Here is a 57671-nt window from a genome sequence, read left to right as displayed (position 1 = left end):
TCCCGGAGTCCTGGGTGAAGTCAGTTTGAACAGGAACGATATCTGCCCGCGTCCGTAGCTCAATCGGAGGATGCCAGGTACTGCCGCCACCGGCGAAGCTGAACGGATGACTTCACTCGACGTCCAGAGCATTGGCTCGCTGCGCGCCGCACTGACCGGGCCCGCCGTCGCGCCGGGCGACGACGGCTACGACGACGCCCGGCGCATCTGGAACGGTCAGATCGACCGCCACCCTGCCGTCATCGCGCGCTGCGCGAGCGCCGACGACGTCGCGGCGAGCCTGGCTTTCGCGCGGAAGCGAGGCCTCGATGTCTGCGTACGCGGCGGCGGACACAATCTGAGCGGGGCCGCTGTGCAGGACGGCGCGCTGATGATCGATCTGAGTGGACTGCGTGCCATCGAGGTCGACCCCGAGTCGCGGACCGCCAGGGTCAGCGGTGGCGCCACCTGGGCGGAGCTGGACGAGGCCGCGCAGGCCCACGGGCTTGCGACGCCCGGCGGCACGGTGAGCGACACAGGCATTGGCGGCCTCACCCTCGGCGGCGGGTTCGGCTGGCTGACATCGCGGCACGGACTGTCGATCGACAACCTGCTCTCTGTCCAGATCGTCCTCGCGTCCGGTCAGGTGCTCAAGGTGTCCGAGAACGACCACTCCGATCTGTTCTGGGCAATCAGAGGTGGTGGCGGCAACTTCGGCGTGGTCACCGAGTTCCAGTTCCGGCTGCACCCGGTCGGCCCGCAGGTGCGACTGGGAATGTTCTTCTGGAGCAGAGAACATGGCACCGAGGCGCTGCGATTCGCGCGGGACACGCTCGCGGGGCTGCCCGACGGAATGGGCGCCATGATGGTCGGGTACAGCGCGCCGCCGGCACCGTTCGTACCTACCGAGTACCACCTGCGGACCGGTTATGCACTAGCCATTGTGGACTTCGACGACGGCAAGCTCGACGGCGTCGTCGCGAAGATCCACGACGGCCCGCCCACGCAATTCGAGATGGTCAGCCCGATCCCGTACGTCGAACTACAGAAAATGCTCGACTTCGTGATCCCCCCACATTCGCTGTCCTACGAGAAGTCGGTATATGTCAAAGAAATTACCAACGAGGTGATCGAGGTGATCACCAGGTATCTGCCAAAGAAGTCCTCGCCAATGTCATTGATGCCCATTACTCCGATGAACGGTGCATATTCGACAGTGCCGGACGACGCCACGGCATTCGGCGGTACTCGACAGCCCGGATTCATCATCGGAATCACCGCCGGCGCACCGAAACAGGAGTTGTTCGAGGCCGACCGGGCATGGGTGAGAACGTTCTGGGAAGCGCTTGTACCACACTCCAGCAACTACGGCGGCTATGTGAACTTCATGTCGGAGTTCGAAAACGATCGCGTGCGCGCATCGTACGGCCCGACGAAGTACGAGCGGCTCACCAGGATCAAAGCAGTCTACGACCCGGAGAACGTGTTCCACCACAACGCCAACATCAAACCTCGGCAAACATGAACCAATCCGATTGATTTACAACCTCGAACGGCACAGTTCATGAGATTTGCAGCTCCCCTGCACACGGCAGCACGCGGGGCCACCAGGAGCAGCGACTCGATCCGCGCCCACCACTCGTCGTACACGATCCAGGGAAGCTGCTCCCCTGCCTCACACCGAGGTCAACACGCCAATGACGAACGGTATTCCAAGATCATTGTGTTAGCGGTCTGCCCTGGCCCTTGACAAGAAGCCACCAGATGTCAGGCCTGCTGGCTCGATGGCGGCTCCTCGAAGGGATCTCACACGTCGCGACGTTCCGCACCGCGGAACGAAGCGCCATCAGAACGCCCTGACGGCCTACCCTCGCCCAGGAGGTCGTCCGCGCACCATGCTGTGCGGTTCTGAGAAGGAGGGCCTGTGAACGACCATGCTGCTGTGTTGCCACATGACGTCGCCGCATTGGGCCGCAAACTAGGCGAAGCACTCCGCCTGTGCGCTGACGAGCTGGCCGCAGCTGTGACGACGGACGTACCGTTCCGCATTGAAGACGTGCTGAAGGAGATCAACGCGACATCACGCTTTCTCGAGGTTCATCTCGGCGCGCTCGGCGCGCAGCTTGTCCGGCGGCGCCCGATTTGCACCTCGGACGAGTGGGCCGCCATCATGTTGCCCTCGAACATTCTCGCGAGCGGGATTCGGACGATCACAGAGCTTCTGATCGGCGGCAACAAGGTTCTGGTACGGATGACAGGCCGAGCAAGTCACACTTCGGCGGTCGTGCAGAACCTGTTCGACGATATCGTGCCGGGCCGCGTGATCATGGAGCGAACCCGGACCGGGCCTGACTTTCTCGATCACGTCATGATGTCCGAGTCGGTGCGGTTCGCATTGGTGTTCGGCGGCGAGGAGCTTGGCGACGATCTGCTCCGGCGTGTTCGTCAAGGGGTAACGAAGAAAGTCGTGTTCGAAGGGCCAGGCAAAGATCCCGTAATCGTGCTCGCCGGAGCGCAGATCGACGATGTTGCTCAAGTCACGGCCAAGGCGAAGCTTGCGGTAGCCGGGCAGAGATGCATCGCACCTGAAAACGTGATAGCCCACCACACCGTGCACGACGAGCTGGTCGAGCGGCTGGTCACGGCATTCGAAGCAGCGACCGTTGGATCCGTGATCAGCCCGAAAGTGCCAGAGATGGTACGCCGGCAATTGGCCGACGCGCAGGAAAAAGGGGCACGGATCGCCTGCGGTGGCACCATCGAAGGGCAGCATGTGGCCGCGACAATCGTCACGAATGCGACTCAGGACATGTCGGTGTTCCAGGACGAGACGTTCGCACCACTGCTTGCTGTTGCTTCGTTCGGCGAGCCGGAGGAAGCGGTGAACATCGCACGTTCGAGCAGGTTCGGCCTGGCGTGCAGCATCTTCGGGGACGAGGCCGAGGCAGTCGCCACCGAACTGCGTGGCGAGCCGTATGCCCACCGCGTTGACGACCTCGTCTTCGGGCGATACGGCCACGTGACAGTCAACAGTGGACTTCCCGCCGCTGCAGTGCGCACTCCTTTCGGTGGCTATGGCAAGTCGGGATGGATCTGGGAGAACGGTGAACTGCGTCAGGGACCGAAGCTCCCGGCATTTGAGGCAACACGCATGTGACGTGTGCAGACGAGATGCTCCTGGAGACACAAATGTGCAGTGCATCCGATGGAAATATCTTCCGGCTGATCTCAGGACAGTTCCTCCGTGATCCTTACCCCACCTTGGCCGCTTTGCAGGAAAAGCCCGGAGTTGTGCCAATCGTCACCAACGGGCTGCGAATGTGGCTCGTCACCCGATACGACGACGCCAAGCGCGTGCTGGCAGACCAATCTCTGGGAAAAGATCTCGTGGCCGTCAAGGAAAAAATAGAGCACTGCATGGTACGCCCCGAACAACACGCCAGATTACCGCGTCCGCTACGACGCAGCATGTTCGAACAGGACGGTGCCAGTCACCGGCGGCAACGCAGCTTGTTGGCACATCTCTTCACTCCTCGCCGCGTCGCCTCGATGCGACCCGAGTTGGAACGTGTCGCCGACGACTTGTTAGATGCATTGCCGACTGACGATGCGATAGATTTTGTCCGTGGCTACAGCAGGCCCCTGGTCACGACTGTACTCGGGGATTTCGTCGGCGTGCCACCTGATGCCAGGGACGAGTTTCCCGATTGGGAGAATTTGATCCTCACCGCAACGTCAGCCGAGGAGGCGACCGAGGCCGGCCGTAAGATGTACGATTTCTGCCACGAGATGGTCGCCCTCAAACGCAAGGAGCCGCACGAAGATGTGTTCACCGAACTGGTGACCATGGCGCGCGAGGACAAGCTTGACGAGGAAGAGCTCGTGGCGACCGTGTTCTTGTTCCTCGTCGCAGGCGTTGAGGCAACCAGCGCGATGGCGAACGGTGCGCTGGTTTTGATGACGCATCCCGACCAGCTCACAAAGGTGCTTGCCGATCCGTCGCTTTGGCCGGGGTGCGTCGAGGAGATATTGCGGTTCGAGACGTCATTCCGAATCCTGCCGCCGCGACACTGTCCAACGCCCATCGAGCTTGACGAAGTCACAATTCCAGCAGATGAACTCATCGTCGTTGCGAACTCGGCCGCCAACCGGGATCCCAGCCGGTTCGAACATCCTGATGTCTTCGACATCACCCGCCCCTCGCACGATCACCTGGCGTTCGGTCATGGTCCTCATCGATGCTACGGCGCCGCGCTCGGAAAACTCGAAGTAGAGGTAGGGCTGAGCAAACTGCTGACGCGGTATCCGCGCACCAAACTCGCGATTGCTCCCGAATCACTGCGGTGGCGGCCCGCGACGTTCCTTCGGCGACTGGAGTCCCTCCCGGTCGTGGTGCGGCAGTAGCGGCTCCAGGTATCTGGAGGAAGCAGCGCATGGAACAACGGAAATGCGGTGGCTTGAAGATGTCCGAGATAGGGCTGGGTACAGCGACCTGGGGTGCCACCACTGGTCGTGACGACGCGCGAGACCAGCTCAAGGAGTTTGCCGCAGCAGGCGGATCCCTCGTGGACACTGCGGACTTCTACGGGCAGGGACGAAGCGAGGAGATGATCGGTGACCTTCTGGGAAGGGTGGTACAGCGCTCGGATGTCGTACTCGCCAGCAAAGCCGGGGTGATTCGCGACGGCAGCCTGTCGATGTGCTGTTCCGCTGAACATCTCCTTTCCGCCCTGGACACATCCCTGCGCAGGCTCCGTACCGACCATCTCGATCTCTGGCAGTTGCACGGTTGGGATCCGGGCGTGCAACTGGAGGAAACATTGCAGGCCGTGGACGTCGCGCTCAATTCGGGCCGCGTCCGGCACGCAGGCGTCTGCAACTACACAGGATGGCAGACCGCTAAGGCTGCGTACCGACAACAGGCCTTCGGACATGGGCCCCTGGTGTCCACCCAAGTCGAGTACTCGCTACTACAGCGCGGCATCGAACGAGAAGTTGTACCTGCTGCCCGCGACGCGAACATGGGCATTTTGGCATGGGCCGCACTCGGCCGGGGTGTACTCACCGGAAAGTATCAGGACGGAGTGCCTAAACACCTGTGGGGCAGCAGTTTTTTCAGACGGTACGTGTCGGGATACGTGAACGATCATTGCAATCGCATAGTGTCAGCGGTGGCCTTATGTGCACAAGAGCTCGACGTGTCACCCTTGGCAGTAGCACTCTCCTGGGTCCGCGCCCAACCAGGTGTCGCTGCGGCGGTGATCGGTGCGCGCACCACAGACCAGCTCCGGGAGTCGCTTACGCCGCGGTGGGTCGAGCTACGACTGCCTCCGGACGTGATGGATCACCTGGATGAGGTTTCCCGCCCGTGCACCGGTTACCCGGAGTCAGGCATCTGATCTCTGCGAAAGCGTGAGGTTCTTCAATTGCCGACAGATCTCGAACAGGTCGGCGACAATGAGGTCTGCGACGACATTCAGGTATCAAGTCGATGTCAGGCCAAGCGCGAGAGACAAGACGACGGCGCCGAGCGGTGGCGTGGTCATTTCGGATGCGCCAGCATCGCCAGGCGGCCGAAGTGCGGCATCAACGAGTAATCGAATAACGTGTTCAAGGTGTTGACCATCATGCACCGGGACGCGAGAGCCGAGCCACCTGAACTGGACCGATCACGACGTCCCACCAGCGACACCGGACAAACCGCTGTGCAGTGCGAAGTCCCTATGCGCGTTGATGGCGGCATGCGGCCATTAAGCTCACAACGCGTTGTCAACAGGAACACCAGGTCGCCGACAGACTCATGCCTGAGCACACAAACGGCTTGGCGCTGCGCCTGGAACGTTGCTCCAGCAGCGCTGTTCGTCGATCTCGCTCAAGCAGTGAGGGCCGAGCCCGAACTACCTTCAGCGTGACCTGACGAGCTCAGTAGCCCGCTCGGACTCGAGGTGCGTGGCACAGCGATCTACACGGCCATGATTATCAGAAGTGCGGCCCGTCGAACTCCTCGTAAGGTCCTCCGGTTGCGATGCGCCGATCCAGATCAGGGTTGGCGAGCCATGGCAGCCCGAGTGCCACAACATCGGCTCCGTCAGTCAACGCGTCCGCGACGCGCTCGTGGGGCGAGACGACACTCTCGTCGCGGTGCGGGTTCACCACGAGAACGCCACCCCACGCACTACGCAGTGAAATAGTCCGGTCCCTGGTGCCCAAAGCTTCAATGACGTCGAGGAACGCCAGGCCGTCGTCATTCAGTTCATCCAGCAGCGCCGCATACAGCTCCTCCGTCCCCGCCTCATCGAGCCCATGGTCAACGGCACCCGGCGCGATCCTGACCGCAGTTCGTTCCGGCCCCACCGCTTCGGCGATCGCACGGGACGTCTCGACGACGAATCGGATGCGGTTGGTTGTGCTGCCACCCCACTCGTCCGTTCGCAGGTTGCCCGTCCGGCACAGGAACTGCTGCGGTAGGTATCCGTTGCCCGCGTGCAACTGCACACCGTCGAAACCTGCGCTGATCGCAAGCCGGGCCGAGCGGCCGAACTCTCTGATCGTCTCCTTGATCTCGGCCGTCGTCATCGCTGCAGGCACCGTGTGCTCGACAGGCCCTTCCTTCGTCAGAGCAGGCCCAGTTGCAGCCACGGCGGACGGCGCGTGCCCGACGAGCCCACCGCGAACGCTGGGATGACCGACCCGGCCACCGTGGAACAACTGAAGGTAGATCACCCCGCCTCCCTCATGGACCGCTCTGGTCACCTGTTCCCAGGCGACGGCCTGTTGGAGCGTGTGAATGCCCGGCGTATTCGGGTAGGACTGGCCGCGCCTGCTGATCTGCGCCGCCTCCGTCACGATCAATCCAGCACCGGCGCGAGCCCGGTAATGGTTGACGTGCCCAGGAAGGAGCACTCCGTCCTCCGTCGCTTGGCTCAATGTCATCGGCGCCATCGCCAGGCGGTTCTTCAGGGTCACCCCGCCGACCACAACGGGCAGGAACGCTGCTCCTGAGTCCATCATCCCACTCCTTCAGATAGGAGATCTGGTGAGACTTGTGGGCACAGTAGAGGCATCGAACCCACCCCGCACAGTCCCCATCGCGCGTGCCGAGCGGATGCGCACGAAGGCCAGACCCTCAGGCGGACAAGGGACTGCGGCTGTACGACTGGGCACTGGTCGACGCCGGCGATCACACGGTCTGCTGCTAGTTCACCCGTGACACCAAAGGCGTCGGCGCGCTGGTCTGTTTCCTCCGTTGGCTCCCGCCACTCGGACCAGCATGCCCAACGTGAGCCGGACGTGGTGTGTGACAGGGCGGGCACGATCCTGCACGGCCGGAGCGTGGGACACACCACTGGAGTTCCAAGCAGCGGAACAGTCCGAAGCGCCCCGCTGATGGCCTTGCTGTGGTCCTGGCGCACAGCCCATTGAGTGGGCGCAGAAGATCCCCAGCACCAGCGGAGGCACCCCTATTGTGACGGCGGAGAATGCAATCGGGGCATGAGCAAGACGCTCATGCCGAACATGCTCGAAGCGTCGTCACCAGGTGCCTCTCGATCCGCGCCGCCAACGCCGCCTCACCCCTGGGTCCGCCCACACCTGGTCGCCGCTCGAACGGCCAACTCGAGCCCCTGCCTGGACCAGCTCAGGTCTTTCTCAAACGCACGTTTCGAACGGGGTGGACGATTGAACATCACCAGCGTCGGCCACGTGCCGGGATCGTGCCAGGTGCCGGGGTAACCCGGCGAGGAACTGCTGGGGCTCACGGTCCCCAGCCTGTACAGCGCGGCTGCAGCCGCATGCCCCGGAACCATCGCCGTGACGGACGGCGGCCGCACGTGGACCTGGGCGCTGCGGCAATCCGACGCGAACACCGTCGCAAAAGGACGGCGGGACCGCGGGGCCAAACCCGGTGACCTGGTCGCGGCGCGGATGCCCGACAGCTGGGAGTTCCTGACCCTGCAAAGGCGATCATCGGCACCGTCGATGATCGCGGAGGCACGCGGTGTCAGCCGTGCCCAGGTAGCTCTGGCATGGGTGGCTCAACAACGCGGCATCACCGCACCGATCCTGGGAGCGACCGGGCTCCGCCACCTGACCGAAGCCGTCGCCGCTCCCGACCCCGAGCTGAGCCCCGCAGAACACACCCGGCTCACGGAGCACCACACGCCTCGTCTCGCCTCCGGCATCAACCGGTCGCGCGCGGGAGCGACGCTTCCGGCACCGTCCTGAGCCGATCTCGCGCGTTCCTGGGGACGTGAACCGGGCCTGCGAAGTTGACGGCATGGTCATTCTTGAGCGAATCGCACTTCCGACCAGCCGTCCAACGTCGTTCTACCCTCCTGGTGGATCTGCTGACGTACGGCGCAACGTAGGTTGTTCATCATGCTCTCAAGCGGGTCGCAGGACATTTGGGTCGGCCGCGAGGAGGAGCTGGCCGTACTCGAAAGGGCCGTTGAGCGAATCCGCACCGGTACCGGGACAGCGGTGTGGATCGAGGGCGAGGCCGGGATCGGCAAGTCCGCTCTTGCGACCAGGGGGCTCAAGGCTGCCCACTCTGCGGGGTTCGAGGTACTGACCGGAGCCGCGGATCCGATGGCGCAGCGGTCGCCACTGCACGTCATGGTCGACCTGTTGCGGATCTCTCAGCGCTCGGATGATCCCCGGCGCGCCGAAATCGCGAGGGTGTTGCGCGAACGGCGGCTCGGCTTGCTCGAGCCGACCGACGTGGTGTGGGCCGAGATCGAGCTTCTTGTCGGGTTCGTGGACGAAGTGTGCACGGAAGGCCCCACGGTGCTCTTGCTCGACGACGCGCACCATCTGGATGATGCCTCGTTGTTGTGCTGGCACAGGCTTGTTTCCGCGGTCGATCAGTTGCCGCTGCTACTGGTCGCGACATGCCGTCCGACACCATCGCGGCAAGAGGTGCGCGACCTGCGCGCGACCATCTCCCGGCGGGGACACTCCGTGTGCGAGCTGACTCCGCTGACCGACGTGGAATCGGATCGTCTGCTCGCGAGGCTGCTCGGCGCCGCCTCCGACTCGACTCGCGACCGGCTGGCGGCGCTGGCGATGGGCAATCCGCTCTACTTGCGGGAACTGGCCAACGCGGTGTCCTTGGAAAGCGATGGTGCGGACGATCGGCTGCCCGCGTCTTTCGGCGAGGCGCTGACACGCAGGCTCGGCGCGCTGTCCGATGCGGCGACGGAGACGCTGCGAACGGCGGCGCTGCTCGGGGGGAAGTTCTCCGTGACCGACCTTGCGGTGCTGATGCGCCGCTCCGCGTCCGAACTGGCGGGAGCACTCGAGGACGCCGTCGCGATGGGGATCGTGATGGACACGGGAACCGAACTGATATTCCGACACCCATTGCTGCGCCAGGCGCTCTACCAGTCAGTACCCAGCGCGCTGCGGTCGGCGCTGCATCTGGAGGCGGCGCAGGCGCTGGCCATCTCCGCCAGTCAGCCGCTGCGGGTGGCTGAGCAGCTCGCGGCGTCCGATCTGGCCGGAGACGCCTGGGCACGGCAGTGGCTGGAGGTACACGCCGCCCAGCTCGCGGCGCAGGCGCCCGAACTCGCGATCGACCTGCTGCGCCGCGAGGTGAACCACGTCCAGGTGGGGGAAGGGCGGACGAGCACGCTTCTCGTCGTGCTCGGGTGGGTGCTTCTGGGTGTGGGCCAGTACCGGGAGGCGGTGGACTGCGCACAACGCGCCCTCGCGGTGGTGACCAGCGCCAGGCACCGGTCCGAGGTGGAGTTCGTGCTGGTCCGGGCTTTGTTCAGCCTCGGAGAGCACCAGGCGGGAATCGACGCGGTGCGGCGTTCACTGTCCCGTCCGGATCTGCCCGTCGTGTGGCGGGCGCGGCTGCTGGGTTGCCTCGCGATGGCCCAGCGCGGAGGAGAAAACGACACCGACAGCGCGGACACGACGGCCCAGCTGGCACTGAACATGGCGGAAAGCGTGCACGACTCGTTCGCCGCAGCCTACGCACTGATCGTGCTTTGGATGAACAGGTCTGTGCGGCGCGACCACAGTGCGGCACTCGGGTTGCTGGACCGTGCGCTCGAGCTGTTGCGCACAGGCCCCGATCACTCCGACCTGAGGGCGATGGCCGAGGACGGCCGGATCTTCACCCTGCAGAACCTCACTCGCTGGGAGGACGCGGCCGCCGCACTGCGCCACAGGACCAGCGGTGCCAGGCAACCCGGCATCACGGCCGCGGTGCTGCGGTACTGGCTGGGCGAATGGGACGATGCGCTGGCAGAACTGGAGCTCGATCACACCGCAGCGGCAGGGTTCTCGTACTCGGGACTCAGAGAACCGGGCCCGTTGTTGCTCTGGCACGGTGTCGCCGCGCTCATCGCCGCACGCCGCGATGACCGTGAACTCGCCCAGCAGCACCTGCAGGCGGGCCTCGCTCTGCCGACTCCGACCGTAGCCGATCGGGAGAACCTCGACTTCCTGATCGCCGCCCGCGCCGTCGTGCTGGAACAAGCCGGCGACCACACTGAGGCCAAAACGGTGCTCGCGGAGATCCTGCTGCACCGCGGTCGCTCAGAAATGACTCTCACCCACCAGTGGCTACCCGACCTGGTGCGCCTCGCGCTGGAGGACGACGACCAAGAGACCGCGCGCGCCGCGTTGAACGCATGCCGCGCCGAGGCGTCCGCCGAGGTCGAACCCGGTCGGGCCGCAACGGCGCTGCTGCGCTGTGAGGGACTCGTGAAACGGGACGCGGATGCGCTCTCCACAGCGGTCACCAGGTACCGGGAGGTGGGCCCGGCCGTGGACCTGGCGATGGCGCTGGAGGATCTGGCCGTCGTGCTCGCGGATCGCGAGGACGCCGCGACAGCGCGGGACGCGTTCAATGAAGCCGTGGATCTCTACACCCGGTTCGGCGCAGAATGGGATGTCCGACGGGTCGACCGGCGGTTGCGTACGCACGGCGTACGCCGAGGTGTCCGGGGTAAGCGCGGACCCCGCGACCTGTCCGGCTGGCAGGCGCTGACGCCGACGGAGCTGCGCATTGCGGCGATGATCGCGGACGGCCAGTCCACCCCAGGTATCGCCGCGAATCTGTATCTGTCGCCTCGGACCGTGCAGACCCACATCTCGCATGTGCTCGGCAAACTCGGTGTCCGCAGCCGGGTGGAGATCGCCCGAGAGGTCTTTCGGCAACGGGCGAGAAGTGCCGCAGTGCTGAGCTGACCATCGCCTCGCCAAGCGTGCTGTTCACCCGGTCAGCTCCGCAGGTCGGTACCGCAAGCCGGGTCCGCAGATCCCCCTGCGGTTGTGTCCGCACTCCTGTCATGGCCCCTGCGAGCTGCCGCTGACCTGCGGCGGACCATCGAACAGCCCTGCAGGGGTACTCGCCGCAGACAGCGCTTTCACAGCGCGTCAGCTGACAGATGTCTTGTCCGTCATGGCGCGGCAAATTGGTTCCAGCAAACCTGGGCAAGTACGGGAGAGAACAGTGGAACCAGTTCGCGTCGCCGTGTACTCACCTGACCCGCTGACGGTCGCGGGCCTCTCTGGCGCCCTGTCCGCCGAGGCCGGCATCAAGGTGCTCGAAGGCCTTCCCTCGTCCGATGTGGACGTGCGGATCATCGCCACCTACCAGCTCACGCCTGAGATCCTGGCCCTGCTGCGCCGAACGGCGGCGACCCGCGTACCAGTCGTCCTGGTGGTCAACGAACTCACCGAATCTCAGCTGCTCACCGCTGTCGAGTGCCGTGTCGTCGCCGTACTTCCCCGGCTCGCGGTGACGGGGGCACGTCTCGCGCACAGCATCCGCACCGCGGCAGCGGGCGGAGGCGTCCTGCCGTCCGCTCTGCTGGGTGAGCTGCTCAAGCACCTGGAACATCTCCAGCGCAACGTTCTGGCGGCGCAGGGGCTCAACGCGGCAGGGCTCAACCCGCGTGAGGTCGACGTCCTGCGCTTGATGGCCGATGGGATGGACACCGCGGAAATCGCCGGAAAGCTGTGCTACTCCGAGCGCACCGTGAAGAACGTGATCTCTGGTATCACCAAACGACTCAACCTGCGCAACCGCTCGCACGCCGTCGCCTACGCGATGCGCAGCGGCATGATCTGATCGTCTTGTTCCGGAGTTGCCTGCAGATCGCTGTGCCGATGGCCTGCATCTGTTCGGCAGCGACAGGGTGACTGCCCGTCAAGCGCCCAGGTCAAGCGCCCAGTGCGGAACGTACGTACTGGGCCTCGCGTCAACTGAACGCCGTAACGTCCGAAGCTGGAGTTCTCATCGGTCTCGTCCAGCTGACCTGGCGATGCGCTCGATACCACGCGGCGATCGCGCAGGACATAAGTCAACCGACCACACCCCTTTCGCTCACGTCGAACTGGGAAGCTCGCGGGCCGCTACGCCCCTTGTCACCTGTGCGGAGCAGCCGTACCTGGTACTGACGGAGGTGATGTGCGGACTCGTGCCATCAGGTGAACCTCGAACTGGAGGCTTGAGACGCCAAGCTGCACAGTGAGTGCTTCGATTCTCGATCGAGGCGGAGGGGTGCGATGGCTTCGCGTCTGGCAGACGATGAGGGCCGGGACCAGCCAGCGGTGCCGCGCCGCTGGTCGGGGCTGAACGTCGCCGCGTTGCACGCCACCGAGACACTCGACCAGCCATCTGCTCAGGACGCGACCGTGGAGTTGCCACCGCTGGCCGGCTTCGAAGGGCTCGGTCCGCACGCCGGGGCTGTGCTCAGCGCTGTCGCCGTACTGGGGCCTGACGCGCAACTGTCGCTGGTCGCACACGTCGCCGGGCTGGGCCTCGAGCACACCCTGGCGGCCGTCGACATGCTCACGAGCGCCGGTTTGCTGGCCAACAGCATGCCGTTGCGGTTCATCGATGAGCTGACAGCCGACCAGGTGCTGGCGAGCCTCACGATGTCCATGACGATCACGTTGCGGCTGCGGGCGGTCGAGCGCCTGCGCAGCGTGCCGGGTGCCGCCGAACGAGCAGCCAATCAGCTCGTGAGGATCGGTCCGGTCGGACTGGAGTGGGTACCGGGGGTGTTGTCCGTCGCGGCTGCCGAGGCGAAGGACGGGGGTGACTGGCGCGCGGCCGCGAACTACCTGCGTGCCGCGCTGGCGGAGAGTCCTCCCGCCGCACAACGAACACGCATCTCCCATCAGCTCGCGCTGTTGCTCGGCCCTGGCGAACCGCAGGCGGCCGTCATGTGCCTGCTGCAGGAACTGCGCGTGCACGACACATCAGATGATTCCGCTGAAATCATCAGCCTGCTGCGCCGGTTCGCGGTACGGCTGCCCAGTACTCCGGAAATCATCAGGCTGTTCGAGGCATCGGCGGACCAGGTACACCTGAGGTCGCCCTCGGAAGCTGTCGAGTTGTATCTGACGAGGACCGCCGCCAGCGTCTTCCGCCCGGAGGGCGCCGCGATGCTGGCCAAGCTGGAGCGTTGGCTCGAAGGCCCCGCCCGAGCAGACGGGCCGGCGCACCGCGCGCTGCAGGCGACCAGGGCGTGCTTGGACGCCCTCAACCAGCCGGGTGGCGGTGCAGCGGCCGAGCTGGCCGTTTCGGTGTTCGACGACGCAGCGACATGCCAGGAGTGGTCGACGTGCTGGCTCGCGCTCTCGGCACTGCTGCTGGCCGGTGATGACGAGTTGACCGAGCGGGTGTGCGAACGTGCGAGAGCAGTGCTGCTGGGCACCGATTCGGAAATTCCGAGGCTGGGTTGCGACCTCGTGCGCGGCTGGCTGCAGCGCAGGCGCGGTGACCTGCGCTCGGCCGAGGTGTCGTTCAGAGCAGTGCGAACCGCGAGCAGCGCAATGGGCCTGCCGACCCCACACTCGATCGTGACCACGGCTACCTCCGAGCTCGCGGACGTGCTCGTGCGGGCGGGTAGGCCCGATGAAGCGCATGATGTGCTGGCAGGCGAAGGACTGCTCGGCGACAGCTGCCACACCGGTGCCTCGATGCACCTGGCGCGGGCTCGTGCCTCGGTGGCCGCGGCGCTGGGCGATCATGAACGAGCATCGGCCGAGCAGCTCCACTGCGGCCGCCTCATCGCCGCATGCGCCGAACTGAACGCGGATGTGCTGCCGTGGCGGCTCGACGCGGTGCGAACCATGCTGCGCCTGGGCAGGAGCACCGATGCCGGCGCACTCGCCGCCACCGACGAGAAGGCCGCCGCGACGTGGAACAGCCAACGCGCCAAGGGATTCGCAGCCCACGCGCGTGCGTTGACCGCGCCGCACTCAGAGCGCACCGGCTTGCTCGCCATGGCGGTCAAGTACTTCCGCGGGTGCGGAGCCGCGTTGGAGGAGGCACAGGCGCAACACGAACTGGCAGCCGCCCTGTACACCGAAGGCCGCGCCGATGATGCCGCCGCAGCACAAGAGCGCGCACATCTGCTTGCCGCGCAATGTGGTGCGAAGCTGCTGGACGACGACACCGGAGCATCTCCATCGCGCGCTCCAGCAACCGGGACTCCTCTGCTGACGACGCAGGAACGACGCATCGCACGACTGGCGGCGATGGGGCACAACAACGCGGAGATCGCGAAGGACCTGTCACTTGCACGACGCACGGTGGAGTTCCACCTGTCCGGGGTCTACCGCAAGCTCGGCATCAGCGGCAGGCAGGAACTCGTGAATTTGCAGGACTCGCACCCTGACGGCCAATGACCGTCCATTATGAACCGGTCCTGGAGGTGACAGGCTCTCTCACCTCTCCGGTTCAGGTGTGGAACGAAATCTGTCGCAGCACACCGACCACCACGGTTCCGCTCGCCGACGCGGAACCGCACTCCTTCCATCTGGTGAACGCTGTCAAGGCGCACGGAGAACGCCCTGACGTCCGCACCAGCGCGAGCTCGGCTCAGTCCTTCGCCACACGCGTGCCCGTCGAGTGCCTCATTCGCGGCGACACCAGCGGACAAGCACAGACCGAATCAACCCAGGAGGGCACGAGCTGTTGTTCGCTCGGACACTCATCGCACACGCCGCTCCGTGCGGGCGGCATGACGTGGTGAGAATTGATGCCTGACGAGATTCCGATTTCAAAGATGACGAACTGAGCACATTCGGGAGACCACTGTGAACGCCATGATCGAGCTCACCCGCCTTTATCAGCAACGGCCGGGACCGGGAACTCCCACCGAGGCAGTGGTGGCCTGGTACCACGCCAAGGGCAGGATCCACGAGCTGATCGGCCGGTCCGGCGGACCGGACTCGGCGCAGGAGCTGGCGATCGCGGCGGCCAGCTACGAGCACGCCCGCAGACTCGAACTGCAGGCCGGGCTCGTTCACAACGCTGCCGCCTGACTTCGCGTCCCTTCCACACGCATTCGGAGAGCTCGATGCTGACCGCCGTGCACCGGCACGAGATCGAGAACACCCTGCACCGTTGGGCACTGGGCTACGACCACCAGGACGCCACGATGCTCACCAACTGTCTCACCGAAGATGCCGAACTCACGATGTCGGTAGGCGGCGAGCCGGTCAGCGGATCGTTCACCGGACGCGCCGCGATCCTTGAACTCGCCAGAGCTACATGGCACCACCAGGAGGATCCACGTCGGCACGTGCTGACCAACGTGATCGTCGACCACGTCGGTGAAGGACGCGCCACGACGACGTCGTACCTCACCATCTTCTCGATCCGCGGCGGTGCCATCCATCCGCTCTCCACCGGCCAGCACGACGACGAACTCACTCAGCAGGACGGCGTTTGGCGAATCAGCAAACGGCGCATGTCACTGGATCTGCCGTACTGAACGCGGCAGGTTGAGACGATTTGCACGGCTCGTTGTCTGCCCCGTCAGATCTTATCGGGTCGTCCAAGCGACTGGAACGCTACTGGTACGCCGTCTGACAAACCACGGGCGCATTCCCAGAGTTCAAGTTTCGCAAGCCGACGTAAAACCGAGCTCAGGCGTTTTCCATGGGGGATCGGCACTCATTGAGGTTCCAGCGAGGCACGCGAACCTCGGATCCGAGGTCAGCAGCGCTGCCGCACCCAGGGCAATGGCCACATAGGACAATGCACGCCGCGAGCCAGGCCGTTGAGGCACGATCATTTCTGGGCAAATAATTTTTTGGTCTGTCGGTACGGGGCCTCAGAGTCTATATTCTCGGAGACGAGGCAAGGTGTTATGCAAGCAAGCAAAGATCTCACCGCAGCATTCATGACAGCTGGAGGTGGCCGGATGAACATGCCACTGGAAACACCCTTCGACATGCCGCATCATGCCAACTCTCCGACCGGCGCCGTGGCCAGAGCGCTAGTGGTACTGGCAGCCCTGAACTCAAGCACGAGACCGCTCTCACTGGCTGAGCTAAGCCGTCGCACCGGCCTGCCGAAATCAACAGTGCACCGCCTGCTCGGCGTGCTGTGTGCCTACGAGGCGGCGACACGAACCCGCAACCAGTACTTCTCCCATGCCAGCAGACCCTGGGAGACATCGGATCTGGAGAACATCCGCCGATTCTCAGCGCTGGTACGTCAAGAATCGACGCCCTTCCTCGTCGATCTGCACAACGCAACTGGAGCGACCGCAAGCGTGAGCGTGCTGTCCGCCACCGGCCCGCGCCACATCAATCAGATCTACGGGCACAGGGGCTTGAAGATCACTACGTGCTCCTCCTACTGCACCACAGTCGAACGGGTACTGCGTGCCTACAGCACGGCATGGGATCCCAGCGACCGAGTCGAGCAGGAGCTCCTCGAAGTGCGCAAACTCGGGACCGCGCACTCCATGGACACCCACCGCGGTGTGGCATCCGTTGCCGTCCCATTGCACAGCAACGGCACGACGTTCCGCTTTTCGGTGGCGTTGTCCGTCTGCGCGCGGATCGGCCAATACAACGTACGACGCGCAACGGAACTCTTGCGGCACCACTCCCACGACCTCACCATGACGCTGGCCGCCTCACTGGCCGTGCCGCAACCGGAAAGTGACGACACGTCGAACTCAGCAGTCCACGACGCGACGGCCTGACCGGCCGGTCCTCATCCCCCGCGACAAGACCGACCACCCACGGCACCACCGCATCGACCTGCGCAGGCCAGCGCTCCTTCCCTCCGTGAGCGTCGCATTCGCAGGTGTCATCCGTGTACCGGTCGCCCACGGCCCACACGAGCGGGTCAGGCTCGTAGCCGAATACCACCACGCCGACGGGCCGCAACTCTTCTGCCCGCCGCTCAACCCATTTGGCTTGCGCGGCCACGGGCACTGACGATGCGCTCGCATCGACCTGGTGGTGGACCGAGGTGTACCGCGGCGCAACGGGGGTGTTCAGCAGGGATCATGCCACGCGTCCCCTGCCGGTGTTGGCGAAGGCGGACGCGGCGTCCCTCGCCAGTGAGGGGAGATCCGCGGGCAGCAAATCCAAGAGCTCTGCGAACTCGGGCAGGTGAACCGGATACCGCTCGAGATCGTGCACCACCGCGGCTGCTCGACGTGCCGCGTGTGCCTCGAAACCCACCTCGGGGACAGAGACACGATCGACGAGGAAGTAGCGGTCGAACAGGTCCTCCTCGCGAGGCAGCACACCGTCCGCCGCCCGTCGTCCGGTGTCTTTGAGCAACGATTCACCTTCAGGCACAAGGGTTCTGGCGATTTTCATGTGCACGAGCCGGTTTCTCTTGATGGCGAGCATGAGCGAGCTGCCCGGCGGGATGTCCAGTTCGTGCAGCAGCCGCCGCACCCACGTGAAGTCGCGTGCCCATACGCCGCTGAAGGCGGGGTGCACCGCTGCCATGCTCGGGCGGATGGCGGTGCGGTAGAGCGATTCACCGCAACTGCCCGCGTAGACGAACATCGCCGAATACCGGTCGAACCACGCGGCTGCTTCGTCCAGCGCCACTTCCTGTACGCCTTCCTCTCTCATCCGGGTGAGCACCCCGGCGAGCCTCCGCCAGACGCAGAACGTGACGTGATGGCCGAGCAGCCAGCGCTGGTGGGCACGTTCCACCTCGTCCACCGGCGGCGGCAGGGGACAGCTGGTCAAGTCGGCGTTCACTCCGGTGCTTCGAGACGCGAACGGCTTGTCCGGCAACGGCAACGGCAGGAAACCGACGCTGCGCCGCGCAACCGTCAGAGACAGCGCTGGCGAGCTGGAGTTCATGCGCATACCTCTCGTTGAGCGGTGAACATGTCGACGGCTTCGACGGCGAGCCACATCGGTGTCCAACGACCAGTCCCGATCCCCAGGGCCGGTATCGCGACCCGCACGACGTCCAGCGGCAGGCCCGCTCGCTGCCCGGCGGTGAGCTGTGACAGGGCGTCATCGCACTGGGTCGCCCCGGACTCTTCGCCGGCAAGTCTGACCAGCAGGCCGGACCCAGTGATCGCACGTGGACCTCACCACCGTCCAAACGGGAGTCGGCGAAGGTCCTGCACGGCTTCAGCCCAACCGGGATTTCATGGGACCAAACGATGTCGGCCCGTCCGTTCGCACGGCCGAGGAGGCCGGCCCGAAGGCCAGTCGGCAGGGTGAGACGATGCACCGACGACATGGACTCTCCAGATGCGCTCTGTCCCGACTGCCCGACCACAGCTAGGCCTCGCCGAGGTCGAGCAGTCGGGATGCTATGGCGTTGGTTTCGCTGAGCGGGCCGCCATGTTCCAGCAGATGGAACGCTTTGTACGGCCTTCCGGACGTGATGGGCCCGCATCTTCGGTCGCGCTGCTCCCGTCGGCGCAACCCATCACCCGAAAGGCGATGACGCTCAACAACCGGTGCGGCGCCAACGGAGTCTCAGGGGCACGTCACGATGTCGGGCCGGGTGCGCAGCCGCTGCCACGGTCACCCGTTCGACACCGCGAACAGGTGACCTGAGGTCCAAGATCGGTTGCACATGCGACGGTCGTTCCGCACGTCAGGAGGACGCTCTCCGAGCTCACGTCCGCCTGTCGCGGTCGAGAGCGTTCCGTCCAGCGGGACGGCGGATGTAACTCCACCGCGCTTGGACTAGCGTGCGTTCACGACACCTCACCGCGAAACTGATCACCACCGGTGACCTAGTGGCGCGTCTCGGAAGGTTGGCGAGGTAATCCACGCTCAGCAGGGCGCCTCGCGGCACCGCCCCCACGCCCCCGTACAACCAGTACGACGACGTGAGGGCGGCACCACGATCCACCCGTCTGAACGCGAATTCCCCCGGCAACCTCCGAGCCACACCACCAGCACGATGCTCGACATTTTTACCCGATAGTGATCATTAGCGAGATCGAGCAACGGAAATCGGCCAACCGCCGCCCAGGCCGCTTGAACACGCGCTGAATTCTCATTCTTACCCTTAGTCACGGTGCTCCCAGCAAAAGGAGAGAAGTGGTGACCGTGAAGAACCTCTCTAAAATTCCCGATGTTCTTGGGAAGATCAGCATGCGGGATTTGGTGATCGATCCGTATGGCACGCTGGCGGCGATTCGGGAGTCGAGTGCGGCTTTTGCGGTGGAAAGTGTCGGGTACCGGATGTGGGTGATCACGCGGTACGACGACGTCCGCCGGGTCCTGGCCGATCCCTCGGTGCTGCGCGACCTGGTCGAGCACCGGCGTGAGATCAACGCCCACTGCATGGTCCGCCCCATGCGCAAGGCCCATCTGCCGCACGACTCACGGCGAAGCCTGTTCGACCGCGACGGAGACGACCATCACCGGCTCCGGGCACTGGTTGGCGGAGCATTCACCCCGGCGAGACTGAAGGAACTGGGGTCGAAGGTCGAACGGGTGGCGAAAGAGCTGGTGGAGACGTTGCCGGCGGGTGAGCCGGTTGACCTGGTCTCGCGGTTCGCCATCCCGCTCGCGGGCACGGTGGGCTTGCAGATTCTGGGCGTTTCGGCCGGCGATCGCGATGAGCTGGCCGCGATGTCCAGGGCGATGATCGGGTCGTTGGACATCGACGAGATCGAACGGGCCGCACAGGGACTGTTCGACTACGCCAAGCGGCTCATCGCCATCAAGAAAGTACAGCCCGGTGACGACCTGTGCACCAGCCTGCTGCGAGCGCACGAAGACGGCCAGATGAGCGCGGACGAGCTGGCCTCCACCTACATCTTGATGATCATCGCGAGTTTCGAGCCCGCGAGCTCGATCGGCAGTGGCGCGTTGGCACTGCTGAGCCATCCCGACCAGCTGGCGCGGCTGATCACCGAACCCGAGCTGTTCCCCGCCTGCGTCGAGGAGATCGTGCGCTACGAGTCACCTTTCCGGTTCGTGCCGCCGCGCTACACCGCGGCACCGCTGCAGCTCGACGGCGTGACCATCCCCGCCGGCGAGTTGTTGCTCATCTCCCCGGCCGCGGCGAACCGGGATCCGGCACGGTTCCCCTCACCCGACGAGTTCGACATGACACGCCAGACCAGCGGCCATCTCGGTTTCGGGCACGGAACGCACCGCTGCCTCGGCGCCGGGCTGGGACGCGTCCAGACCGCGATCGCGCTCAGGACGCTGTTCCAGCGATTCCCGCACACCAGCCTCGCCGAACCCGCCGACCAGGCCCACTGGCAGCCCGGCAAGTTCATGCGCCGGCTCGCCGACCTGCCCGTCATCCTGAAGGACTAGCAGGAAGAACGATCGATGAGCATCATTGAGCAGCAGGGAGAAATCCCGGAAACACTGGACAAGCTTCCGATCGCCGAACTCACGTCCTGCCCGCACCGCGCTTTCGCGAAGCTCCGCGAGACCGCCGCCGCGATCCCGATCGAAAGCAGCGGCTACCGCTACTGGGTCATCACCCGCTACGACGACGTCCGCCGCGTGCTGGCCGACCCCAGCATTGAACGAGACCGCAACAAGCACGGTAACCAAATCAACTCGCAGTGTGTGGTGGACACCAATTTCAAACGTGCCCGCATACCGCACGAGATACGAAAGAGCCCTTTCTACGTAGAGGGAGAGCGTCATCACCTTTTACGCGCCACACTGGGCAGCATCTTCACCCCCAGAAAACTGGACGAACTGGCGGGCAAAGCCAGCACGTCCGCCCAGGAGCTCCTCGGCACGTTCCAGCCCTGCCAGCCGATCGACTTCCTCGCCGACTACGCCCGCCCCATCGCCGGCAGAGTCCTCTGCGCGATCGCCGGAATACCGGACAACGAGCGCAACGTCCAGGCAGCGCGAGCCGCCGAAGAGTTGCTGAGCCCGGTGATCCGTACGGTGGAGCGATGCGCCCAGTCGCTCGCCGACTGGGCCACCAGCACCGTCGACATCAAACGGCACCACCCCGGCGACGACGTGTTCACCACGCTGCTCCGGTTCCACGACCAAGGACTGATGACCCACGATGAACTCACCTCAAGCTACGTCTTCATGCTCATCGGCGGCATGGAGGCAGTCATCGCGACCGGGAACGGCGCCTTCACTCTTCTCACCCATCCCGGCAATCTCGCGAAGGCTCTTGCCCAGCCAGGTCTGTTCAGCACCTGCGTTGACGAAATCGTCCGCTACGAAACCAACTTCCGCTTCCTCTCCCCCCACATCACCACCCAGCCCCTGCACCTCGACGGCGTCACCATCCCCGCCGGCGAAATGCTCCTCATCTCCCTCGGCGCGGCCAACCGCGACCCACACCACTTCGACGACCCCGACACCTTCGACATCACCCGCACCACCACACACCTCGCGTTCGGCCACGGCGGACACCGATGCCCCGGAGCGCAACTGGGCAAAATCGAAGTCGCCACCATCTTGCGGACATTCTTCCAACGCTTCCCCAACACCACACTCGTTCACTCGCCCCACGAAGCTCAATGGCAACCGGGAAAATTCAAACGCAGACTGGAAGCCCTCCCCGTCATACCACGATGAAACTTCAGCATCTGCACCACTTCCCCTGCATGGCACCCGCTTCACGCATAGCCCAAAAACGATCCCCACAAAGCTGACGAGACAATGAAAGAAGTAATATTCATGAGCATCTCAGAACTACAGGGTTCAATTCCTGAGACGCTGAACAAGTTGCCCACCGCGGAATTCACATCATGCCCTCACAAGGCTTTCGCGCAGCTCCGCGAGACCGCCGCCGCGTTCCCGGTGGAGAGCAGTGGTTATCGCTGCTGGGTCATCAGCCGCTACGAGGACACACGCAGGGTGCTGGCCGACCCAAGCGTTGAAATCGACCGCGTCAAGCACGGAATTCCCGGTGACAGTTCAGCCGCCATCAGTGCCTCAAATTGCGTGGTGAGGGCCGATGCGTTGCCGCGCATCCCCCGCGGCGCAAACCGGAGCCCTTTCTACCAAGATGGCGACCTCCATCATCTGGTACGCACAACGTTGAAGAACTTCCTGTCTCACGAAAAAGCGGAAGAGCTCACAAGAAAAGCTCACGAAACTGCTCAAAGCATCCTGGACACGTTCCGCCCCGGCCAGCAAATCGAACTGATGCATCAGTACGCATATCCCATTGCCATCAGGACAGCGTGCGCGATCGCAGGGATTCCGGACGATGAGCGGAACGTGCTCACCGCGACGCTGTCGGTCGAGTCGATGACATCCCCGTCGCGGAGCAAGATGGAGAAGATGGCTGTCCAGCTGGTGGACTGGGCCACCGAGCTCATCGAAGTCAAGCGAAACGAGCCGGGCGACGATGCGTTCACCATGCTGCTGAGCCTGCACGACGAAGACAAGATGACCAAGACCGAGCTGACGTCGACGTACATCTTGCTGGTCGTCGCCATCATGCAGGTGGCCGTCACGATCGGCAACGGCGTGTTCACCTTCCTCTCCCATCCCCATCAGCTCGCCAAGGCGCTCGCCCAGCCGGACCTGTTCACCACCTGCGTGGACGAGATCGTCCGTTATGAGTCCAACTACCGCTTCCTCGCACCCAAGGTCGCCACCGAGCCGTTGCACCTCAACGGAGTGACGATTCCGGCTGGCGAACTGGTTCTCATCTGCCTCGGTGCGGCGAACCGCGACCCTGACCACTTCGACGCCCCGGACACCTTCGACATCACCAGGACGACCACCGGCCATCTCGGGTTCGGACACGGCAGACACCGGTGCCTCGGCGAACAGGTGGGCAAGACGGAAACCGGCACAGCGCTCCAGCTGTTCTTCGAGCGCTTCCCCGAAACCACGTTCGCCACCCCACCAGACGAAGCCAAATGGCAACCGGGAAAGTTCCAGCGCCGGCTGGAGTCGCTGCCCGTACTCCTGACCTGACCGCCCGCCGCTCTCACCGACACAGATACGGCACCTCGGAGGTTTACATGTGTGGCATCGCCGGGTGGGTCTCCTACGATTGCGATCTCACCCGGCGGCAGACCAGCATCGAGGCCATGACCGCGACGATGGCCTGTCGTGGGCCGGACGACTACGGGACGTGGATCCGGCGCAATGTCGCGCTCGGGCATCGGCGGCTGTCGGTCATCGACATCGAAGGCGGCAGCCAACCGATGTGCACGCGCACCCCCGGTGGCACGATCGCCATGGTCTACAGCGGTGAGACCTACAACTTCGCCGAGCTGCGCACGGAACTGACCGGGCTGGGCCACCTCTTCCGCACCACCAGCGACACCGAAGTGGTCCTGCACGGCTACCTGCAGTGGGGCGAGGCCGTGGCCGACCGCCTCAACGGCATGTACGCGTTCGCGATATGGGACGAGCGGACCGACGAACTCCTGATGATCCGGGACCGCATGGGTGTCAAACCGTTCTACTTCCATCCCACCCGTGACGGAGTGCTGTTCGGCTCCGAACCGAGAGCGATTCTCGCCAATTCGCTGGTCGACCGTGTCGTCGATCTCGACGGACTGCGTGAACTCGTCGCGCTGTGCAAGCCACCCGGCTGGGCGATGTGGCGCGGTATGCGGGAGGTCGAGCCCGGCACCGTGGTCACGGTGTCCAGAAAGGGCATCCGCACTCGGACCTACTGGAAACTCGGACCGAGACCGCACACCGACGACTTTCCGACGACGATCGCCACAGTGCGGGAGCTGATGACCGACACCGTCGAGCGTCAGCTCGTCGCCGACGTTCCGCTCGGCGTCCTGCTGTCCGGTGGCGTCGACTCCAGTTCACTTTCCGGCCTGGCCGCATCACGAATAGCCGGCCGGGGCGAGCGACTGAGGACGTTCTCAGTGGACTTCGTCGGCCATGAGGAGAACTTCCAGCCGGATCCGATGCATCCCGAGTCCGACGCGCCCTACATCCGCGACGTCGTCAGACGGATTCACTCAGAACACCACGAGACCGTGCTCTCCGCGGCCGAGCTCGGCGATCCCGAGGTCCGTCGCACGCTGCTCGCCGCACGCGGTATTCCTGTCGGAACAGGAGACATGGACGTGTCTCTGCACCTGCTGTGCAAATCCATCCGGAGTCTGTCCACAGTGGTGTTGTCCGGAGAGTCGGCCGACGAGCTCTTCGGCGGCTACCGCTGGTTCCACGACGAGGAATCCGTGTGGACGGACACGTTCCCGTGGCTCGCCTTCCGCAAGACGATGCTGAGCGAACGGACACGGATGCTCGATCCGAGCCTCGTCAAGAGATTGGACCTGCCCGGTTACGTCGGCGACCAGTACGCGACCGCAGTCGCACAGATCGAACACCTCGACGGCGAGCAGGGAAAACAGGCGCGGATGCGAACGATCAGCCACCTCGCGCTGACGCGGTTCAACCGCCTGCTGCTCGACCGCAAGGACCGCGCCTCCATGGCAGCGGGGCTGGAGGTTCGGGTACCGTTCTGCGACCACCGGATGGTGGAGTACGTCTACAACGCCCCGTGGTCGTTCAAGGCCTTCGACGGGCGCGCGAAGAGCCTTCTTCACCGCGCGACGAGACATGTTCTGCCGGAGTCGGTGCGCCGGCGGAGCAAGAGCGCCTATCCCTGTGTTCAGGATTCAGCGTACGCGGCGACCCTCCAGCAACAGGTCAAGGAAGTCCTCACCGAACCGGGTCATCAGCTGTTCGACCTGACGGACCGCTCATGGGCACAACGGATGACCGGGCTGGATCCGGCAACCATGTCCTTCAGCGAGCGCTCAGCACTCGACCGTCTCCTCGACTTCTACCACTGGATCGACCTGTGCCGCCCTCAACTGCAGTTGACCTGATCTCCTCGGAGCGAGTTCACCGCCGTTCGAACCGGTGGAGAACCGACTCGGTCGCTACCAGGTCGCCCACGTGCGCGCTCAGGGTGACGGCGTTGTGCGACACAGCGAAGTGGAAGTTCGGCGACTTCGCCACCCGCGAGTACTTGTCTCCGCCTCGTTGTCATCGCTTCTGCCTGCGACAACAACAGGCCGCCCGGCCACACCCATACACGGCCGAGGAGGTGAAGACACCGCACCGGCCTTGATCGGTATTGAAAGCGCAGTCCGACGTGCGCGGCGATGGCCGCAGCGACCATCCCCGCGCAGTTCACGACAACGTCGGTGACGATGTGCCAACCCGGTGCCCGAGGCAGTGCAAGCGCTATCGCGAACCAGGGTTGTCCATCGCGCTCGGCACCTCACTGTTAGCGGACATTCCGTGGCTCTGCACGAATGACGTCGCCGTGTCAGCTGTGGTCGGCGACCCAGAACGCGTAGCGAGAGGTGTAGGGAATCGACGTGATGGCACCGTCCTGACACTGGCCGGACGACGGCAGGCCGCCGGTGGTGTCGAGTCGCTGGACGAACGTGACATTGCCGAGCAGACCGGAACCGCGGTTTCCTGTCGACCTCAGGAGCAGCTGGGGAATGGCGCCGGACACCGGTGAGCTGGCCACCGCGGCCCCGGTGACCGAACTGCCGTCCTCGACCGAAGTCCACACAGGACCCTTGGTGTGGAGCACCACCGCCTGACCGTGGCGCTGCAGAATCGCGTCAGGTTCCAGGAAACTCCACCCACCGTTGGCACACTGGTAAGTCTGGACACCATGCGCCGACAGGACCTCGATCCGCTTGTTGCCGGCTGGTACCTTGATCTGATCGGGTACCTGATCGGCCGCCGCCGGGACGGCCGCGGCGAGGAGACCGATCGTTGTCATCGCCGCGAACCTCAGAACGGCCGCGATTTGTTTGGTACGCACATCTTCTCCTTCGGTTCTTCTCGTTCCGACCGCGAGGTCTGCGAGTCGGTGGCCATCGAGGGCGAACACGGCCAGGGTGATGAGGGCATCGGGGCGCTTGAATCCGAATGCTCGTCTGGTGATGTTCAAGCCTGCGGTTGTGCCGTACGGCAGGAACCGTGAAGGAGTCTGAACACGGTGGACAGTCGATCCTTCCGGCCTCACGCCCTTGGCACATCACGGCTTGACGCTGACCACTGTTCCGCTGCGGCTCAAACCCCAAGTCAGGGGAACGATCGCGAACGCAAGGAGGGCCACCAACAGGAAGGAGACGGACAAGGAGGTCTGCGCCGCAACCAAGCCGATGATGGGCGGCCCGACAGCCATACCCGTGTAGCCGACCGTGCCGACGAAGGCCAATTCCCGCTCACCGCCGCCGCCATCGGCCCGCCTGCCCTGATCGCCGGCCAGCCCCAAGGTCAGCGGAAAGCCGCCCGCACAGCCGATGCCGGCCAGGGCGAAGCCCAGATAACCGGCGAGTGGAGGAGTGAGGAGCGCGGCCGCCACCAGACCGCAACCGGCCAGCACGCCACCTGCTGCCAGGATGACCGACGCCGACCACCATCGTTGCCACACCACACCACTCAGCCTGGCCAAGATCATCCCCATCGAAAAGGCCGCGTACGCATACGCTCCTCCGGCATCGGTGACCCCGTGCACCTCGATCAGCAGTAGTGCGGACCATTGAGCGCCGGCACCTTCGATCACGGCCGCGCAGAGCAGGATTGTGGCCAGCCTGCGAAGTACGGGATTGTGCACCGGCGGGGCCCCGCCGGTGCGTCGGCTATTGGGCGCGGCCGAGAGATCGCCCAGTCCGGGCACGTGGGACAGGACGACCGCGAGCAGGCCTACCGAGACGAGACCGACCAGGGAAAAGTGTTGGGCCGGTCGGATGTCGTACTCCGCCGCGAGTCCGGCCGTCGCGGAGCCGAGCAACGCGCCGACACTGGCACTGGCGTGGAACAGCGGCATCGAGGGCCTGCCCGTTCGGCGCTCGAACGCGACGGCCGCCAGGTTCGCCGCGATGGTGACCAGACCGATCGCGAGTCCTACGAGGAACAACACCGCGCCCAGCGCTGTGGCCGAGCCGGCAAAGCCGACAAATGGCAGCAGCACCGCGGCCAGCACCATGAACACACCGATGGTCGCTCGAACCCCGGCGCGTTCCACCAGCCGCCCGGAGAACGAGGAAGCCACGAACACCCCTGCACTTGCCCCGAACAGGCTCATCCCCAGCGCCGCCGGGTCGGCCCGAACGTGTTCGGCCAACGCGGGCACACGGGGTGCCCAAGAACCGAGCACCGCTCCGATGAGCGCGAACACCACCAGAACTGCCGCTCTTTGTGCCTTCATCTGCGCTTCCTCCCCGCGAACCCGTGCTGATCCAACTCAACGCCGTTTGAGAACCACATTTCTGACGGCTTCGGAGATCCTGGACGCGCGCTCTGCCCAGTCGCCGAGGCGGTGCATGCGTTCTTGTGCCGCCGAAACGTCGGCCTGCCAGGACTCAGGAGCTCGCAGAATTTCAAGCAGCTGCCCTGCCGGATCGGACCAATCGACCTCGCACACCGGGTTGTAGCCGAGAAGCGCGACGAGTTCTTCCGGGCAGTGTCCGACGATCAGGCAACCAGCGGCGATCGACTCGAAATACCTTGCTGTCAAGGCCTCAACCCCGCGCATTCGACGCGGATCGGTCATGGACGCCGGAAAACAGACGGACACGACGGAGTCCCGCAGTGTCCTCACAAGGTCATCGCGAGTCTCAAAAAGATGGTAGCGGCCAAGATCATGCGAGCTTGGCGAGAACTGATGAACCACGCCTGCAGCCACCAACGACGGCGCGATCGTGTCATGCCATTCCGAGTGCCTCCTGCCGTACTCCAGAACGCCGACGGCGCGGTTGTTAAGCGGATCCGTGCAGTAGTACGTGCCGAAGTCAACCGCCTCGGGTACGTACATCACAGGCGGCAGCGAAGAATCCTTCTGAAGTGCCCGCTCCGACCATCTGTTGGTGACGAAAATGAGCTCCGGCCTGCACTCTTCAAGTGCGGCCAGGTACCCCGAGACCTCCCTAGGCCAGACATCCCACAGGAACGGCATCACGACCGCGCTGGTCGCGGGCAGATCGTGCAGCTCGGACGGCCGATGCGCCAACACCACCAATGGCGCCCCAGCGGGAAGCGAGGGCACCGCATCAACGGTCACAGCCTTGAACGACTCCGCCTCCAACGCAGGCACGAGCGAGTACATCGGCGGGGCACATCGTTCGTCTCCGAGCAATGACAGAACGTACATCTTCCTCAATCCAAAAGATTGTCCGGACGCGCTCAGCACGAAGAGCCGCGCTCGTTCCTCTCCAAGTCGGCCTGGACCATCATCAAGGCCAGGTCCTCCAGCGTGGTCTTCGCTTCCCAGCCGAGAAGCTCCGTAGCCTTGGAAGCGTCTCCCAGCAGTAGATCCACCTCTGCGGGGCGGTAGTAGCGCGGGTTGATCCGTACCAGTTCTCGGCCGGTGTCCATGTCCACCCCCTTCTCGGCGCTGCTGCCGTCCTTCCAGACCAGCTCGATCTGAGCTGCTTTGAAGGCCCACGTGACAAAATCCCGAACCGTCACCGTCCGGTTCGTGGCGAGCACATAGGTGTCAGGCACGTCGGCTTGGAGCATCAGCCAGATTCCGTTGACGTACTCCTTGGCAAAACCCCAGTCCCTCATCGCGTCCAGGTTGCCCAGTTCCAGCACTTCCTGCCGGCCAAGCTTGATCTTGGCGACGGCATCGGTGACCTTCCGCGTCACGAACTCACGACCCCGCAACGGCGACTCGTGGTTGAAGAGAATCCCGCTCGTGGCAAACAGGTCGTACGACTCGCGATAGTTCACTGTGATCCAGTGCGCATAAAGTTTTGCCACGCCATACGGACTACGCGGATGGAAGGATGTGCATTCATTTTGTGGCACACATTGAGCCTTGCCGAACATCTCTGACGTCGAAGCCTGATAGAACCTCGCGCGAGGACAGACCGTCCGCACGGCTTCGAGCAGGTTCAGCACACCAACTCCGGTGATCTGAGTGGTGGCCAGGGGTTGGTCGAACGACACACCCACAAAGCTCTGCGCAGCCAGATTGTAGATCTCGTCCGCGCCTACCGTCTCCAGCAGCCGGATGCTGTTGCCGAGGTCGGCGAGATCGTGTTCGACCAGGCGCAGGTTCGGATGATCCCTGATACCGAGCTCTGCGATGCGCCAGAAGTTGTTGGAGCTAGTCCTCCGGTAGGCACCGTAGACCAGATAACCCTTCTCGAGCAGCAGTTGGGCGAGATACGCTCCATCCTGCCCCGAGATACCAGTAATTAGCGCGGTTCGCATGAGGAGACTAATTCCTTCAAATTTGGAAATGCTTGTCCAGGTGGCAACTCACCGACAGGTGCCGGACGCCAGGCTCACGTAATCCGTCATCGCACAGCTCAGCGGCGACGGCGCCATTCCCAGATCTTCGCCGCGCTTTCGTTCCCTTACTGCTCGTGCGACCACTCCCGGCGAAACCACTCATAGGTCGACTCGATTCCTTCACGCAAGCCGATGCCGGCACGCCAGCCCAACGCGTGAATCCGCCGCAGATCGAGCAGTTTGCGCGGAGTGCCATCAGGCCGGCTGTCGTCCCACTCGATCCGGCCTTCATACCCGACGACGGAGGCCACCGTCTCGGCGAGCTCCCTGATCGTCACGTCGGTGCCGAATCCGACGTTGATCGGCTCCGCGTCGTCGTAGTTCTCCATCAGCACGAGGCAAGCCGCCGCCAGGTCGTCGACGTGGAGGAATTCTCGCTTCGGAGTACCGCTACCCCAGCAAACCACCTTCTCAGCCCCAGTCCGTGCAGCGTCGTGGAAGCGCCGGATCAAGCCGGGAAGCACGTGACTGTCGTGGGGATGGAAGTTGTCACCCGGCCCGTACAGGTTCGTCGGCATCGCAGAGATGAACGAGACGCCACGTTCACGACGCAACGCTTGCACTTGCAGCACCCCGGCGATCTTGGCAATCGCGTAGGCACTGTTGGTTGGCTCGAGCCCACCAGTGAGCAATGAGTTCTCGCGAATCGGCTGCTCCGCGAACTTGGGGTAGATGCACGAGGAGCCCAGGAACAGCAGTCTCTTCACGCCGAACTCCTGTGCCGCGTCGAGCACGTTCACCTGGATCAGCAGGTTGTCGCTGAGGAATTCGGCCGGATGGGTGGCATTCGCGTGGATACCACCGACACGGGCCGCGGCGAGCACCACGTACTCCGGACGCTGTTCCGCGAAGAACGCCCGTACCACGGACCGATCGCGGAGATCCAGCTCCTCGGAGGTTCTGCCGAGCAACCGGCTGAATCCATTGGCGGCCAATGCGCGGTAGACCGCTGAGCCGACCAGCCCACGATGGCCTGCAACGTAAAAGAGCGCATCACGTCGCAGCGGACCGACTCGCGAGTCCAACGAAGATGACATCGACACCGGCAAGATGAAATCAGGTCCCGCTCCATCCTGGCGAGCGGTCTGGCGACGGGTGAAGAATATTTTGCCCGTTTTCCCACAGGGCGCACGCCCGCAACGATTTGCGCTGCCTCGGCGAACGAGCCGCCTCGTTGCTCGAGACCATCAGCGAGGCGCTCCACCATCGTAGTCGTGTGTGGCCGAGCAGCACCCACGAGGCAACGAAGGAAAACAGAGGCGTCCAATCGGGCACTTCTGTGTCAGAAACATTCATTCTCACGCGAAGCAGATCGGGCGATGCAATCCACCACACCGGAATCGGCTCGGCGTTGTGCGGCTGCCCGATCGCCAGGAGGGGCAGGGAACTCACCCTTCGCACCAGCACCAGCACCAGCACCAGCAGCAGCAGCACAATCGGTCACATCTGCTTGCCCTTACCAACATAAGCCGTGGTCATCTCGGCCCCGACACCGGACAGTCCTACGGCAACGGACGTTCGAGGGGGCAACTGATGGCTGTGGACCGTTCTGACCCGATCGCGATTGTCGGCATCGGGTGTCGTTTCCCCGGTGGCGTCAAGGACGTGGACACGTTCTGGCAACTGCTGGAGGCAGGCGCGGACGCGATCGGCGACGTGCCATCGGATCGGTGGGACCTCACCAGCTTCTACGACGCCGACACGGCTGCTCCGGCACGGATGTTCGTGCGGCAGGGCGGCTTCCTGGACAGGACGGTGGACACGTTCGACGCGGGGTTCTTCGGCATGTCGCCGCGCGAGGCCGCCGCGCTGGACCCGCAACAGCGACTGTTGCTGGAGGTGACCTGGGAGGCGTTGGAGAACGCGGGCATCCCGCCGAGTTCCACGGCCGCCACCGAGGTCGGGGTCTACGTTGGTGGCTTCACCTTCGACGCAGCCACATTGCAGCTCGCCGAGACGAACCAGCACCTCGTGAGTTCGTCCACTCCGACCGGCGTGAGCATGACCATGCTGGCAGCACGACTGTCGTACGTGTTCGATTGGCGCGGGCCATCGCTCACGATCGACACCGCCTGCTCCTCCTCGCTGGTGGCGTTGCACCACGCGTGCACAGCTCTCGCGCGGGGTGAGTGCGACATGGCTGTCGCGGGCGGCGTGAACGTCATGGTGAATCCGGTGACCACCGTCCTGATGTCGAAGGGACAGTTCCTGTCACCGGACGCGCGCTGCAAGTCCTTCGACCACAGGGCGAACGGCTACGCGCGGGGTGAAGGCGCGGGCGTGCTGCTCCTGAAGCCGCTGTCCGCGGCGATGCGTGACGGTGATCTCGTGCACGCGGTGATCCGGGGGACGGCGGTGAACCAGGACGGCCACACGCTCGGCATCACGGTACCGAGCGTTGCCGCTCAACAGTCGCTGATCAGGCGCGCTTGCGAGGTCGGCGGCGTCGAGCCGGAGTCCGTCGGCTACTTCGAGGCGCACGGCACCGGCACCGCGGTGGGTGACCCGATCGAGGCGACCGCGATCGGTGAAGTGCTCGGAAACTCGGAGCGGACGCACTGGATCGGGTCGGTGAAGTCGAACTTCGGCCACACGGAGGCTGCGGCCGGAGTTGCGGGCGTGATCAAGGCGGCACTGTGCCTGAGCCACGGGTCGATTCCGCGCAACCTGCACTTCGAGCAGCCCAATCCCCGTATTCCCTTCGACCGGTTGCCACTGCGAGTGCCCACCGAGATGGTGCCGTTCCCCGTCATGGACGGGCCGCGTCGCGCCGGCGTCAACTCGTTCGGGTTCGGCGGGACCAACGCTCACGCGATTCTCGAGGAGTGGACGGCCCCGCGTCCCGTGCAGCCGGAGGACGAAAGGGAACGGCCGCAGCTGCTGCCGTTGTCCGCGCGGAGCCCGCAAGCCTTGCGCGCACTGACGGAATCGTTCGCCACGTGGTTGGAGCAGCCGGGAGCACCTGCGTTCGGTCAGGTGTGCCGGGCAGCCGCGCTGGAGCGCGATCACCACCGGTGCCGTGCTTTCGTGGTGGCTTCGTCCCCGGCGGCGGCAGCGAAGGAACTGCGCGCGCTCGAGGTGGAGGCCGTGGCCGCCACGCGGAACGCGGTCGCGTTCGTCTACACCGGAATGGGCCCGCAGTGGTGGGGCATGGGCCGCGAACTGCTGGACGACGAACCTGTTTTCGCGCGGGTGGTCGACGAGTGCGACGAGGTGCTGGCACGTTTCGGGCTGTCGATGCGCGACGAACTGCGTCGCGGCGAGGCCACATCACGGCTGACGAGCACGGTGTATGCGCAGGTGGCCAACTTCGTGGTGCAGGCCGGCCTCACCGCACTCTGGCGGGAGTGGGGCATCTCCCCCGCAATGATCGTGGGACACAGCGTGGGCGAGGTCGCCGCCGCGCACGCGGCGGGGGTGTACTCGCTCGAGGACGCGCTCACCATCAGCTACCACCGTGCAAGGCTGCAGGCCCGTCTCGCCGGGCACGGCGCGATGATCGCGGTCGACGTGCCCGCCGCCGAGGTGGTGCCGCTGCTCGCCGAAGGAGTCTCGGTGGCAGCGGTGAACAGCGCGTGCGCCACGACGCTCGCCGGCGATGCGGAAGCGATCGAGATCACGGCACGGCGTCTGACGGAGGCCGGCGCGTCGGTGAAGCACCTGCAGGTGGAGGTGGCCTACCACAGCCCGCAGATGGAGGAGATTCACGAACCGCTGGTCTCCGCGCTGACGACGATCCAGCCGCGCACGGCACGGATTCCGTTGTTCTCCACCGTCACAGGTGATCAGGTGGACGGCACCGAGCTCGACGCGGACTACTGGTGGCGGAACGTCCGTCAGCCGGTGCTCTTCGCGGACGCGCTGCGGCGCCTGCTCACCAGGTCACCCGGCGCGGTCCTGGAAATCGGTCCGCATCCCGTGCTCGCCTCCGCCATCGACGAGGCCCTCAGCTCCCGTACCGACACCGTGGTGCGCCTGGCATCCCTGCGCCGGGAGGTTCCCCAGCGGCAGCACCTGCTGGCGACGCTCGGCCGGCTGTACGTGACCGGATTCGATCCACAATGGACACGAGTTCAGCCGGAACCGCGCACGTACTTGAACTTGCCGCAGTATCCGTGGCAACGCGACCGGCACTGGCTCGAGTCCGCCGCGTCAAGGACACGCAGGCTGGGCACCGCCGGCCCTCTGCTGGGCGGCCGGGCCGTCGTCTCGGTCACGCCCGTGCGGGAGGTGGAGCTCTCCGGATCTGCGTTTCCGTACCTCGCCGATCACCGGATCGGTGACTCGGTCGTGTTCCCCGGCTCCGGCTACCTGGAGGCCGCTCTCGCCGCTTTCGCCGAGGACGAGCCGTGCGAGCTGCAGGACGTCGTCTTCCACCGGCCACTCGTGCTCACGCCACCTGCCGTCACCGTTCTCCGTGCGGGTTACGACCCGGCCCGACGGCTGCTCACGCTGCACAGCCGGGGTCAGGAAGATGACGCGGAGTGGACGCTGCACGCCGAGTTGCACCGCGCCTACCTACCCAAGGTCACCGCGCCACCACCTCTGCCGGTGGACGTGTCCTGGACGCGCGAGGTTCCCGCGGTCGAGCACGACGACGTGTACGCCATGCTGTCCGGCACCGGCCTGAACTACGGTCGCGCGTTCCGCGCCGTGCAACGGTTGTGGGTCCGGCACGAGACTCGTGAGATCCACGCCGAACTGCGGTTGGACACGACGGACCAGGACGGCCACCGCTTGCACCCCGTCGTGCTGGACGCCGCGCTCCAGGCGGTCATCGCGGGCGCACACCTGATCGGCGCCGACGGGGCGGGTTCCGGTACCTACGTCCCGGCTTCGATCGATGCGCTGCGGTTCTTCCGCTCCCCCGGCACCCGGTTGTGGGTGAGCGGACAGGGCAGGAACAGCTCTGCCGAGGGGCAGATCGAGTGCGACCTGACGTTGGTGACGGACGGCGGTGAGATCGTCGCGGAGGTGCGCGGGCTGCGAGCGAGGCGACTGGCCGAGGCCGACGAGGATCGGCCGAGCCTTCGCTACGAGCACCTGTGGCGTCCCGAACCGATCGACGTGGCCGCCGAGCTGGAGGGACGCTGGATCGTGGTGGGTACACCCGTGGCCGGCGCACACCTCGTACAGGGGATCGAAGCCCTCGGCGGCGAGGTCCTGCACGTGGAACGCGAAGACGACCGGTGGCCGGAACACGTGGCTGCCGCGGCGGACGGATGCCGAGCGGTGATCTACCTCGACGAGGTGGCCGCCGAGTTCCAGTCGGCCTGTGCGCCCGCGGCACCGCTGGTACAGCTCGTCCAGGCGCTGCCCAGCGGTTCCGGCTCGCTGGTCGTCGTCACCACCGGGGCGCAGAGCGTCTCCGCTGACGACCCGACCACCGCTCCGGCCGCGGCCGCGCTGTGGGGACTGGGCCGCGTGGTCGCCGCCGAGAGGGCCGAGCTGCGCTGCCGTCTGGTGGACCTCGCGCCCGCCGCGGCATGGTCGGAGGAAAAGGCCGCTGAGGCACTCCTCGCCGAGCTGGCCCAGGACAACCTCGACGAGGTCGCATTGCGGCACCACGGGCGGTACGTGCGGCAGCTGAGCCCGGTCGGTGAGCGCTCGGCCATCGATCACGTCACCGTGACCACCGACGCCACCGCGGTACGGCTCGCCCCACCCCGGCGCGCGGGCTCCGGCCTGGGCTTCGTCGCCGCCACTCGCACGCCTCCCGGCCCCGGTCAGGTCGAGCTGGCGGTCTCGCACGTCGGGCTCAACTTCAAGGACGTGCTCAAGCAGACGGGCCTGATCTCTCCGAACGCGCTGAAGGGAAGCCATTCCGGCGACACGCTGGGACTGGAGTGCTCGGGCACCGTGATCGAGGTCGGCGCGGGAGTCAGCGGCCTTCGAGCCGGTGACGAGGTGTTCGCGCACAGCCGCGATTTGTTCGCCTCCCACGTCACCCTGGACGCGGTGCGCGTGGTGAAGAAGCCCTCGAACCTCTCGGCGGCGGAGGCCGCGTCGCTCCTGCCGGTGGTCACCGCTCACGCCTCGCTGGTCCGCCTCGCCGGCGTCCAGCCGGGTGACCGGGTTCTGGTGCACTCCGCCGGCGGCGGGGTCGGGTTGGCGGCGGCGCGAATCGCGACGTGGCTCGGTGCCGAAGTGCTCCTCACCGCGGGCAGCGAGCACCGGCGCGACTTCCTGCGCCAGCAAGGGTTCACCCACGTCACCGACTCCCGGTCGGCTTCTTTCGCGGACGACGTGCTGGAGTGGACGGCGGGCGCCGGCGTCGACGTCATCATCAACTCGCTGCCCGGCGACATGATCCAGCACAGCCTCAGGGTGCTGAACACGTTCGGGCGCTTCGTCGAGCTGGGGAAGCCCGGCGCGGTAGCCGATCACGCCGTGCGCCTGGCCTCGGCGCAACGGGCGTTGTCGTTCCACTCGTTCGACTACGACCAGATGATGGCGCTGCGTCCCGAGGAGGTCCAGGAGTGCATGCGGGCGGTCGCCGACCTGTACGAGCGCCACGCGATCGCTCCCCTGCCCGTCACCGAGGTCTCCGCCGACGAGGCGGACCGGGCGTTCCGCACCATGGCGAGTCCCGAGCACCACGGCAAGGTCGTGATCAGAATGGTCGGCGAACAGATCACGCTGCCCGCCTCCTCGCTGCCGGACGTACCGGTGCGGCCAGGCGCGACCTACCTGGTCACCGGAGGACTCGGCGGACTCGGGCTCTCCGTCGCGCGGTGGCTCGCCGACCACGGTGCCTCGCACCTGGTCCTGGCCAGCAGGCGCGGTGTCACGACCGAGGAAGCGGCACGGACGGTGGCCGAGCTGACCTCACGCGGTGTCGACGTCCGGATCGAGCGAGCCGACGTCGGTGATGCCGACCAGGTGAGTTCGCTCTTCGCCCTCGCGACCTCCGAACTGCCGCTGATCAGAGGAGTGGTGCACTGCGCCGCGGACTTCGACGACGCGGTGCTCGCGGACGTCGACGCCTCGCGGCTGGTCAGGGCCACCCGGCCGAAAGCCGACGGCGCCTGGCACCTGCACCAGGAGACGGCAGGTGGGGACCTCGACTTCTTCGTGCTCTTCTCCTCGGTCGCGGCACAGCTCGGCGCGGCCGGCGCAGGGGCGTACGCGACGGCGAACGAGTTCCTCAACGGGCTGGCTCGGTACCGGAGGGCGCGCGGACTGCCCGCGACGAGCATCGGCTGGGGCATGGTCGACGATGTAGGGGTCGCGGTGAGCAGGGGCGGTTACGTCGGCGACGTGCTGCGCCGCACCGGCCACGCGGGCATGGCGCCCGCCAGGCTCCTCCGTGAGCTGGAGACGTTGCTGCGCACCAATCCCACCGAGGTCTCGGTGGCCGACATCGACTGGCCGCGCTGGGCCCGCGCCAACCCCCAGCTCGCGGCGCTGCCCAAGTTCCGCGGCCTGGTCCCCGCCGACGGCGCGGACGGCGCAGCGGACGACGCGGTGGCGGTGCGGTTGCGGGACGCGAGCGCTGCCGAGCGGGTGACGATGCTGCCGGACCTCGTCGCGCCGCTGCTGCAACGGGTCACCGGTCTGGACGACGAGCAGGTGCGCGCCGAGGTGGTCGACATCGACTCCCTCACCGCCGTGGAGTTGCGCGTGTTGCTGCAGAAGCAACTCGGCGTGGCGGTTCCCTCGGTGCGGCTGCAGCGCGGTCTCACCGTCGACGCGTTGAGCGCACTGCTGGCCGACGAACTGGATCAGGTGCGGTCGGGACCGGCGGTGTCCCTCACCGTCCACGAGATCACGTCCACAGACGGGCTGGTCGTGTACGGCCACCTCAGTGTGCCTTCCGGTCCCGGTCCCCACCCCGCCGTGGTGGTGTGCACGGCGGGTGAAGGCGGAGCGTTGAACGCCGAGGGCGAGTACGCGCACATCGGCGCGCACGCCCCTCTCAACGCGGCAGGGTTCGCCGTGCTGACCGTCGACCAGCGCGGCGCTCCTGGACACGGGCCGGAGTTCCGCGCGCTGGCGGAGATGGGCGACAGGGACGTGGACGACGTGATCGCGACCGCGCGGTACCTGGAGGGGCTGCCCGACATCGATGGGGACAGGATCAGCGTCCTGGGAACCAGTCGAGGCGCCTACACCGCACTGCTGGCTCTCGCCCGCGCACCGCGGCGCTGGCACCGAGCCGCACTGCTGATGGGCCTCTACGATCCCGACCAGCTGGTGGCCGCCGAACTGGCCGAGCCCGGTTCCCTGCTGCCCGCACGGCCGGAGCTCGCGGCGTCAGACGTCGAAGCCCACTTCGCGGTGCCGGACAGGCGGCCGATGGAGCTGCTCGACCGGATCACCGCGCCGTTGTTGGTCGTGCACGGTGACGCGGACCGAGTGGTGCCAGTGGAGCAGGCCCACGCGCTCGCGGCACACACCGCCGCCGCAGGCCGCCCGGCTCAGCTGCTCGTCCAACCCGGCCTCGCGCACGACAGCGACCACGAGGACCCCGTGTGGTCCGGGATCTGGCCCGACGTCGTCGGCTTCCTCCTGGAGGAGACGCGATGACCACGCGCACCGAGGTACTGATCATCGGCGCCGGCATGTCCGGCATCGCGCAGGCCGTGGAGTGCGTCCGGCGCGGGATCTCGTTCGTGGTGCTGGAAAAAGCCGACGATCTGGGTGGCACGTGGCGGGAGAACACGTACCCCGGTGCGGCCTGCGACATCGAGTCGTACCTCTACTCATACTCACACACCAAGAATCCGCGGTGGGGCTCGACGTATGCAGGGCAGCAGGAGATCCATGCCTATCTCGGCGAGGTCGCACGGAAGTGGGGCGTGCGTCCGCGCATCCGCTTCGGCACGACAGTCACCCACGCGGAGTGGGACGAGGCACGCGCAGAGTGGCGTACGTCCACATCAGACGGTCAGCTGCACGTGAGCGCCTTTCTCGTGCTCGGGGTCGGCGGCCTGCACGTGCCGAGCGTGCCCGAGCTGCCCGGCGCAGCGGAGTTCCAAGGCGTCTCCTGGCACTCCTCGCAGTGGAACCACGACGAAGATCTGACCGGCAAACACGTCGCACTCGTCGGAGTCGGCGCGTCGGGCGTCCAAGTGGCCGCGCATCTGGCGGAACGCGCGGCCTCGCTCACGATCTTCCAGCGCACCGCGCCATGGGTGCTGCCCAAGGCCGACCTCCCCACGCCCGCCTGGCAGCAACGGTTGTTCCGGCTGCTGCCGATCACGCAGTCGTGGCAGCGGCTGCGCCTGTACCTCCGCCGGGAACGACGCGGCCTTGGTTTCCACAGCAAACCGGACGCGCTCCGAGTGGCAGAGCCGATCGCGTTGCGGCACATCGAGAACCACCTCACCGACCCCGCTCTGCGCGCGCTGGTGACACCGACGTATCAGCTGGGGTGCAAGCGAGTCCTGTTCTCCAACGACTACTATGCGGCACTCGCGCGACCCCATGTCCGCGTGGTCGCGGGTAGCCCGGCGGCGCTGCGCCCCGGCACGGTGGTCGACGACACCGGCACCGAACACAAGGCCGACGTCGTCGTCTACGCGACCGGCTTCGACCTCACCGGGTCGTTCGACCGCATCGACATCCGCGGGATCGGCGGGCAGCGCCTGCGGGACGTCTGGCGCACAGGTCCGCTCACGTACAACGGCGTCACGGTCCCCGGTCTGCCCAACATGTTCATCCTGCTGGGCCCCAACGGCTTCGCGCCCTACACCGGAGCCGTGCACAACATCGAGGCGCAGGCACGATACGTTGTCAAGGCGATCCGTGCGGCCGGTGCGCGCGCCCTGCACGTCCGCGCAGAGGCGACCGAGCGGTTCCAGATCGAGCTGCGCCGACGGTTCGCTCACACCGTCTGGCACAACGCACACTGCCGCAACTGGTACCAAAGCCCGGCACCGGGTGGCACCGTTCTGTGGCCCGGCTCGACCCTGGCGTACCAGTGGCGCTTGCGCAGACTCCGGCGCGCCGACTACCACTTCACCGGGAACGTGGGAGACGGCCGTGCGGGAGCGGCGTGACCTCAGCAGGGAATGTGTCCGACACCTGCGGAGACAGGTATCGGCCGGATCCCGTTGACCAGCTGACTCCGCACGACCGCTCAGCGCCGGCAGCTGGACTTCGCGATCGATCAGCGCGCCTGTCCCGCGGGCTGAAGTGCGGTCCAGGAAAAACGCCGCGCCTGGCACTCCTCCGGGAATGTGCAGTCCTGCCGCGGGGCAGAGCGTTTCGTTCGGTCCCGCGACGAGTCTCGCCGCCTCGGCGCCGTGTTCGCCCAAGACGCACGATCGCCACGTCCCGGCGAGCGCGTCACCTCGATCGGCACCCGCCGCACCCCCGCAGCCACGGCAGCAGCGACAACGCGGCGATGAAGACGAGCAGCCAGAGCTCCGGGGCCGACAACATTCGCTCGGACCACGACACGCCGGAATTCCGCACTTCCAGCAGAAGATCCGTCTGCACGCACCGGAGAGCGACTAACGACCACACTTCGAAACGATGCAGAACGCGGAACAGTTCTCGCACGGGGGCGATGACGGACGCCGTCGTCATCATGAGGGAGACCACCAAGCCGCTGTTGAGCGCGAGGCTCCCAGCGGGACAGACATTCGAGCGCAGCATCAACTCGTTCATCGAGATGAACCACAGAACGGCTGATACAGCCGCGCAGGCCTGCAAGCCGTCGTACCCCCTTGACACCTGTCACGAGCCGTCGTAGCGACCTGCGTCTTCCGATCACGACCGCGAGCCGGTAGGCCGAGTCGGTCCATGCCGCGGCTGCGCGGTGCGATGGCGAACGCGATGTTGGAGAGGGCCATCATCAATCTGGTGTTTTAACGTCGGGTGAGTTCCTCAGCGGGCCGTCGCGTCAGCGGCGGCCCGTTTCTTGTTGTGTGGCTTGGGTTTGGGTGAGCTGGGGCGTTTGCGGTTGACGGGGTGGTGTGGTGCGGGGGTGGAAGTGCGGCCGCGGGGTCGTCCGGGGCCGGGTGTGGAGGATTTCCGGGACTTGGCGGGAGTGCCTCGCGCAACTGCAGGCAGCGGTCCACGGTGTGGTGATCGCACCCGGCCAACGCGGCCGTTGCGGGGTACTGCCCATGAGGTCGTGTGCCTCCAGTCTCCATGATCTCTCTGCCCGCTTCGCCGGCAGACTCTTGTAGCTGGTGGCCTGAACTGCTCACCGAGGAGGTATCTGGCCACCAGCGGGGCAGAGCACCGACCATCTGCGGTGCGGCAAGGCCGCCTATGGGAATTCCCACCGGCCGCCGAGAGAACAGCAGGAAGCACACGTGACAGTGTGAGCGCCACAGCACGTCCCGGGCTCGGTTCGAACCCGGGACGCATCCCGTGGCGCGGAATGTGGCCGACACAAAGGGTGCCGGCCGGGGACCACCGTACGCCCTCATCAGCAGGACTGAGCAGTTCTGCCCCGATTGACCACAAAACAGGACCGAACGTCCACTTCGCCAGGAAGCCCGAATCAGGAGTCGCCGAGCTCATACGCTGCCAGGAATTTTGACTCCCGTGAATGCACCACCTGTGGTATCACCACAGGTGACACCCGCATACAACAGCCGAGACCGTTCCCCCGTTATTCCTCCCGGGTAGGGCAAGTATCGTCCGCAAGGGTGAAATCTACGGCGCAACCGTTTCTGAGCGGCGACGGGCAAACTAGTTTGCCCATCAGACGAGCCGACAACGTCTAAAGGTGCACCGCGAGTGCAACACTCAAGCCGAGACCATCAGGATGGCCGCCAGACCAGATCGAGATCACACTCGAAAACCCCCAGGCGCGCTCCGCCCAAGAGTAAGGTGGTAGTTTCCCAAACTCGCTGAAGTGCCCAGCGATGCTCAAGTGCTCCCAGTCACCAGAATCGAGAACCCTCCATTGGAACGCCTTCGCGCGATCGTTTTCGCAGATGACCAGCTGATCCAGGTAGGCATTGAGACAATGCTGGCGGACGAACGAATAATCGCAGTCACGACCGCGAACGGTGTCGGTGAGTACGATGTGGCCGTCGTAGTCGCGCGATCCGTCGATGACGACACGATTACTCGGCTCGCCCGGATCACCAGCCGAAGCACAGCGCCGATCCTCCTGGTGACCGGGCCAGCCCGCGCATCCACCTTGCGAGACCTGGCGGCCGCGCGGATCCACAGCATCCTCTCCCGCGATTCGCTCGTCGGCACCACGTTGGCCGACACGGTCGTCAACGCGCTCAAGGCGGATGACGTCCTGGAACGCTATGACCTCGCACAGCGCGTGGAAAGACTGCAAGCACAGCATCCGTTCACCGACGAGAACCAGGAATCTCACGACGTTCTGGCGGCACAGGAGGTCGCTGTGCTGAGTCTCCTGGCCGAGGGAATGGCGACGAAGGAGGTCGCGGCCCGGCTGTCGTGCTCCGCCACCTCCGTCAACAACACGATCCAGAGGATGCTCTCCAGACTGGACCTGATGAACCGCGTGCAGGCCGTCGCCTACGCCGTGCGAATCGGCGCGATCTGAAGTGCAGTGCTGTGCTCGTGCAGAAGAGCACCTCACGAGGGTTCACGGACGCATGTCAGCCGAAGTGTTCTTCCAACGCTTGCCCGCCTTGCCGTCACGATGTCCTGTTCACGCGGTGATCACCTGTTCCCGGCCGCTGCCTGGGGGAATCACCCGCACCTCCTCGGCGGTGGCGATGATGTCGGCACCACTGGGCGAGTTGCTGACCACGAGTTCGTCCGACCCCCGCACGAGATGGCTGACCAGGCTGCGCCGATGTGTGGTGCGGCAGGTCAGGCCGTCGGCCTCGCTGTCGGTCACCACCACTGAGTAGAACTCGTCGTGGTCGATGGTCGACCGAAGTACGCCGTCCGCCTGTCTGGGCTCGACTCGCAACTCGGCGGTACCAGAACTCAGCCGTGTCTCTCCGTTGCCGGACACCTCCACGCGAGCATGGCCCGAGGCGAGCACCGTCACCCCGCCTCGCTTTGAGATCACCGAATTGTCCGCACGCGCAACGTGCGCCGACACGGCACCATCCGCGTTCAGAACGGTCCGCAGGTCGCCGCCGTGATCGACCATCGCACCAGTCGGCCACACGGTGGCAAACCATTCATGTTCAACAGACCGCACCGACACCTCGGGATGGCCGTCCACAGCCTGTTCCGCGCTGACCACGCATCGAGTGGTGGTGAGTTTGCCGTCCGCACTGAGATACCAGTCCTCGTGCCCGTCGGCCACCACCACTCGCCCCGTGGAGATCACGAAGTCCTTGCCCGCCCATGCGATCCGCACCCGGTCCGCGATCTCGACGACGAAACCTCCGCCGAGGTCCACCCGCAATCCACCATCCGACCAGAACGTGACGGGGCCGCCAGGTCGCAGCTCCTCGGTGGCGATCACCTGTCGTGTCGCACGGTCCCAGAGCAGCCGTTGGCCGCGCGCATCGCTCTCGACCGTGACCAGCCACTCCGTCATCAGAACGCGCCAGCCGCTGCGAACGCAATCGATCGTGACTCCGGTGCCCGCCACCACTCGCGCGGTACCTGCGGAGCCAGCGAGTTCGACGAGGTTCGCGCACGGATCCAGCCGGAACACGGTCTCTCCGTTCGCCGTGAACACCTCCGCCCGATCGCCCCGCGGCACCCGCACTCCCAGGTCGTCGATCACGGCCAGGGTCGTTGCCGACCCGCCGAACTGGGCGGAGATCGTCGCGCCTCCTGCCACCCCTGCCCGGACAGCTACCGAGTGGAGGTCGTGAAGGGCACTTGCCGCGCTCCCCACGCACCGGACGTCTACCGTGTCATGCCCGTGCTCGGCCGTGAGCAGGGCGGTGCTCGCCAGAACGGACTCGTCCAGGAAATGGACCGCGGCCGCGTCCCCGAGCCTGACATCGTTGTGCGCGAACGAAAAAGTCGTAGGTTCGTCGGCCAGCATGTGTACATCGAGTCGCGGTTCACGAGCATCGGCGTGGCTGACCACTCTCCCGAACGTGCCGGTGGTGACAACACCCAATCTCCCGTCCAGCACCGTCATCAGCTCGTGGACATCATCGATCGGGGTCACGACAGCCGTGACGCTATCCGCGCTCCCCACGCGCTCGATCCCCGCCTTGCGGCGCTGAAACCCGATCACCGGCGAGACAGAGGCACCAAGTTCGCTCACCGTCCACTCCGAGGCACCGAAACCGGTGGCGTCAGGCTGGTTCAACGCTGTCACGGGTTCTCCCCAAACGGTGGGCGAAGGCCAGGTTGACCTGACGGTAGCCCTCGCGCCGCTGACGTGGAAGAAAACCGGAATCATCAGGGTCCGTCACACCATTTTTCTGCTCCATTGATCAGTCGTCGTGAACACGAGGGCAGTTCGCCATGTTCACGACAGCAGGTGGAATCCGTCCCGGGCCACGTCACTTGACCGAAGCGAGACCTTCATCCCGTGACAGAGCAGGCCCCGCGAACATGGAAACCGCGTGCAGATCCGCCTCAGTCAGCGTGCGCGACGCGGCCGTGGTGGCGAGACGCTGGGCCAGCTGGTGTGCCTCCCACGCAGTGGGCTGGCCATCTGCCAGCAGGCCGTACAGGGCGTCGGCCACGGCGGCAGGCACTTCGTGCCCACAGCGGACCAACTGTCGCACGGCGAGCTCGATCAGCTGATCCGATTCGTAGTCCCCGAGGTCCCACTGCTCCGAGAAGCACTCCACGATCGACGCCGAAACGTCGAACAGGCGGCCCAGCGATCGGAGGTCGCCGGACATCACGACGACCGGGCCGGACGGACCGCGCCGCACTGCGTCGACGAACGCGTCCACGGCCTCGGCGCGCTGGTCCGCAGAGTCGGCCGCCCAGTCTCCGTCGGTCTCCAGCAGCAGCACACCGCCATTGGCCTCGCCGAACGCGCTGCCGACCAGACTCTGTGCCTGTCCAGGCCAGCGCGGACACAGATCCCGGCCCAGCGACAACGTCGTGACGTGGCCTGTGCGCACGATGCCCAGCTCCACCAGACTCTGCGCGTACAGCTTCGCGACAGCACTCCGCCCCATGCCTCGTCTGCCCGCCAGGACGACGTTCGCGCGGCGACCAGGTCCCTTGTTCCGCGCCTTGAGGCCGCAGAGGTCCACCAGCGTGCGTCCAGCGGCCTCGCGCACACCGTCCAGTCCCGCAAGCCCGAGGATGCGCTGCCACCCGAGCGTTGCCTCGACCGCGCCCACGGGATTCGTGGCGGCGTCCGGTGTGACCGCGCGAGGCGCGGCCTCGCCGAGCGCAGAGATCTCCGCGGCGAGGTCCTTGCCGGTGAGTCTGCTGAACTCCGTGTCCTTGTCCGGTGGTTCCACGGCAAGCCGTGACGCCTGGTTGTTCACCATGGCCTCGAACAGCTTGCGAGCCACACGACCGTTGCCGAAGGTGTCGTTCTTCGGCACGCGCTCGAAGTATTCGGTGAGCGCGTCCACCGCATCGTCGGTCAGTTCGTAGTAGTGCTTGCGGCAGAGGTTCGTGGTGATGGTGACGAGCTCGTCGACGCTGTAGTTGGGGAACTCGATCGTGCGGGAGAATCGGGAGGCCAGACCGGGGTTGGAGGCGAGGAACTGCTCCATCAGATCGGAGTAGCCGGCCACGATCACCACGATCTCGTCGCGATGGTCCTCCATCATTTTCATCAGTGCGTCGATGGCTTCCTGACCGAAATCAGGACCGCTGCCACCGGATCCGCTCGACAGCGTGTACGCCTCGTCGATGAAGAGCACACCACCCATCGCCTTGGTGACGACCTCGGTGGTCTTGATCGCGGTGGCGCCGATGTACTGAGCGACCAGGTCGGACCGCGCGACCTCGATCATGTGGCCGCGCTCCAGAATGCCGAGCTCGGCGAGCACAGCGCCGTAGAGACGGGCGACCGTGGTCTTACCGGTGCCGGGAGGTCCTGCGAACACCAGATGCCGCGACATGGGAGGCATCGGCAGGCCCATCTGCTGACGCTTTTGCGCCATCTTGATCAGGTTGATCAGCCCCAGGACCTCACGCTTCACCCCTTCCAGGCCGATCAGCGTGTCGAGCTCGGCGAGCGGGCCCTCGAGTTCCGCGCCCATGGCGCCCTCCAGCGTGGGCCGGTCGTCGAGCGGACGATGGGCGTCGACCGCGACCACCTTCGGCCGCGCCGAGGTCTGCGGCGCTGGATCGGTGACCAGGCCGGTGACCGTCAGCCGCTCGTGCTCGACGGCCACGCGTACCGGGCTGCCTCCGTTGCCGGTGCTCGTGCAGTCGGAAACGGTCACGGCCTCCTCGGTGTCCAGCAGCATCCCGTCCCCGGCGCTGCCGGTGATCTCGCATCCGCGCATTTCGCCACGTGAACCGCTGAGCAGATGCACGCCATGCCGCCGAGACGACCGGACCCGGCATCGGACGACCTGCAGGACGCTGCCCGCACCTGCCTTGATACCGTCTTGTTCCGCCTCCACCACCTCGCTGTCCTGGATGGACACGACGGAGTCCTCGATGCCGACACCACCGCCGCGCAAAAACATCGAGGTGAACTCGCCACGTGCTCCGCTGGCGAGCGTGACCAGGTGAGGTACGTCTCCCGTGACACGCAGGTCGTTCGCCTCGCCGTGGGAGTCCTCCAGGAACGACAGCCCTGCGGCGCCGGACACCTTGATCACCGCATCGGTGAGCGCCAGACGTGAACGCCCCTGGACCGTCACCGCCGGACCGGACTTCGGTACAGCGTGGAGCTCGCTGAACCGCACCGACGACTCGCCATCGACCAGCACTGCGCCGTGCGAGCTGCCCTCGATGTACACCGCCACGAACACCGGAGTGGACGCCCCCTCGACCATCACACCGACCGGGCTCGCGGTGATGGCGCAGTTGTCGAACCGCGGCTCCGCGCCGCCGGTGACGTAGACCGCGTTGCGGCCGGCGCCGTCGAAGCGGCAGTCGCGCAGCAATGTTCCGGAACCGGCCGCGATGTGCGCGGACTGCACACCCGCCCCGGTGAACAAGGACTTCTCGACCAGGACCTCGCCCGTGCTGCGCACGTAGAGATCGAGGCCGGCACTCTGGACGACCTTCAGGCCTCGGACCTCGGCACTAGCTTCCTGCTCCACCACCAGGGCGGGCTTGGTGGCCTCCGAGATCTCGCAATCCTCGACCATCAGGCGTCCGCTGCCGTTGACGCAGACACCGTTCCCTGTGGCATTCCGCACTTGCACCTGGCGCAGCGCGAGAACTCCGTCCTGCGCCACGACGACACCCGAGGACTCCACGTCGGCGATCTCGGTGTCCTCGATGCTGCTGGGCAGCGGCGACATGACGACGACACCGGCACCCGTGGTGTTCGTGACGTAGCAACCACGCAGCGCCACACACCCCTCGCCGCGTGCCAGTACCGCGGCCCAAGCCGTCGCCTGCACCTCGCAGTCATCCAGGGCGACCTCGCCGCGTTGGACGTCCAGCACGGCGACCGACTCGTCCTCGCCGAGGAAGATCAATCCGGAGAATCGGGCCGCTGTCGCCGCCACGATCACCGCGCTTCCGGTGCCGGACGCGACCTCCACCGTGCCGGGTCCCTCCTCGGCGGTGATGGTGACCATCCGCGTCACGACCAAGGATTCGTCGTAACGGCCAGGCAGGACGCTGATCGTCGCCCCGTCGCGCGCCTCCCGGAGGGCGGCACCGATCGTCGGGTAACCACCGGGCCGGTCCGAACCGACCACCAGCAGCTGGCGGTTCATCGTTCCTCCTCGTTCGTTCGCACCAGGCCGGGCAGCAGGCTGAACCTGCCTTCGGAAGCCTCTGGGACCCGTGTTTCGGGCGTGGCCTTGTTCCAGGACTCCATCGAGCGACGCAGCGAGTTCAGGGCGAGCTCGTCCAGCGAGGCCCGGTTCTCGGCGACCCGCCCGGACGAGTCGATCTCACCGGCGGCGAGCTCGCGCAGGAGCACCTGCCCGCGTCCGCCGTCCTTCGGCTCGACCAGATCGAGCACCTTGAAGCTCGTACCTGGCACGAACAACACGCGGTCAGCTGTCGGATGCCGCTCGGGTTCGAGCAGCCTGGTCCGCCGCGCGGTCATCGACCAAAGGACGACGTCGACCTCGTTGGCACCGCGCTGCGTGACGCAGGGCTGGCTCAAGGCGTGAACGAAACCCCATTCGGTGAAGAGCTTCCTGCTCCGGTAGAGCTCCCACTCCTTCTCGGTGGGTGATGTGGCGAACACCGCCGCGCCCCGGTGTGACGGCAGCCTGCTCAACCCCGACACCACACATCGCGCGAACGGAACGTGCGGCCCTACTGCTCCCGTTCGCAGCGCCAGGTCGAGCTGGTCGCCCTCACCGGACAGATAGAGCCGGATTGCCACCGCGTCGGTCAGGACCCCGGCGCTGCGCTGCACCGCCCCGTGGAACCCGGGATGCTCGGACATGATGCGGCTGACCGAGTTCGCCACCGCGGCGTACTCACGGGCCAGCGTGCGCCGAAGCCACCCGCGCTCCTCGTCGAGCCCACGCTGCGGCATCAGCGCGGCGGCGGCGGCGGATGGGGTCGGCTGGATCCGGCTGACGACCCTCGGCTCACCTGACGGCCGGGCTGGGGTGGCGGAGACCAGCGGCGGCGCCTCCGGCGCGGCGTCTGCGGGCTGGGCGGTACCGGAACGCGGTCCGACGGCAGGATGCTGCTCGGTCACCGCCGGAGACGCGGTGGTGGACGACCTGGTGGAACGGCCGCGCGGCCTGCGTCTCACAACCGGTCCCGCACTTCCGGTCACCTCCGGCCCACCCGCGACGATGACCTCCGCGACTGGTGGCAACGGGGGAAGCAGACCACCGACCAACGCGGACGGAGTCGCCACGGGCAGGTCGCGTTCGGAGGCCGGCCCACCGACCAGGGTGGGAGGCGGACTTCCCTGCCCGCCAGGAAGGTGGGCGACCGACGCCTGTGCCACCGCCGGGATGACAGGGGTGGCAGGCATGGCACCGCCCGCCATCCCGGCGGTGGGAAGTGGGGCGTCGGTGACTTCCGGTGTGCCCGGCGCAGACTCGGGCTCGTCGGCGAGTCCAAGGGAGACGGCGGAGTAGTCCTGCAAGCCCGCCCCCAGGACGGCGGGGGAAATCCCGTCCACGATCTCGTGGGCTCCGGCGGCCTCCAGTGCCCACGAGGGTCGCATGACGTCCGCTTCGGCAGCCGTCATCGGGGACAGGGCGTCCGGCAGGACGGCATCGAACCGCATGGTCAGAGTCATTTCCGCCGGCGAATCCGGCTCGACCGGCTCGTCCGCGGCCAGCTCGCGCGTCGTCGCGGGCGGATCGATCGCCGCCATGGCCGCGCCGGCTACCTCGGCTCGAGACCGCAGGACGGCATCGGCCCGCACCAAACCGCTCAGGCGGCGCGTCGCGGCCTCCAGTCTGCCGAGCACGTCCGTGGCGACTTCACGAATCACCTCACCCTGGCTGTCCTCGAAGAGCACGAGGTGCTGCTCCGAGTCGGGCAGGGCGGAACGCACCGCAGGCGCGTGCGGGAGTTCACGGTCCGGACGCAGCCACAGGCCAGCTGGCACGACCTCCAGCACCACACCGGGGGCGTACCGGTAGACGGCAGGGGCGACCTCCTCGATGCCGAAGATCGGCTCCCGGTAAGCCGACAACAACGGAACCGTCGCAGTGCCGCCGGATGGTGCGTAGACCAGTTCCTCGGCGAACGCGCGCCAGCCCAGGGTGCCGTCGGCGCGCAGCGTGAACACGTCCGGCCGGGCGCGCGAGCCGACCGGGATGCCGGTGTAGCAGGTGATCCGCTCACCTACAGCGTCCGCGATGGCCTGGCCGACGGCGATGTCCTTGCCAGGCAAGGTGAACGGGCCGAACTGCACCAGTTTCAGACGCTCGCGCAGCTCAGCGGGCAGCCAGCCCCAGAACCGGGTGACGTCGTACATCGAGATCGGAGGCGCCCCAGGGCAACCCAGCACCACCGTGCACACATCGGGCTGCGCCGGCATGGCTTCGATCAGACGCTTGCGGTGTGCGCGTAGAACGCTCTCTGGGCCACAGGGACGCAGCCACACACCGCCTGGCAACGGTTCGGCCACACTGCCCGCGCTGGTGGGCATGACCTCCACCAGCGGCGAGGCGATCTCCCAGGCTGGGCGGGGAAAACGCTTGCCGTCCGCCTTCGGCGGCTTGCCCGGCTGGAAGCGGACCCATCCCGTTCCCCAGCCGGAGTCGACGAACAACGATCCGCCGACGCCGCGCATCACCGCACCGTCGGGCGCGATCACCGTGCGGTTGAGCCGTTCGGACAACCACTGGCCAGCCAGTGCGGTGGTCTCACGCGAACGGCCGCTGATCACCAGACGCACGCCACGGCGTCTACGGGGCATCAGCTTCGCGGCCGACTCCCACACCGCGAACGAACTGTCGACCGGTAGATCGACGACGACCAGTTCGTGCTCGACGTCGGCGGCGAGTCCCAGTGCGAGATCACGGACCTCTTCGCGCAGCAGGTGTTTCGGACGCACCACGAGCGCGTTCCCGATCACGTGGCCGACCAGGTCCCCGTGACCACCGGAGCCCTGACGTTTGGTCAGCAGGCGCATCAGGCTCGTCCCTTCTCGGACACGCCCACGGCGGCCCGGCTCAGCGTCGGCCCGTCGGGGATCTGGTCAAGCACGGTCCTCGGCACTGGACGCGGCGAGACACCCCCGAAGCCCAGAGCGGACACGGTGTCGTCATCAGTCAGTGCGTACTTCATGCCGCGGTCGGTGATGAGGAAGCGGTCGGGCTTCACTCCGGGAGCGGCGGGAGCGGGCACGGATGCAGCCAGCACACCCGTTCCCCCCTTGAGCGTCACGCCCGGCCGCGCGCGGTCGCGGTCGACCAGCACCGGGGTGCTGCGCACCCCGGCTCCGTTGCTCTCCTGCTTGAGGCACAACGCCTTCTCTCCCGCGGGCACCGCTTTCGCCGTCATCAGGTCGGGAATGCGACCGACCAGCGAGGTGTCTCGCGACCTCGGTGCGTTCGCGATCGACGCAGCATCCAGTTCCACCGCGGGTTTTCCAGTGGACGCTTGCAGGAACGCGGCCTCTGTGGCGGAGAGAGTGGCCAGACCGTCGGCGCGCAGGACCGTGAAGTTCTGGGTGCCGTTGCCCACCTTCTGCCTGAACACCGTGCCCACCTGCCGCTGGACGCCACCGATCTCGACCTTTCGGTTCTGGTCGGGGATGTCGGCGGCGTCGAGTTCGGGACCGCTGGGAAGTGCGGCGAGCCAGGGCTCGGGGGCGACCGGAGGGTTCACCGCGCCCAGGCCGAGCGCGACAGTCATCGTTCGGCTCGCCAGCTTCATCTTGCCGCTCTGGCGAACGATGTACTCAGTGCCGTCCTTGGACGCGACCCAGATGTACTCGTTGTTGCCGAACGCGGTCATGGGCAGGCCGGTGTCAAAGCTCATGCTCGGTACCCCATCTCGCAGCTCGGAGGGAGGCAGGCAGGACACCCACGGCGTGTTCACCAGTGATTTCGGTGAAGGCACCGGGTCCGGAGCGTTCGGGACCCCGATCGGCGTGACAGCTCGTGGAAGGTCCTGCAACGAGGCACGCGAGATCATCTCGATCTTCGCCCCGGCTCCCTGCAGCAGCATCGCGGAAGCGTGGTTCAACACCGGCACGAGCTGGCCTCCCCGGTACACGAACCGGGTACCGCTCTCCTTCTCGACGATGATGACGTTCGGCTTCGCCCAGGCCGTGTTGCCTCCGGGGTACATCAGGCCGTACACCCAGAACCCGATGCCCGCGAGCAGCCCGAGCACCAGCCCGAGCACCAGCCCGAGCAGGGCGCGGCGAGCCGGTGGTTCGCTGTAGTTGGTGTCCCCCAGCAACAATGCGGCGCTCATGCGGCCGACGAGCGCCTGGTACGCGTGGACGTGGTCCTTCTTGGTCTGCACTTGGCTTCACCCCGCCAGACCGCGAACCCAGGCGAAGACGCCCAGCGCGTGCAGCACGAACGGGACAAGTGCCAGACAGACCACGTTCTCGAGCACATCAACCATGTGCGGCCAGATCGGCAGAACGCGGCGGTGTGCTGGCCGAAGTGCCGCCATCACCAGCAGCAGTGCACAGATCAGGAGAGTCGCGGTGCCGGCCACCCGCGTCGCGTCGCTCACTTCCCCGAGAACACCGAGCGAGAGGAGCAGGAGGCCCCATGCCCCGGCGACCGCGAGCGCCGTGCGCTGGCCGGTGTTGAGGTACTCCCTCGACCGCAACAGGATCGCGGCGGAGAGCAGACCTGCGAGCGTGAAGCTCAACCACTCGGGTTCACGCAGGAGGTACCAGAACGCGACCACGAAGAGCACCGACGAGCCGATCGTGAGGACGCTGAGATACCGGTCCGCGATCGAAGTCCGCGCGATGACCGTCGCGGCGGGCATCGGCTCGATGTCGATTTTCATCTCGTCGGCGTTGCGCGGAAGCTGCGGCCCCCGCAACCGCGCCGCCCGCGTAGCGAGCTTCGGCGCGAACAGCAGCAACACGAAGAACACGACCATGATCAGGGTCGCGGCCTGCAAGGCGGTCAGCTCGAAACCGATGTGCAACCACATCGCGAGCATCGCGCCGAAGCCGCAGACAGCGGCACAGCCCAGTGGCACGATCGGCAGTTCACGCGCGAAGAGCCGCTGCACCAAGAGCAATGCGGCAGCGGCACAGCCCATGACCGCGCCACCGAGCAGAACCGACCACGGCGGGAGTGACAACGCGTCCGTCACTCCCGCGTTGGCGACCAGCGCGGCCAGGCCGGCGAACACGCAGCAGGCGACGCCGGCGATCGCCGCGAGCCCTCGGTCCTCGACGGTACGTGCGACCAGCACCGCGACCACTCCCAGCACCAGCGCGAGCACGCCGGCTGTCAGCGCGGCGAAAGCGGTGACGACGTTGAGGAACAACGACGTCGCGATGGTGGCGAGGACGATCGAGGTGAGAGTGAGGAACACTCTGCGATTGACCTCGGGGCTCCAGCGGTCGCCGAGCCGGTTGACCGCGGTGGCCATTCCCTCCGCCACATCGTCGAAGTCCAGTTCGGGAAACGGGTCTTCTGCACGTGCGAGGTAGAACTGCTCGCCGTCGAGCCAGTCGAGCGTCTCCGGGGTTCCGTCCTGGTCGAACGGCGCCTCGCCGAGGCGCTGCAACACCCACGACCCGTATCCGTCGCCATCGGCCTTGCGGTCCGCATCGCGCACCACGTGTCGCACCAGAGTGGGAAGCAGGACCGCCACACTGGTCGACACCGGCACGGCCAGGTCGGCGCGGCCATTCGGGCCGTGCACCGTGATGCGGCAGAGTTCGGACGTCCCGGTCACAGTCCCTCGTTCCCCGACGCGGCCGCGGGCACTGTGGCCCGGCCCGGCACCGCGTCGTTCTGAGTGGTGCCCACCGGCACCAGTCCGGTCTGGATCAGCCTGACGCCGCGTCGCGTCACCAGCTGCGCGCGGCCGGGAGGAAGGGTGCGTGGTGCCGCCTCACCAAGGAACTTGCCCTCCTCCTTGGGATAGGAGAAGAGCAGGCCCGGCGTGCCGAGCTCCCACAGTCTGCGCAGGATCGGATCCATCATGCCGCGCATGGCGTTGGCACTGCTGCGTGCGATGACGACGTGAAGTCCGATGTGGACACCCTGCGCCAGCAGTGGGAGCAGGGTGTCCATCGCGCTGCCCCTGCCCATGCCGGCGTCGAGCAACTCGTAGTCGTCGACGACGACGAACAGTTGTGGTCCCTCCCACCAGTCGCGGCGGCGAAGCTGCTCGGAGGAGATCTCCGGGCCGGGAACCCTTTTGTGCAGGGACACTGCGGCCTTGGTCGTGAGGTCGGTGAGGGCGTCGGAACTGACGACGTGGCCGATGCTGTACTCGGCGGGCACCATTCCGTCGAGGTCGCGACGCGAGTCGCCGACGAGGATCTTGGCCTCGCCCGGCCGGTAGCCCTCCACGATCGAACGCAGGACCAGGCGCAACGCGTTCGTCTTCCCGGTCTCCGCGTCGCCCATGACGAAGAGGTGCGGCAGCGCGCTGAAGTCGTGCCACACCGGGTTGAGCCGCTGCTCGTCCAGACCGAGGCAGATCCGCAGGTCGCCGTCGGGCTTCGGCAGGTCCACCACAGGGAGGCGCAGGGGCAGCAGCCGCACGCCCGGAGCGCTGCGGCCCGGCCAGAACGTCCGGACCTCCTCGACGATGGACTTGGTGGCGCCTGCCAGGTCTTCGGTCTCCGACGATCCGTCGAGCCGGGGCAGCGCGGCGAGGAAGTGGAACCCGGTGCTGGTCAGCCCACGCCCTGGCTGGCTCGGCACGGTCGCAGCCTTGCGGCCCTGCACCTCGGATTCCATCGAGTCACCCAGCCTCAGCTCGAACCGGGTGCCGAGCACGTCACGCAGCCACGGCCGGATCTCCGACCAGCGGGTGGAGGAGACCACGAGGTGAATGCCGAACGAGAGGCCACGGGCGGCGATCTCGGTCAGCTTGGTCTCGAGGTCGTCGAAGTCCTGGCGCAGAGTGAACCAGCCGTCGATGACGAGGAACACCTCGCCGTGCGGGTCGTCGACCCGTCCACTGCGCCGCGCAGCGCGGTAGTCTGCCATCGAGTCGAACCCGTGCTCGGCGAACGCGCTCTCACGGGTCTCCATGACTTGCACGACTTCCTCGAGCGTGCGGACGACGCGATCCCGCTCCATTCTGGTCGCAACGGAGCCCACGTGCGGGAGTCCGCTGACGGACATGATGCCGCCACCCCCGAAATCCAGGCAGTAGAACTGGACGTCCTCCGGTGTGTGGGTCAGCGCGAGGCCGAGGATGAGCGTGCGGAGCAACGTCGACTTGCCGCTCATCGGCGCGCCGACGACACCGACGTGACCGTCGGCGCCGGAGAGATCTGCCACCAGCAGTTCTCGCACCTGCTCGTACGGCAGGTCGACCAGGCCCACGGGCACTCGAAGGCGGCCCCGCATCATCGGGTCGTCGACCGTCATGCCCAGGCTGGGATCCGGCAGCACGCTGGGAAGCAACGAGTCCAGCGGCGGGGACTCCGCCAGTGGCGGCAGCCAGACCTGGCGTGCGGCGGGGCCGACACCCTCGAGACGCCCGATCATCACCTCGACGAGACTCGGCGCGTCCTCGGCCGGGGTCTTCGCCTTCTCCTCGGCCTCGTGCTCGGCGGAGTCGTCCTGGGCAGTGGAACGGAGCCGCTGCGCGCTGGGGTTCGGCACGGTGTAGAACGGGACGATCTCACGCGCGGCGATGGCTTCCTCGCTCGGCGCGTCGCCCTCTGGCGCTGTGGTGAGGCACGGACCCGACACGTACGCGCTCTTGAATCGCACCAACGTCGAAGTGTCGATCTTGAGGTAGCCGTTGCCGGGTCCGGACGGCAGCTCATAGGCGTCGGCGACACCTATGACACTGCGGGACTCCATCGAGGAGAACGTCCGCAACGCGATCCGGTAGGACAGGTGACCTTCGACGCGGTGGATCCGTCCCTCGTCGACGCGTTGCGAAGCCAGCAGCAGGTGCACGCCGAGACTGCGGCCCAACCGTCCGATGGAGACGAACAGATCCATGAACTCGGGTTTGGCGCTCAAGAGTTCGGAGAACTCGTCGACGACCACGAGCAAGGTCGGTAGCGGTGGCAGCTGGCCACCGGTCAGACGCGCCTTCTCGTACTCGAACAACGAGGAATAGCCGGCTTCCCTGAGGATCTCCTGGCGCCGGGTCATCTCACCGTTGAGCGAGTCCTGCATGCGGTCGACCAGCGGCAGCTCGTCCGCCAGGTTCGTGATCACCGCGGAGGTGTGCGGCAGCTTCTCCATGTTGAGGAACGTCGCGCCGCCCTTGAAGTCCACCAGGACGAGGTTGAGAACTTCCGACGAGTGCGTCGCGGCCAGGCTGCACACCAGTGTGCGCAGGAGTTCGCTCTTGCCGGAACCGGTGGCGCCGATCAACATGCCGTGCGGGCCCATGCCGCCCTGCGCGGACTCCTTGAGGTCGATCTCGACGACCTCGCCGTCCTCGGTGACACCGATCGGTACCTGAAGACGGAAGCGTTGCGCGGATTTCTGCCGCCATTGGGCATTGACGTCGAACGTGTGCACGTCGCGGATACCCAGCAACGTGGTCAGCTCGAAGTCGTTCTCGAACGGACGGTCGACGATGTCGACCGTGCCACTGGTGCGTTTGGGAGCAAGCAGCCGGGCCAGCACGTCCGCCTGTGTTGTGCTGAGCGCGTCGGCGGTCGCGGTGCCCGTGTCCTCTCCAGCCGGGTAGGTGACCTCACCGTCCTGGCAAGTGAGCCGGAGCACCTTCGCGCCACCGGGCAGCGCACCGGTGGCGTCGAGGAGAACCACGTTGCGCAGTCCGGGTCCGAGCAGCGGTGAGTGCTCCGGGATGGAGGCGAGGTGCGCGACGACCACGACGAACGGTTCCGCCGTACCCGGCAGCACCGCCTTGTCGTGATCGCCGCGATCGGTGACCTCGGTGCCGATCAGTTCGATGAGTTCGTCGTGTTCACAGGTCAGCATGCGCAGCGGGCCTGCGGCGTCACGGTCCGCGGGGTGCGCGGTGTGCGGCAACCACTTCACCCAGTCCCAGTCGGCCTGGTTCTGTGGCGCGGTGAGGACGGCAATGCGCATTTCGTCGGGTGCGTGGAACGTGACGAGCTGAGCGATCATGGCACGCACCAGTCCGGCCGCCGTGTCCGGATCGCCCGCGAACTCGACGCTCGTGAAGCTGCGCAATCCCACGGAGATCGGGATACCGGTGACGGTCCGGTATGTCTCACTGAAGCGCCGCAGGGAAATCGCGCACAGCGGTTCAAGATCCTCGATGGGCTTGGTGGACGGCGGTGAGAACTCCATCGCCGCCTGTTGCACACCGAGACCGATGCGCACGCGTCCGAAGTCGTCGTGGCTCCCCCGCCGCTCCCACAGCCGGGCACTGGTGGCGATGTTCCACAGCCACGACGGATCGGGGTTGTTCCACGCGACCGCAGTGCGCTGCTCGTCGCTCTTCTCCCTGGCACGGCGACGCAGCTGGGAGATGTAGCGCAGGTAGTCCCGGCGTTCGGCGTTGAGCTTCTTCTTCCGTTCACCGCCGCCGCGCGCCAGTTGGCTGATCGCCATGCCCACCATGCCCAGCGCCATGGCACCCGACATGATGATCATCAGCGGCGACCCGCCGCCTCCGGTACCCATGTTGGAGAACATCAGGACCATGGCGATCGGCCCGAGCGCCATGGGCACCATCATCAGCACGGAGTTGTAGTCGCGTGCCGCCGACTCCGGCACCACCGGTGGTTCCTGGAGATCCTCCTGGCCCTCGGGCATCTCCGGCCCGGCGAGGCGGGGTCCGCGCTTGACGGTGACCGTGCTCATTCGATCACGCCCGGCCTCTTGGCCGCGATCGCTCCGGCCGCCCAAGCGGTGTCGTCCTGCCTGAGCAGATCGGCAGCCGTCCGTTCCTTCTCCTTCTCGGCAGCCGCCTCTTCCGCAGCGCGTGCCTCCTCCTCCGCTTGCCTCGCCTCCGCCGCACGAGCCTCGAACTCCTCGTCCCCACCGCAGGTCTGGGCGTCGTCGTCGAAGTGGAAGCGCGGCAGGAACAGCTCGTCATCCTCGTCGTACACGGTCTCGGTCACGCCTGCCGTCGAGCGGGCCGCGGTGTGGTTCACCGACCAGCCCCACGGCATGGTTTCCCGCAAGGTGTAGTCGGGCGTGAACGGCTCCTCGGCATCGGCCGCACCGGAGTTCAGTGCCCACGGCAGGACCGTGGCACCGGCACTGTCCCAGGCGGCGAAGTCCTCGTCCGCGTCGTCCGGACGCACGACAGCGACCCGGCCGTCGTCCGAGGGCTCCGGCACGACGAGATCCAACGGCGTTCCGGATTCTGCTCCTCCTGCCCCGTCGATCGGTGCCGACACGTGGTCCGGCAGAAGAGCCGCGCCACCGGTCACGACCGTCTCGTCGCGATCACGGTCGTCGGGAACAGGACCCTGAGCGCTCTCCCAGGCGGCACTCTCGACGCCCGGCAGAGCGGAGAAGTCGGTCCTCCTCATTCGGTCAGGCGTGCCGACGGGCGTGTTCGCCCCGGTAGGGGTACCCAGGGCGGATACACCTTGCCACGCTGAGGTCTCCGAGACGGGAAGACCTGACGTGCCGGGGTTTGGCACAGCCCAGTCCTCACTTGCCGCGCCAGGGGCGGCACCGATCTCCGGATCACCGACGCCCGGCAACTCCGCACCCCGCCACGGCTCA

The 57671-nt window shown here is 66.1% G+C and carries 34 protein-coding genes; 18 read left to right on the top strand and 16 right to left on the bottom strand.

Annotated elements, in window-relative coordinates:
• Positions 1-106: 106 nt before the first annotated feature.
• The 4 genes from ABZV40_RS18975 (at position 107) to ABZV40_RS18960 (ending at position 5378) form a co-directional block, all read left to right on the top strand.
• The gene (locus ABZV40_RS18975) at positions 107-1504 is read left to right on the top strand and encodes an FAD-binding oxidoreductase (protein ID WP_355442672.1); all 1398 of its coding nucleotides are present in this window, start codon (positions 107-109) and stop codon (positions 1502-1504) included.
• 399 nt (positions 1505-1903) lie between these two features.
• Positions 1904-3136, top strand: coding sequence for an aldehyde dehydrogenase family protein (locus ABZV40_RS18970; RefSeq protein ID WP_355442670.1), 1233 nt, complete (start codon positions 1904-1906; stop codon positions 3134-3136).
• 14 nt (positions 3137-3150) lie between these two features.
• On the top strand, positions 3151-4383 hold the full coding sequence (locus ABZV40_RS18965; RefSeq protein ID WP_355442667.1) for a cytochrome P450: 1233 nt from the start codon (positions 3151-3153) through the stop codon (positions 4381-4383).
• 29 nt (positions 4384-4412) lie between these two features.
• Entirely contained in the window at positions 4413-5378 is a 966-nt protein-coding gene (locus tag ABZV40_RS18960) for an aldo/keto reductase (RefSeq protein WP_355442664.1), read from the top strand.
• 580 nt (positions 5379-5958) lie between these two features.
• Here the strand turns inward: ABZV40_RS18960 and ABZV40_RS18955 are convergent.
• Positions 5959-6987, bottom strand: coding sequence for an alkene reductase (locus ABZV40_RS18955; protein ID WP_355442661.1), 1029 nt, complete (start codon positions 6985-6987; stop codon positions 5959-5961).
• Between the two features lie 801 nt (positions 6988-7788).
• On the opposite strand from ABZV40_RS18955, the gene ABZV40_RS18950 reads away from it, so the two are divergent.
• From ABZV40_RS18950 to ABZV40_RS18920, 7 genes are all read left to right on the top strand, one after another.
• Complete coding sequence (locus ABZV40_RS18950; RefSeq protein ID WP_355442658.1) at positions 7789-8202, top strand: aldo/keto reductase; 414 nt, start codon at positions 7789-7791, stop codon at positions 8200-8202.
• A gap of 153 nt (positions 8203-8355) precedes the next feature.
• Entirely contained in the window at positions 8356-11178 is a 2823-nt protein-coding gene (locus ABZV40_RS18945; RefSeq protein WP_355442655.1) for an AAA family ATPase, read from the top strand.
• A gap of 265 nt (positions 11179-11443) precedes the next feature.
• A complete protein-coding gene (locus ABZV40_RS18940) occupies positions 11444-12064 on the top strand; it encodes a response regulator transcription factor (protein WP_355442651.1) in 621 nt (206 codons plus the stop codon).
• A gap of 437 nt (positions 12065-12501) precedes the next feature.
• Positions 12502-14634, top strand: a complete 2133-nt coding sequence (locus tag ABZV40_RS18935; protein ID WP_355442648.1) for a LuxR C-terminal-related transcriptional regulator — start codon at positions 12502-12504, stop codon at positions 14632-14634.
• A gap of 420 nt (positions 14635-15054) precedes the next feature.
• Positions 15055-15273, top strand: coding sequence for a hypothetical protein (locus tag ABZV40_RS18930; RefSeq protein ID WP_355442645.1), 219 nt, complete (start codon positions 15055-15057; stop codon positions 15271-15273).
• 35 nt (positions 15274-15308) lie between these two features.
• Entirely contained in the window at positions 15309-15725 is a 417-nt protein-coding gene (locus ABZV40_RS18925; protein WP_355442643.1) for a nuclear transport factor 2 family protein, read from the top strand.
• 432 nt (positions 15726-16157) lie between these two features.
• On the top strand, positions 16158-16949 hold the full coding sequence (locus ABZV40_RS18920; protein WP_355442640.1) for a helix-turn-helix domain-containing protein: 792 nt from the start codon (positions 16158-16160) through the stop codon (positions 16947-16949).
• Between the two features lie 307 nt (positions 16950-17256).
• Here ABZV40_RS18920 and ABZV40_RS18915 read toward each other — a convergent pair whose 3' ends face one another.
• The gene (locus ABZV40_RS18915; RefSeq protein WP_355442637.1) at positions 17257-18084 is read right to left on the bottom strand and encodes an L-tyrosine 3-hydroxylase; all 828 of its coding nucleotides are present in this window, start codon (positions 18082-18084) and stop codon (positions 17257-17259) included.
• 1203 nt (positions 18085-19287) lie between these two features.
• Here ABZV40_RS18915 and ABZV40_RS18910 point away from each other — a divergent pair.
• From ABZV40_RS18910 to asnB, 4 genes are all read left to right on the top strand, one after another.
• Positions 19288-20517, top strand: coding sequence for a cytochrome P450 (locus tag ABZV40_RS18910; protein ID WP_355442634.1), 1230 nt, complete (start codon positions 19288-19290; stop codon positions 20515-20517).
• A gap of 15 nt (positions 20518-20532) precedes the next feature.
• Positions 20533-21762, top strand: a complete 1230-nt coding sequence (locus ABZV40_RS18905) for a cytochrome P450 (RefSeq protein ID WP_355442631.1) — start codon at positions 20533-20535, stop codon at positions 21760-21762.
• Positions 21763-21864: 102 nt separating this feature from the next.
• Positions 21865-23118: a cytochrome P450 gene (locus ABZV40_RS18900; RefSeq protein ID WP_355442629.1), complete on the top strand. Its 1254-nt coding sequence runs from the start codon at positions 21865-21867 to the stop codon at positions 23116-23118.
• A gap of 47 nt (positions 23119-23165) precedes the next feature.
• Positions 23166-25007 carry an asparagine synthase (glutamine-hydrolyzing) gene (gene asnB / locus ABZV40_RS18895; protein ID WP_355442626.1) on the top strand — a complete coding sequence of 614 codons (1842 nt, stop codon included), beginning with the start codon at positions 23166-23168 and terminating at the stop codon, positions 25005-25007.
• 446 nt (positions 25008-25453) lie between these two features.
• On the opposite strand, the gene ABZV40_RS18890 is transcribed toward asnB, so the two are convergent.
• From ABZV40_RS18890 to ABZV40_RS18865, 6 genes are all read right to left on the bottom strand, one after another.
• Positions 25454-26095: a DUF3455 domain-containing protein gene (locus ABZV40_RS18890; protein WP_355442624.1), complete on the bottom strand. Its 642-nt coding sequence runs from the start codon at positions 26093-26095 to the stop codon at positions 25454-25456.
• 87 nt (positions 26096-26182) lie between these two features.
• The gene (locus ABZV40_RS18885) at positions 26183-27358 is read right to left on the bottom strand and encodes an MFS transporter (RefSeq protein ID WP_355442622.1); all 1176 of its coding nucleotides are present in this window, start codon (positions 27356-27358) and stop codon (positions 26183-26185) included.
• 36 nt (positions 27359-27394) lie between these two features.
• A complete protein-coding gene (locus ABZV40_RS18880; RefSeq protein ID WP_355442619.1) occupies positions 27395-28255 on the bottom strand; it encodes a glycosyltransferase in 861 nt (286 codons plus the stop codon).
• Positions 28256-28332: 77 nt separating this feature from the next.
• Positions 28333-29367: a GDP-mannose 4,6-dehydratase gene (gene gmd, locus ABZV40_RS18875; protein WP_355442616.1), complete on the bottom strand. Its 1035-nt coding sequence runs from the start codon at positions 29365-29367 to the stop codon at positions 28333-28335.
• Between the two features lie 146 nt (positions 29368-29513).
• Positions 29514-30473, bottom strand: a complete 960-nt coding sequence (locus ABZV40_RS18870) for a GDP-L-fucose synthase (RefSeq protein WP_355442612.1) — start codon at positions 30471-30473, stop codon at positions 29514-29516.
• A 31-nt stretch (positions 30474-30504) separates the two neighbouring features.
• Positions 30505-30882, bottom strand: a complete 378-nt coding sequence (locus tag ABZV40_RS18865; RefSeq protein ID WP_355442609.1) for a hypothetical protein — start codon at positions 30880-30882, stop codon at positions 30505-30507.
• A 99-nt stretch (positions 30883-30981) separates the two neighbouring features.
• On the opposite strand from ABZV40_RS18865, the gene ABZV40_RS18860 reads away from it, so the two are divergent.
• A complete protein-coding gene (locus ABZV40_RS18860; protein WP_355442606.1) occupies positions 30982-37977 on the top strand; it encodes an SDR family NAD(P)-dependent oxidoreductase in 6996 nt (2331 codons plus the stop codon).
• On the top strand, positions 37974-39452 hold the full coding sequence (locus tag ABZV40_RS18855) for an NAD(P)/FAD-dependent oxidoreductase (protein WP_355442604.1): 1479 nt from the start codon (positions 37974-37976) through the stop codon (positions 39450-39452). The genes ABZV40_RS18860 and ABZV40_RS18855 overlap by 4 nt, the downstream gene beginning before the upstream one ends.
• Positions 39453-39741: 289 nt before the next feature.
• Here ABZV40_RS18855 and ABZV40_RS18850 read toward each other — a convergent pair whose 3' ends face one another.
• Entirely contained in the window at positions 39742-40065 is a 324-nt protein-coding gene (locus ABZV40_RS18850) for a hypothetical protein (protein WP_355442601.1), read from the bottom strand.
• A gap of 1201 nt (positions 40066-41266) precedes the next feature.
• Here ABZV40_RS18850 and ABZV40_RS18845 point away from each other — a divergent pair.
• Complete coding sequence (locus tag ABZV40_RS18845; RefSeq protein ID WP_355442598.1) at positions 41267-41938, top strand: LuxR C-terminal-related transcriptional regulator; 672 nt, start codon at positions 41267-41269, stop codon at positions 41936-41938.
• A gap of 108 nt (positions 41939-42046) precedes the next feature.
• On the opposite strand, the gene ABZV40_RS18840 is transcribed toward ABZV40_RS18845, so the two are convergent.
• The 7 genes from ABZV40_RS18840 to ABZV40_RS18810 all read right to left on the bottom strand — a co-directional run bounded on the left by ABZV40_RS18840 (position 42047) and on the right by ABZV40_RS18810 (position 57472).
• Positions 42047-43636, bottom strand: a complete 1590-nt coding sequence (locus ABZV40_RS18840) for a hypothetical protein (protein WP_355442595.1) — start codon at positions 43634-43636, stop codon at positions 42047-42049.
• 187 nt (positions 43637-43823) lie between these two features.
• On the bottom strand, positions 43824-47144 hold the full coding sequence (locus tag ABZV40_RS18835) for a right-handed parallel beta-helix repeat-containing protein (protein WP_355442592.1): 3321 nt from the start codon (positions 47142-47144) through the stop codon (positions 43824-43826).
• Complete coding sequence (locus ABZV40_RS18830) at positions 47141-49993, bottom strand: hypothetical protein (protein WP_355442589.1); 2853 nt, start codon at positions 49991-49993, stop codon at positions 47141-47143. The genes ABZV40_RS18835 and ABZV40_RS18830 overlap by 4 nt, the downstream gene beginning before the upstream one ends.
• Positions 49993-51336, bottom strand: a complete 1344-nt coding sequence (gene eccB, locus ABZV40_RS18825) for a type VII secretion protein EccB (protein ID WP_355442586.1) — start codon at positions 51334-51336, stop codon at positions 49993-49995. The genes ABZV40_RS18830 and eccB overlap by 1 nt, the downstream gene beginning before the upstream one ends.
• A 6-nt stretch (positions 51337-51342) precedes the next feature.
• Positions 51343-52746, bottom strand: a complete 1404-nt coding sequence (gene eccD / locus ABZV40_RS18820; protein WP_355442583.1) for a type VII secretion integral membrane protein EccD — start codon at positions 52744-52746, stop codon at positions 51343-51345.
• Positions 52743-56795, bottom strand: a complete 4053-nt coding sequence (gene eccCa / locus ABZV40_RS18815; RefSeq protein ID WP_355442580.1) for a type VII secretion protein EccCa — start codon at positions 56793-56795, stop codon at positions 52743-52745. Before eccCa ends, eccD begins: the two co-directional genes overlap by 4 nt.
• On the bottom strand, positions 56792-57472 hold the full coding sequence (locus ABZV40_RS18810) for a hypothetical protein (RefSeq protein ID WP_355442576.1): 681 nt from the start codon (positions 57470-57472) through the stop codon (positions 56792-56794). Before ABZV40_RS18810 ends, eccCa begins: the two co-directional genes overlap by 4 nt.
• Positions 57473-57671 lie beyond the last annotated feature (199 nt).

This window comes from Lentzea sp. NPDC004782, from assembly GCF_040609115.1.
GTDB lineage: Bacteria > Actinomycetota > Actinomycetes > Mycobacteriales > Pseudonocardiaceae > Lentzea.
The sequence above is the reverse complement of the archived record's forward strand: the minus strand, read 5'-3'. Positions and strand labels throughout refer to the sequence as shown.

Coding starts and splice junctions, on each gene's coding strand:
- ABZV40_RS18975 (WP_355442672.1), top strand. CDS start 107: ATGACTTCACTCGACGTCCAGAGCATTGGCTCGCTGCGCGCCGCACTG.
- ABZV40_RS18965 (WP_355442667.1), top strand. CDS start 3,151: ATGCTCCTGGAGACACAAATGTGCAGTGCATCCGATGGAAATATCTTC.
- ABZV40_RS18960 (WP_355442664.1), top strand. CDS start 4,413: ATGGAACAACGGAAATGCGGTGGCTTGAAGATGTCCGAGATAGGGCTG.
- ABZV40_RS18955 (WP_355442661.1), bottom strand. CDS start 6,987: ATGGACTCAGGAGCAGCGTTCCTGCCCGTTGTGGTCGGCGGGGTGACC.
- ABZV40_RS18945 (WP_355442655.1), top strand. CDS start 8,356: ATGCTCTCAAGCGGGTCGCAGGACATTTGGGTCGGCCGCGAGGAGGAG.
- ABZV40_RS18935 (WP_355442648.1), top strand. CDS start 12,502: ATGGCTTCGCGTCTGGCAGACGATGAGGGCCGGGACCAGCCAGCGGTG.
- ABZV40_RS18930 (WP_355442645.1), top strand. CDS start 15,055: ATGATCGAGCTCACCCGCCTTTATCAGCAACGGCCGGGACCGGGAACT.
- ABZV40_RS18925 (WP_355442643.1), top strand. CDS start 15,309: ATGCTGACCGCCGTGCACCGGCACGAGATCGAGAACACCCTGCACCGT.
- ABZV40_RS18920 (WP_355442640.1), top strand. CDS start 16,158: ATGAACATGCCACTGGAAACACCCTTCGACATGCCGCATCATGCCAAC.
- ABZV40_RS18915 (WP_355442637.1), bottom strand. CDS start 18,084: ATGCGCATGAACTCCAGCTCGCCAGCGCTGTCTCTGACGGTTGCGCGG.
- ABZV40_RS18905 (WP_355442631.1), top strand. CDS start 20,533: ATGAGCATCATTGAGCAGCAGGGAGAAATCCCGGAAACACTGGACAAG.
- ABZV40_RS18900 (WP_355442629.1), top strand. CDS start 21,865: ATGAGCATCTCAGAACTACAGGGTTCAATTCCTGAGACGCTGAACAAG.
- asnB (WP_355442626.1), top strand. CDS start 23,166: ATGTGTGGCATCGCCGGGTGGGTCTCCTACGATTGCGATCTCACCCGG.
- ABZV40_RS18885 (WP_355442622.1), bottom strand. CDS start 27,358: ATGAAGGCACAAAGAGCGGCAGTTCTGGTGGTGTTCGCGCTCATCGGA.
- ABZV40_RS18880 (WP_355442619.1), bottom strand. CDS start 28,255: ATGTACTCGCTCGTGCCTGCGTTGGAGGCGGAGTCGTTCAAGGCTGTG.
- gmd (WP_355442616.1), bottom strand. CDS start 29,367: ATGCGAACCGCGCTAATTACTGGTATCTCGGGGCAGGATGGAGCGTAT.
- ABZV40_RS18860 (WP_355442606.1), top strand. CDS start 30,982: ATGGCTGTGGACCGTTCTGACCCGATCGCGATTGTCGGCATCGGGTGT.
- ABZV40_RS18855 (WP_355442604.1), top strand. CDS start 37,974: ATGACCACGCGCACCGAGGTACTGATCATCGGCGCCGGCATGTCCGGC.
- ABZV40_RS18850 (WP_355442601.1), bottom strand. CDS start 40,065: ATGAACGAGTTGATGCTGCGCTCGAATGTCTGTCCCGCTGGGAGCCTC.
- ABZV40_RS18835 (WP_355442592.1), bottom strand. CDS start 47,144: ATGAACCGCCAGCTGCTGGTGGTCGGTTCGGACCGGCCCGGTGGTTAC.
- ABZV40_RS18830 (WP_355442589.1), bottom strand. CDS start 49,993: ATGCGCCTGCTGACCAAACGTCAGGGCTCCGGTGGTCACGGGGACCTG.
- eccCa (WP_355442580.1), bottom strand. CDS start 56,795: ATGAGCACGGTCACCGTCAAGCGCGGACCCCGCCTCGCCGGGCCGGAG.
- ABZV40_RS18810 (WP_355442576.1), bottom strand. CDS start 57,472: ATGAGGAGGACCGACTTCTCCGCTCTGCCGGGCGTCGAGAGTGCCGCC.